General features: G+C 34.4%; 51 protein-coding genes (2 of these 51 cut by a window edge). 14 read left to right on the forward strand and 37 right to left on the reverse strand.

Annotated elements, in window-relative coordinates; all coding sequences use genetic code 11:
- From Q9R40_RS02245 to Q9R40_RS02260, 4 genes are all read right to left on the reverse strand, one after another.
- On the reverse strand, positions 1-212 hold the start of the coding sequence (locus Q9R40_RS02245) for a GRP family sugar transporter (protein WP_297938934.1). It extends 652 nt beyond the left edge of the window; 212 of the gene's 864 nt are visible here — the first part of the coding sequence; it begins with the start codon at positions 210-212; the stop codon falls past the left edge of the window.
- A gap of 71 nt (positions 213-283) precedes the next feature.
- On the reverse strand, positions 284-997 hold the full coding sequence (locus Q9R40_RS02250; RefSeq protein WP_304676133.1) for a hypothetical protein: 714 nt from the start codon (positions 995-997) through the stop codon (positions 284-286).
- A gap of 236 nt (positions 998-1,233) precedes the next feature.
- Complete coding sequence (locus Q9R40_RS02255) at positions 1,234-2,166, reverse strand: glycosyltransferase family 2 protein (protein WP_297938929.1); 933 nt, start codon at positions 2,164-2,166, stop codon at positions 1,234-1,236.
- Between the two features lie 19 nt (positions 2,167-2,185).
- Positions 2,186-2,623, reverse strand: a complete 438-nt coding sequence (locus tag Q9R40_RS02260) for a GtrA family protein (RefSeq protein ID WP_004896037.1) — start codon at positions 2,621-2,623, stop codon at positions 2,186-2,188.
- A gap of 183 nt (positions 2,624-2,806) precedes the next feature.
- Between Q9R40_RS02260 and rpsN the strand changes: the two genes are divergently transcribed.
- A complete protein-coding gene (gene rpsN, locus Q9R40_RS02265) occupies positions 2,807-3,064 on the forward strand; it encodes a 30S ribosomal protein S14 (protein WP_003649568.1) in 258 nt (85 codons plus the stop codon).
- 594 nt (positions 3,065-3,658) lie between these two features.
- Here rpsN and Q9R40_RS02270 read toward each other — a convergent pair.
- Positions 3,659-3,952 (reverse strand): type II toxin-antitoxin system HicB family antitoxin, encoded by a 294-nt coding sequence (locus Q9R40_RS02270; protein WP_304676134.1) that lies wholly within the window; start codon positions 3,950-3,952, stop codon positions 3,659-3,661.
- 65 nt (positions 3,953-4,017) lie between these two features.
- Positions 4,018-4,710, reverse strand: coding sequence for a 2,3-diphosphoglycerate-dependent phosphoglycerate mutase (locus tag Q9R40_RS02275; protein ID WP_260307474.1), 693 nt, complete (start codon positions 4,708-4,710; stop codon positions 4,018-4,020).
- A 161-nt stretch (positions 4,711-4,871) separates the two neighbouring features.
- Here Q9R40_RS02275 and Q9R40_RS02280 point away from each other — a divergent pair, with 161 nt between their 5' ends.
- The 4 genes from Q9R40_RS02280 to Q9R40_RS02295 all read left to right on the forward strand — a co-directional run bounded on the left by Q9R40_RS02280 (position 4,872) and on the right by Q9R40_RS02295 (position 7,986).
- On the forward strand, positions 4,872-5,294 hold the full coding sequence (locus Q9R40_RS02280; RefSeq protein ID WP_304676135.1) for a PAS domain-containing protein: 423 nt from the start codon (positions 4,872-4,874) through the stop codon (positions 5,292-5,294).
- A gap of 85 nt (positions 5,295-5,379) precedes the next feature.
- Positions 5,380-6,207, forward strand: coding sequence for a DUF6612 family protein (locus tag Q9R40_RS02285; protein ID WP_304676136.1), 828 nt, complete (start codon positions 5,380-5,382; stop codon positions 6,205-6,207).
- A 20-nt stretch (positions 6,208-6,227) separates the two neighbouring features.
- Complete coding sequence (locus Q9R40_RS02290; RefSeq protein WP_304676137.1) at positions 6,228-7,010, forward strand: DUF6612 family protein; 783 nt, start codon at positions 6,228-6,230, stop codon at positions 7,008-7,010.
- 13 nt (positions 7,011-7,023) lie between these two features.
- Positions 7,024-7,986 (forward strand): Gfo/Idh/MocA family protein, encoded by a 963-nt coding sequence (locus tag Q9R40_RS02295; protein ID WP_304676138.1) that lies wholly within the window; start codon positions 7,024-7,026, stop codon positions 7,984-7,986.
- Positions 7,987-8,026: 40 nt separating this feature from the next.
- Here Q9R40_RS02295 and Q9R40_RS02300 read toward each other — a convergent pair whose 3' ends face one another.
- The 6 genes from Q9R40_RS02300 to Q9R40_RS02325 form a co-directional block, all read right to left on the reverse strand.
- The gene (locus Q9R40_RS02300; protein WP_304676139.1) at positions 8,027-9,853 is read right to left on the reverse strand and encodes a monovalent cation:proton antiporter family protein; all 1,827 of its coding nucleotides are present in this window, start codon (positions 9,851-9,853) and stop codon (positions 8,027-8,029) included.
- An 85-nt stretch (positions 9,854-9,938) separates the two neighbouring features.
- On the reverse strand, positions 9,939-10,766 hold the full coding sequence (locus Q9R40_RS02305) for a PfkB family carbohydrate kinase (RefSeq protein WP_304676140.1): 828 nt from the start codon (positions 10,764-10,766) through the stop codon (positions 9,939-9,941).
- 78 nt (positions 10,767-10,844) lie between these two features.
- Positions 10,845-13,475, reverse strand: coding sequence for a GH25 family lysozyme (locus Q9R40_RS02310; protein ID WP_304676141.1), 2,631 nt, complete (start codon positions 13,473-13,475; stop codon positions 10,845-10,847).
- Between the two features lie 54 nt (positions 13,476-13,529).
- On the reverse strand, positions 13,530-15,416 hold the full coding sequence (locus Q9R40_RS02315) for a glycoside hydrolase family 73 protein (protein WP_304676142.1): 1,887 nt from the start codon (positions 15,414-15,416) through the stop codon (positions 13,530-13,532).
- A 203-nt stretch (positions 15,417-15,619) separates the two neighbouring features.
- On the reverse strand, positions 15,620-15,859 hold the full coding sequence (locus Q9R40_RS02320; protein WP_297938720.1) for a DUF2922 domain-containing protein: 240 nt from the start codon (positions 15,857-15,859) through the stop codon (positions 15,620-15,622).
- A gap of 35 nt (positions 15,860-15,894) precedes the next feature.
- Positions 15,895-16,104, reverse strand: a complete 210-nt coding sequence (locus Q9R40_RS02325; protein ID WP_297938723.1) for a hypothetical protein — start codon at positions 16,102-16,104, stop codon at positions 15,895-15,897.
- 175 nt (positions 16,105-16,279) lie between these two features.
- Between Q9R40_RS02325 and Q9R40_RS02330 the strand changes: the two genes are divergently transcribed.
- The 4 genes from Q9R40_RS02330 (at position 16,280) to Q9R40_RS02345 (ending at position 22,185) form a co-directional block, all read left to right on the forward strand.
- Positions 16,280-17,341 carry a hypothetical protein gene (locus tag Q9R40_RS02330; RefSeq protein ID WP_304676143.1) on the forward strand — a complete coding sequence of 354 codons (1,062 nt, stop codon included), beginning with the start codon at positions 16,280-16,282 and terminating at the stop codon, positions 17,339-17,341.
- Between the two features lie 86 nt (positions 17,342-17,427).
- The gene (locus tag Q9R40_RS02335) at positions 17,428-17,847 is read left to right on the forward strand and encodes a hypothetical protein (RefSeq protein ID WP_053106921.1); all 420 of its coding nucleotides are present in this window, start codon (positions 17,428-17,430) and stop codon (positions 17,845-17,847) included.
- Positions 17,848-17,986: 139 nt separating this feature from the next.
- Complete coding sequence (locus Q9R40_RS02340; RefSeq protein WP_004898620.1) at positions 17,987-19,984, forward strand: KUP/HAK/KT family potassium transporter; 1,998 nt, start codon at positions 17,987-17,989, stop codon at positions 19,982-19,984.
- A gap of 149 nt (positions 19,985-20,133) precedes the next feature.
- Complete coding sequence (locus tag Q9R40_RS02345; protein ID WP_304676144.1) at positions 20,134-22,185, forward strand: KUP/HAK/KT family potassium transporter; 2,052 nt, start codon at positions 20,134-20,136, stop codon at positions 22,183-22,185.
- 95 nt (positions 22,186-22,280) lie between these two features.
- Here the strand turns inward: Q9R40_RS02345 and Q9R40_RS02350 are convergent, their stop codons facing one another.
- From Q9R40_RS02350 to Q9R40_RS02360, 3 genes are all read right to left on the reverse strand, one after another.
- Complete coding sequence (locus Q9R40_RS02350; protein ID WP_304676145.1) at positions 22,281-23,939, reverse strand: phosphoenolpyruvate carboxykinase (ATP); 1,659 nt, start codon at positions 23,937-23,939, stop codon at positions 22,281-22,283.
- 199 nt (positions 23,940-24,138) lie between these two features.
- The gene (locus tag Q9R40_RS02355; RefSeq protein WP_304676146.1) at positions 24,139-25,845 is read right to left on the reverse strand and encodes a cell division protein; all 1,707 of its coding nucleotides are present in this window, start codon (positions 25,843-25,845) and stop codon (positions 24,139-24,141) included.
- Positions 25,846-25,986: 141 nt separating this feature from the next.
- Positions 25,987-27,936 (reverse strand): M13 family metallopeptidase, encoded by a 1,950-nt coding sequence (locus Q9R40_RS02360; protein WP_304676147.1) that lies wholly within the window; start codon positions 27,934-27,936, stop codon positions 25,987-25,989.
- A gap of 165 nt (positions 27,937-28,101) precedes the next feature.
- Between Q9R40_RS02360 and Q9R40_RS02365 the strand changes: the two genes are divergently transcribed.
- A complete protein-coding gene (locus Q9R40_RS02365) occupies positions 28,102-28,998 on the forward strand; it encodes a hypothetical protein (protein ID WP_304676148.1) in 897 nt (298 codons plus the stop codon).
- Positions 28,999-29,116: 118 nt separating this feature from the next.
- Here Q9R40_RS02365 and pfkB read toward each other — a convergent pair whose 3' ends face one another.
- Positions 29,117-30,043: a 1-phosphofructokinase gene (pfkB, locus tag Q9R40_RS02370; RefSeq protein ID WP_304676149.1), complete on the reverse strand. Its 927-nt coding sequence runs from the start codon at positions 30,041-30,043 to the stop codon at positions 29,117-29,119.
- Positions 30,044-30,164: 121 nt separating this feature from the next.
- Here pfkB and Q9R40_RS02375 point away from each other — a divergent pair, with 121 nt between their 5' ends.
- Positions 30,165-30,923: a MurR/RpiR family transcriptional regulator gene (locus tag Q9R40_RS02375; RefSeq protein ID WP_297938743.1), complete on the forward strand. Its 759-nt coding sequence runs from the start codon at positions 30,165-30,167 to the stop codon at positions 30,921-30,923.
- A 75-nt stretch (positions 30,924-30,998) separates the two neighbouring features.
- On the opposite strand, the gene Q9R40_RS02380 is transcribed toward Q9R40_RS02375, so the two are convergent.
- The 17 genes from Q9R40_RS02380 to Q9R40_RS02460 form a co-directional block, all read right to left on the reverse strand.
- Positions 30,999-33,959, reverse strand: a complete 2,961-nt coding sequence (locus Q9R40_RS02380; protein ID WP_304676150.1) for an LPXTG cell wall anchor domain-containing protein — start codon at positions 33,957-33,959, stop codon at positions 30,999-31,001.
- A gap of 133 nt (positions 33,960-34,092) precedes the next feature.
- Complete coding sequence (locus Q9R40_RS02385) at positions 34,093-35,088, reverse strand: tagatose 1,6-diphosphate aldolase (RefSeq protein ID WP_304676151.1); 996 nt, start codon at positions 35,086-35,088, stop codon at positions 34,093-34,095.
- Between the two features lie 118 nt (positions 35,089-35,206).
- A complete protein-coding gene (locus Q9R40_RS02390) occupies positions 35,207-36,424 on the reverse strand; it encodes an MFS transporter (RefSeq protein ID WP_304676195.1) in 1,218 nt (405 codons plus the stop codon).
- A gap of 103 nt (positions 36,425-36,527) precedes the next feature.
- The gene (locus Q9R40_RS02395) at positions 36,528-37,724 is read right to left on the reverse strand and encodes a DUF438 domain-containing protein (RefSeq protein WP_304676152.1); all 1,197 of its coding nucleotides are present in this window, start codon (positions 37,722-37,724) and stop codon (positions 36,528-36,530) included.
- A complete protein-coding gene (locus Q9R40_RS02400) occupies positions 37,724-38,314 on the reverse strand; it encodes an iron-sulfur cluster assembly protein (RefSeq protein ID WP_300592161.1) in 591 nt (196 codons plus the stop codon). Before Q9R40_RS02400 ends, Q9R40_RS02395 begins: the two co-directional genes overlap by 1 nt.
- A gap of 54 nt (positions 38,315-38,368) precedes the next feature.
- A complete protein-coding gene (gene nrdG / locus Q9R40_RS02405; protein ID WP_004898590.1) occupies positions 38,369-39,082 on the reverse strand; it encodes an anaerobic ribonucleoside-triphosphate reductase activating protein in 714 nt (237 codons plus the stop codon).
- On the reverse strand, positions 39,082-41,292 hold the full coding sequence (gene nrdD, locus Q9R40_RS02410; protein WP_304676153.1) for an anaerobic ribonucleoside-triphosphate reductase: 2,211 nt from the start codon (positions 41,290-41,292) through the stop codon (positions 39,082-39,084). The genes nrdG and nrdD overlap by 1 nt, the downstream gene beginning before the upstream one ends.
- Positions 41,293-41,934: 642 nt before the next feature.
- Positions 41,935-42,768 (reverse strand): helix-turn-helix transcriptional regulator, encoded by an 834-nt coding sequence (locus tag Q9R40_RS02415; protein WP_300592157.1) that lies wholly within the window; start codon positions 42,766-42,768, stop codon positions 41,935-41,937.
- A 138-nt stretch (positions 42,769-42,906) separates the two neighbouring features.
- Entirely contained in the window at positions 42,907-44,238 is a 1,332-nt protein-coding gene (locus tag Q9R40_RS02420) for a carboxylate--amine ligase (protein WP_014566985.1), read from the reverse strand.
- Positions 44,239-44,267: 29 nt separating this feature from the next.
- The gene (gene asnB, locus Q9R40_RS02425; RefSeq protein ID WP_014566984.1) at positions 44,268-46,217 is read right to left on the reverse strand and encodes an asparagine synthase (glutamine-hydrolyzing); all 1,950 of its coding nucleotides are present in this window, start codon (positions 46,215-46,217) and stop codon (positions 44,268-44,270) included.
- Between the two features lie 60 nt (positions 46,218-46,277).
- Positions 46,278-47,672 carry a metallophosphoesterase gene (locus tag Q9R40_RS02430; RefSeq protein WP_023599096.1) on the reverse strand — a complete coding sequence of 465 codons (1,395 nt, stop codon included), beginning with the start codon at positions 47,670-47,672 and terminating at the stop codon, positions 46,278-46,280.
- A gap of 52 nt (positions 47,673-47,724) precedes the next feature.
- Complete coding sequence (locus tag Q9R40_RS02435) at positions 47,725-48,207, reverse strand: hypothetical protein (protein WP_304676154.1); 483 nt, start codon at positions 48,205-48,207, stop codon at positions 47,725-47,727.
- Positions 48,208-48,356: 149 nt separating this feature from the next.
- On the reverse strand, positions 48,357-49,169 hold the full coding sequence (gene phnE / locus Q9R40_RS02440; protein WP_011161352.1) for a phosphonate ABC transporter, permease protein PhnE: 813 nt from the start codon (positions 49,167-49,169) through the stop codon (positions 48,357-48,359).
- Positions 49,169-49,972 (reverse strand): phosphonate ABC transporter, permease protein PhnE, encoded by an 804-nt coding sequence (phnE, locus tag Q9R40_RS02445; RefSeq protein ID WP_304676155.1) that lies wholly within the window; start codon positions 49,970-49,972, stop codon positions 49,169-49,171. The genes phnE (Q9R40_RS02440) and phnE (Q9R40_RS02445) overlap by 1 nt, the downstream gene beginning before the upstream one ends.
- Positions 49,965-50,750 (reverse strand): phosphonate ABC transporter ATP-binding protein, encoded by a 786-nt coding sequence (gene phnC, locus Q9R40_RS02450; RefSeq protein WP_011161350.1) that lies wholly within the window; start codon positions 50,748-50,750, stop codon positions 49,965-49,967. The genes phnE (Q9R40_RS02445) and phnC overlap by 8 nt, the downstream gene beginning before the upstream one ends.
- Before the next feature lie 107 nt (positions 50,751-50,857).
- Complete coding sequence (locus tag Q9R40_RS02455; RefSeq protein ID WP_004898580.1) at positions 50,858-51,787, reverse strand: phosphate/phosphite/phosphonate ABC transporter substrate-binding protein; 930 nt, start codon at positions 51,785-51,787, stop codon at positions 50,858-50,860.
- Between the two features lie 403 nt (positions 51,788-52,190).
- The gene (locus Q9R40_RS02460; protein ID WP_004896111.1) at positions 52,191-52,685 is read right to left on the reverse strand and encodes a universal stress protein; all 495 of its coding nucleotides are present in this window, start codon (positions 52,683-52,685) and stop codon (positions 52,191-52,193) included.
- A 173-nt stretch (positions 52,686-52,858) separates the two neighbouring features.
- On the opposite strand from Q9R40_RS02460, the gene Q9R40_RS02465 reads away from it, so the two are divergent.
- Both Q9R40_RS02465 and Q9R40_RS02470 read left to right on the forward strand, forming a co-directional pair.
- Positions 52,859-53,662, forward strand: a complete 804-nt coding sequence (locus Q9R40_RS02465; protein WP_023599093.1) for a tyrosine-protein phosphatase — start codon at positions 52,859-52,861, stop codon at positions 53,660-53,662.
- An 8-nt stretch (positions 53,663-53,670) separates the two neighbouring features.
- A complete protein-coding gene (locus tag Q9R40_RS02470; protein ID WP_304676157.1) occupies positions 53,671-54,396 on the forward strand; it encodes a GntR family transcriptional regulator in 726 nt (241 codons plus the stop codon).
- 44 nt (positions 54,397-54,440) lie between these two features.
- On the opposite strand, the gene Q9R40_RS02475 is transcribed toward Q9R40_RS02470, so the two are convergent.
- Positions 54,441-55,001, reverse strand: a complete 561-nt coding sequence (locus Q9R40_RS02475) for a PTS sugar transporter subunit IIA (protein ID WP_304676159.1) — start codon at positions 54,999-55,001, stop codon at positions 54,441-54,443.
- Positions 55,002-55,086: 85 nt separating this feature from the next.
- Here Q9R40_RS02475 and Q9R40_RS02480 point away from each other — a divergent pair, with 85 nt between their 5' ends.
- Entirely contained in the window at positions 55,087-55,563 is a 477-nt protein-coding gene (locus Q9R40_RS02480) for a nucleoside 2-deoxyribosyltransferase (RefSeq protein ID WP_004896117.1), read from the forward strand.
- A 45-nt stretch (positions 55,564-55,608) separates the two neighbouring features.
- Here the strand turns inward: Q9R40_RS02480 and Q9R40_RS02485 are convergent, their stop codons facing one another.
- The 3 genes from Q9R40_RS02485 to Q9R40_RS02495 form a co-directional block, all read right to left on the reverse strand.
- Positions 55,609-56,805: a zinc ribbon domain-containing protein gene (locus Q9R40_RS02485; RefSeq protein ID WP_304676162.1), complete on the reverse strand. Its 1,197-nt coding sequence runs from the start codon at positions 56,803-56,805 to the stop codon at positions 55,609-55,611.
- Between the two features lie 155 nt (positions 56,806-56,960).
- Entirely contained in the window at positions 56,961-57,359 is a 399-nt protein-coding gene (locus tag Q9R40_RS02490) for a PTS sugar transporter subunit IIA (protein ID WP_304676163.1), read from the reverse strand.
- Positions 57,360-57,382: 23 nt separating this feature from the next.
- Positions 57,383-57,671 carry the end of a PTS system mannose/fructose/sorbose family transporter subunit IID gene (locus tag Q9R40_RS02495; protein WP_023599088.1) on the reverse strand. 530 nt of this gene lie beyond the right edge of the window, so only the last 289 of its 819 coding nucleotides appear in the window; the start codon falls outside the window, past its right edge; it ends in the stop codon at positions 57,383-57,385.

Below are 57,671 nucleotides of genomic sequence, written 5' to 3' on the forward strand. Positions count from 1 at the left end.
ATTACCCAGCAGGCTCCACCTAATGCAGAAAGCAAAAAGAGGGACCAGCTCATTGCTGGATGCATAATTGCCATTACAATTGCTCCAAAAATAAATGAAGCGGCAACAGTACCAACAATCTGATTATAAACTGTACTATTCTTTACACTTGCAATAACTAAGGGCATAAGTCCCCAGCCAATTGCTGGTAAAAACAAATAAACATATTTCATAATTTTGTATCTCTCCTAAACTTTTAAACAATTAATTCTATCAAGGATCGATACAGTCTGACAAGAGCTAATTATGAAATCCTTTTCTTTTTCATTAAAATTCTGTTACTCCGCCAAACTAGAATAAGTAAAATAACCTCTCCAATTAAAGGTAAAAAGATAATATTTAAAGAGGTAGCACTTGCAAATAACATATGCAAAACAACTGCTACTAAAAACATGATCCAGGAAGTCCATCTTCTAAACCATGGTTGCCAAATACTTCCCGCTAAGACGAGATAATATACACAAAGAACAAAGCCCAAAATAAGCAGCCAAGTTTGTCCCTGCACTGTAAAGATCTCAGCTCCCATCAGGGCTGCAAAACCGCTGATATAGGCTAAATATGCTAAAACTAGCATCATTACAAGTCTAATGATTAAAAGCTCACTATTTTTTTGCTTCATGACTAAATTATTTTTGAAAATTACCATTCCAATCCAAGCTAGTAAAAGCAAAGCGATCACTAGACCAATAGTAAAATTCATCGCCATTTGATTAGTCATGAAAAACACGATAATTAAAATCAAACCTAATTCATAGTAAAAATTAAGTGCAAAAATACTGCTCTTTAGCTCCATTGGGAGCCACAGTAAAACTATCGCAACAATAAAAAAGATAGAGCATCTACCTTTGAGTCCTTGATCAACTAGAGCATAGTTAGGCACATAAACCAAAATAGCAGCTAAAATCCCTAGAAAAGATAGAGCTATCTTTATCCAAATATCTTTTGTCAATTTTTTCATTCTTAAATTCTCCCTTGTTCAAATTATCGCACTTTTCAAATTTAGAATCCTCAAAAAAATTACTTACGAGAAAAAATTTTTCTGTTAGTACGATCAGCGACGCTTTTTTAGAAATTAAATACAGGAGAAATTTTTTTGGAAGAAGTACAATCATAAACAAGTCCAACTTAAAGAATACTAAGTTTTGTTATCAAAAAAGACCGAAGCCCCATGTGAACTTCGGTCTTTTATTACGTTTATTTTTTCTCTTTAATAATATAAATTGGTCGATTCTTAACTTGAATATATACCCTACCAATATATTTACCTAAAATACCAATGCAGAGAAGTTGTAAGCCACCCAGTAGCAGTATAATGCATACCATTGAAGCCCAACCAAAAATGCTTGAACCTGGGTAAAGCACACGACGGATAATCACTGCTATCAATCCAATAAGTGAGACGATGAAGGACCCGGTACCAATCCAAACAGCTAAGTTAAGGGGAGCTTGAGAAAAGTCGGCAATCCCATCCATGGCATATTTGAATAACTTCCAAGTGTTCCAGTCACTTTCACCAGCAACACGTTCAACGTTATGGTAGTCTAAATACTTGGTCTTAAATCCAACCCAAGAGAAAATCCCCTTTGAAAAACGGTTGTACTCAGGCATATCCAAAACTGCGTCTACCATTTGACGAGTCATCATTCGGTAGTCACGAGCTCCTGGAACGATTTCAGTATCAGAAATCTTATTAACTACCTTATAAAACATATCGCTTAAGAAGGACTTAAATTTAGCTTCTCCAGTACGATCCACTCTCCGAGTCCCAATACAGTCGTATTCTCCAGTTTTAATTAGATCATACATTTGTGGTAAAAACTTAGGAGGATCTTGTAAGTCAACATCCATTACAACTACATAGTCCCCAGTTGCTGCTTGAAGTCCAGCGTAAAGAGCAGATTCCTTACCAAAGTTTCTTGAAAATGAAACAAAGTGTACATGCTCTGGATCCTTCTTGCGTAGTTCTTTAATTTCTTTTAGGGTATTATCCTTTGATCCATCGTTAATAAACCAATATTCTGGTTCTAGATCAGGAATAGTATCCATTACTTTATTCACTGCGGGATAAAAAAGTGGTACAGATTCCTCTTCATTATAACAAGGAACTATAATTGATAATTTTTTCATACTTTAACAGTCTTTCTTATTACTTTCTAACGTCTACTTTTGGTTTAGTAGTTTTAATTTTTCTAAAGGTAAGTAATTTATTAATTACAAATTGTATCAAGGTAGCGATAAATGTAGAAACAGCCTTTACAATCAATTGATTATAACCAAGTTGAGTTACAAAAATAAATAGGCAGACAGTGGTAAACAAAGTTGTGATTTGTCCTACTAAATAATAGGAGATAAATCTTACTAATAATTTATCGTGAACCTTAAAGTTAAGAAAACTATTCCAGAAAAAGTTGTTGATCAACCCACAAGATGATGAAATAAAATTAGCTACTTCGACTTGCATCTTAAAATGAGTTAGAATGGCAAAAATTCCAAAGTCAACACCTAATCCTAACACACCAATTAATACATAAATTATTAACTGTCGCAAGTCTTCATTATGAAGTATTCTTTTAAAAATACCCACGGCTTATTTTCCCTTCTTTAATCAATCATTACTTATTTTAAACTAATTCTTTTTAAAATACTTTCTTTTTGACAAATTATTAATAATTTAATACAATATACTTACTTTAAGTTAGCTCAAATTAGTCATTCTTTATTCTTAATTAAACTATTTTTTATATTCTATATTCGAAAGGAAAGATATATGGCAAAAAAATCCAAAATCGTTAAGGCTGCTAAGCAGCGTGAATTAATCAAGAAATACTATGAATTAAAAGAAGCTGGTGACGTAGAAGCATTAGCAAAATTACCGCTTGATGCTCACCCAACTCACTACCATAATCGTGATTTACATGATGGTAGACCACATGGTTATATGCGTAAGTTTGGTATGTCACGTTTACGCTTCAAAGAATTAGCACACAAGGGGCAACTTCCTGGTGTGCGCAAAGCTAGTTGGTAAAATTATAAGACTAGTTCTTAGTTAAATCAAAATTTAAACATATAGTCACACTTTAGACATTCCTATTGGAATGTCTTTTTTTGTGTTTAATACTAAAAATTCTCAATTCATATTTTGATATAATTTTTATTAGGCTTTTATAGATAGCTAATATAAGAGCTTAGTAACTTTTCATGGCTCTACACCCCTCACATATATTTTAGGTTACGGAGGTGGAAGCCATGATAATTTGGATAGGCTGGAGTGTTGGTGTGCCTTGATAATAGCTGCTATTGCTATCGGCATTGTCTTAAACGCATTGGGTATTTTCCTAATCCGTGCAGCAATTGCTTATGTAATAACAAAAAAGGCTAATCACAAGGATTAGCCACACAATCAGTCATCTTAAGTTACGATTGGAGGTAGAGACTCGCACTCTCTATCTCCTTTTCTTTTACAATTATATAAGAATTTTAAGGGAATGTCATCATTAATATATTTTAGCTTTGCCTGGTAATTATTGATAATTCAATTTTTCCATAAGTGCTTCTGTTAATACCTTAGAAAAATTAATTTTCTTTTTCTCAGCTTGGAGAGCTAGTTTAGCAGGTACAGTTACATTTTTCTAACAGTTTTTTCAAAGTTAGCTGCTGATTTTGTTAGATCAGTCGGTACTAATACGACAAAAGCGCCAGGCTCCTCTATTTTAATCTCAGCAAGATCAGTCATTTTTGGCAATTTCTTTTCATCAAACAAAATTGTTCCCAAAGCATCTGCTGCCACTTTAAAAGCATCTTTTAGTCCATGCCCTTCAGTCACAGCTCCTTTAACATCAGGAAAACTAATAAAGTAAACATTATCTTCAATTGGTTTAAAGATTGCTGGATATGTTACAATTTTTTCTTTCATGATTATCCCTCCCAACAAAAAAGCTCCGACAAAAGTCGGAGCTTCTTTTACTCAAGAACTAAAAATTAGTCGTCAAGCTTTTCTTTGTTAACAACATCTAACTTGTCGTCAAATGTGTAAACAACTGGTTCACCAGTCTTCATTTCTAAGTCCATGATGTCATCATCAGAGATGTTTTCAATGTACTTAGTTAAAGCACGAAGTGAGTTACCGTGTGCAGCAATAATAACGTTCTTGCCGTCAAGTAAATCTGGAGCAATGTGATCTTCCCAGAATGGCATTACACGGTCTAAAGTAACGTGTAAGTTTTCTGCCTTAGGAACGATATGTGGATCAAGATTTGCGTAACGACGGTCATGTGCTTGACTGTATTCGTTATCGTCATCAATTTCAGGTGGTAAAACATCGTATGAACGACGCCAAATGTGAACTTGTTCGTCACCGTACTTTTCAGCAGTATCCTTCTTGTTTAAACCTTGAAGAGCACCGTAATGACGTTCGTTTAATCTCCAAGTCTTAGTTTCAGGAATCCAAAGTTGGTCACTTTCTTCAAGTGCGTAGTGCAAAGTCTTGATAGCACGAGTTAATAATGAAGTGTAAGCTTGATCAAATTCAAGACCGTGTTCCTTAATTAAACGACCAGCCTTCTTAGCTTCTTCAACACCTTTTTCTGAAAGGTTTACATCAACCCAACCAGTAAATTGGTTAGAAAGGTTCCATTCACTTTGACCGTGACGAATTAAAACTAATTTCGACATGAACTGTATCTCCTTTAAAATTCAATGTTTCACTAACTATTTTACACGCTTATTCAAAATTTTCATAGGAATTACGAAAAAAAGCTTGATTAATTCACAAAATATTTAATGTTAAAATAACGATAGATATATTAATTTTGATGAATTGGAGGTATTTAATTATGGAAAATATCAAGTTAGATGGAGGGCATCTCTCACTTGAGCAGCTAAATGCAATTTTTAGAACAATTCCACAAGAAATGGATGTTTTAGATGAAAACGACCGCGTTGTCTGGTCCTCTATGAATGAGAATCGGCTCTTTAAGCGTACTGAAAACGACATAGGTAAAACTGTTTTTGAGGTGCATCCCGGCCACAGTCAAAAGCATGTTAAAGAAGTCCTAAATCAAATGCACGCTGGCAAGCGTAAAAATATTTCAATCATGATTACCAAAGATAAACAGCCAGTTAATATTTCCTTCTATAGCCTACATAATGAACATGGTAAATATATTGGCTGCATTGAAGTAACCCAAGCAGTAAGCAACTTACAAGTTAAAGGCAGTAAATTGCGTAATATTTTAAATGTCCTTAAAAAGCACTAAAGTTAAGCTCTTAGAATGCTTTTTTCAGACAAAAATAGAGTAAAATAAATTAAGATAGATACATTTATTGGGGGAATATATTTTTATGAAGAGAAAATTCGGCTTCCTAATTTTATTGGGAGTAATTTTAGTTTCTTTAACTACAGCTTGTTCAAATAAAAGCAGTAAACAAGCAAAGAGTACTGGACCTTCTGCAAGTTCATTAATCAATGCAAAATTTAATTCTAGCTTTGCTAACGGTCACTTCACTCAAACTACTAATTCTAATGAAATGAACCAAAAGTCAAAATCAGAAGGTTTATTCAAAGACAAAGGTGATGTAACTAACCTTACCTATACCTTAACTCAAAAGAAGAAATCTCAAACTGAACAAATGTGGCTTACCAAGAAGGATATGTACTTACTTTTAGAGCAAAACAAGGGCCATTGGATTAAAAACTCAATTGATGCAGATAGCTTTGATTCAGACCAAGTAAAGGAAAGATTCGATCCTGCAACTTTTAAGAAAATTAACAAAGCTTTAGCTCAAAAAGCCACTGTTCAAAGAAAAAATGGAAATTATGAAATTAGTTTTGATGGTACCGACGCTAATCTATGGAATGCAGTCAATCCTTTAATTATCGATGCTATGAACACTCCTGGTTCTCAAAATATGCAAGTAGCTCGTTTAGTAAAATCAGCTCAAGTGCAAAATATTAAGGTAACTTATCTAATTGATCCAACTACTAAAAATGTCGAATCAATGACCTTTAAAGCTCAATACACTGCTGGCGGAAAATATAACTTCACTTGGAACCTAACTTACGACCAATTAGGTCAACACAGTGATTTAACCGTTCCTTCTGACATTCAAAAGAATGCAATTAGTGCTGAAGACATCAAAAAAGCACAAGAAGAACAAAATAATCAATAATCATTTAGAAAGATAAACTAATGGAAAAAAATAAAATCAAAGATAAAAAGATTATTTTTTCTAACAATCAAGGCGGCAAAATTGCCGCTTTAATTTTAGGTATTATTATCCTGATCTTAGTCGTTTGGGGAGCAATTATTGCCTTTAAAAAACCAAGCGTTAAAGACGCATTAACTACTGCTGCCGATACCAAAATTACTACTGCACGCGTTAACGTCAAAACTACTAATGCAAAGTCAAAAATGTATTCGAATTACGTCGTCGGTCCAAATAATGCTATCCATATTACGATGAAAAGCGTTCCTAAATCTGATACTAATTCTGAATTATGGGGTAACAAAGACTATGTTTATCACCGCGATGGCGCGAAACAATGGAATTATATTAAACAAAATGCCATCTTTAGTGAAGTTTATTCAGGCTATAAAAAGCTTTATACCGCACATGATTTCACCCAATTTTCTGTCGATGCCTTTAAACATATGACCATTAAATCTAATGGGTTTAATGGCTATATTATTTCTTATAAGGGTGATAATAGCGATGTAATTAAAAGCATGCAAAAAGCGACTACTGTAGCTCCCACTAGCGATCCACAGTCAACTAATGTTAAAAATATTGATTTAAGAATTTCTACTAATCGAAAAGAACAACTAACTGATATGTACTATAAAGTTACTTATAATACTAAGAAAGAAGGTACGCTCACCTTACATCTTTATGACATTAATAAAGTTAAAAAGTTAACCGTACCTTCCTCAGTTACTAAAAATGCTAAAAAATTAAATTTTAAACTTAATTAAAGGAGATTACCTTATGAAATTAGGTATTATTGGCTCAGGAAAAATTGTTCATGATTTTCTATCAATTGCTGATCAAATCCCAAATCTTGAACTTGCGGCTCTTTCGACTACTAAAAGAAGTCATCAAATCGGTCTTGAATTGCAAGAAAAATACAATATTTCAAAATTATATCAAGATAATACTGACCTATTTAATGATACTAATGTCGATACTGTCTATGTAGCTGTTCCAAATAGTTTGCATTTTAGTATTGCCAAGGCCGCATTAGAAGCAGGAAAAAACGTTATTTGTGAAAAACCATTTGTTGCTACAACTGATGAAGCACGTGAATTAAAAGAAATTGCTGATAAAAACCATGTAATTATTGTTGAGGCCATCACTAACATTTATCTAGAAAACTTTAAATTCATCGAAGATAATTTAACTAAAATTGCCCCAATTCATGTCGTTAATCTTAATTACACTCAATATTCAAGTCGCTATGATGCTTTCCTTGAAGGCGACATTCAACCAGCTTTTGATCCTAAAAAAGATGGTGGAGCTCTAATGGACTTAGGTATCTACAACTTGCACATTATTATTAAATTATTTGGTAAGCCAAGTTCTGTTAACTACTTCCCAACTATTCAAAAAGATATTGATACTTCTGGCATCCTTCACCTAGGCTATTCTGACAAACAAGCCAGTTCAATTGCGGCTAAAGATAGCTTTTCACCTAATGTCAGCACCATTGAAGGTGAAAAAGGTGCACTCATTATTTACGGCCATCCTAATGAAATGCCAAAGGTTGGCATTCAATTACGAGGAGAAGAGCCGAAAGTTGTTAACCACAACAAGTATTCTCATCGAATGGTTTCTGAATTTATCGAATTCACTAAAATTATTGATCAACATGATTTTACAGCTGCTGATCAAGCCTTTACCCATAGTCTAAATACCTTAGCCGTTTTACAAGAAGCGAAAAAGCAGCGTTAACAAAAATGACAGGACTAAAAATCCTGTCATTTTTTTATATTTAATTCTTTCTACCTAATTCTTCTCTGATTCTTTCCGCATCTTCACCTTTAGCTGTAAAAATCAGATGATCTCCTACTTCGATGATTGTATTTCCATGTGGCACTAGCCATTTACCGTTTCGCCAGATTCGACTAACAGTCATTTGTTCAATAAAGTCCAGATTCATTAATTTCTGACCAGCATACTTATGATTTCTAACCGTTACTTCAAACAAGCCATTCTTAGTATCTGTTAAAATTCTCAAAATTGAAGGTGATTCAATTAGAGCTCTTAAAACAGAAGTCTGAACATTGAAAATATTGTAAATTTCAATTTTTTCATTGATTAATTTCTTAATTGTTTCAGGCTTTGGCCTCTCTTGACTAGCAATGACTCGTTGAACACCATGCTCTTTTGCTAAACGAGCAATTTTACGGTTTAGGTCATCTTCGATAAATCCAGCTACTAAAATATCACAGTCAAAGACACCTGCTTTTTCTAAACATGCCTCTTCTAAGCTATTAATTAACTTCAAATTAGCAACTTTACTCTTATAAGTATCATAGTTTTCTTTTTTATGAGTTACTAATAGCACATCATACCAATTGTCATGAAGCTCCTGGGCAACAGGCACAGTCATTACATTGGTTCCCATCATGACAACTCTTTGCTTAATTTTATCTTCTTTGGTTAATTTAAAGAGAGAATTAAATAGAATTGGTCCTAAAATACATACGACTACTGCTGCCAAAATAAAGGCATCTGATTGGGTTTCAGTAATTGCATTTAACTTACGAGCAACCTCTAATGTTGGAAGTACAATCGTAATTGTAGTCATAATTAAAAATGTACCCGCAAGACTGTTACGTTTATTGAAATTTCGTGTATAAACCAAAAATATAGGTAATTTAGCTAAAAGTAAGAACAATACTAAAACCGGGATCAACATTAATGCATTCGGATTAGCAAGAAGGGACTTTAAATCCAGCTTAACACCCGTAGTAATGAAGAAAATTGGAATGAAGAAGCCATAACCAATAGAAGTTAACTTATCCATTGTTGCTTCGCTGGGTTCAAGTAACTTCATAACCATCCCAGCTAAAAAGGCACCCAAAATATTTTCTGCTCCTACACGTTCTGCGACTGTTACTAGGGTAAATATTAAGAAGAAGGCCAATCGAATATCTAGTTGAGTAGTTGCTTTAGAGATCTTATTAAACCATTGATACGGTTGTTTAAATCGTCTCAATAAGATAATTGCTGCTAGGAAAAGCAGAACAATAAGCCACAATCTTCCTGCATTACCACCGTTAATCGAAGCATAGATAGTCAACAGCAATAAGGGAATTACTTCTCCTAGAACGGCTGTTAACAATATGGTTTGCCCAATCGGTCGAGATAAGATTTCTTTTTCTTTTAAAGTTGCAATCACAACCCCTAAGGCTACAGTCATAAAAATAATCATAGCCAGCATAACATCATTAAATAGGCCTACTAACTTTAGAATATAAGCTAAAGCAAATGCCGTTATTGTAATAGCAGTAAACGCCATAATTGCTATTCGGGCTGGATTAATTTTACTCTGTTTAGACTCAGGTAAATCCTTCTTTTTAAAAAGATCAAAATTAATTTCCATACCTGATAGAAACATCAGCAAAATCACACCTAAATTTGATAGAAGCGATACGCTGCTTGTAATTTTTATGGTATCTAGTAAGCTTTTTCCTAGAATTATCCCAGTCACAATTTCAGCAACTGCAGTTGGTATAGCATTGATTCTAAATCGTGCCATAACGATTGGAATTACTAAAGCTGCTAAACTAACAATAAATATAGATAGATCCACTTTTCTTCCCCTTATCGTAAATTTAGTACCATTATACTAAAAAACATCAAAAAATAAGTCGGCTTTTATAAGCCAACTTATCTATTTATTCTGCTTCTTCAAAAGTAATTCTTTTAGCAATGACTTTCTTTTGAAGCGCGGGTGTTGTTTTGAAATCAGTAAGCCATTTACTTTGAGCGGTGTCACTACCTGCAGCAATTGCATCAGCCAAATTTCTAACAGGAGTATATCCTTTAAGCATCCCAGCTAAGAAAGTTCCAAGTAAGGCATCTCCACTACCACTGCTATCAACTTCTTCAATTTCAGGAGCTTGTGCTATTAAGGCATCCATCATATTAACAATTGCAGCCCCATTTGCACCTAAGGATAAAAGAACATGTTGTGCTCCTTTAACCACTAAACTATGAGCCATATCAATTAATTCTTTTGTAGTTACTTCCTTGTCATCTTTTTCGAACCAGTGCTTCAATTCAGTTTCATTTGGCTTAATTAACAATGGATTCATTGGCAAGATATCAAGTACGTTTTCATAAGGCACATCTACTACTAATGCAGCTGCTCTTCGATCAGCAACTTTAGCCAAATCAGTTAGATAAACTGGATCTATTCCCTTAGCAAAGCTTCCTGCAATTACTAAAATGTCACCAGCTTTTAAGACTTTCAAATAATCCAATAATTTTTGTTGGTTTTTAGCAGTAATTTTAATTCCACGAGTTTGCTCAATAAATTGATTCTCAATCTCTGCTTTATCAAGCTCTTCTGCTACTTGCTCTACATTTTTGTGATTTACAATTCCAGTCGCAATTGAATCAATACCTAATTTTTTTAAAATAAGTGAAATATTAATTCCTTTACCTACTACACTTTCACTAGGATCTAAGGTTACCGTATAAATCAAAATTATATCCTCCATGCTTTTTTCATAGTTTATTATAAGACAAAAAAGACATGATGCCCATTAGGATCATGTCTTTCAATCTATATATAATTATTAGTAACTAAGTGCACGTTGTTTATCAGCATTCCAGTGTTGATAGAATTCAGCATACGACATACTTCCTTTTGAACCAGTCCATGGATCATTGTAATATAGTCGTTTAGAGTCATATCCAGTTAAAGCCAAAGTATGATTTACAAACCCATCAACATTAGCAACCCAAGCAACTACTAAATGGCCATCTCTTAGTTTATTTTGTATACGTTGCATTGATGCACCAGTCATTATTTCATGATGTCCGATATATTTATCTACTACTGGCGAAATACCTGTTGGGAATACCCACCAACCACTTGTACTATATGGGTTTCCCACAAAACCACGATTACCATCATTGCTACGAGGCATTTCATTAGCTACTTGAGTTTTAGATACGTTATGACCAGCATATTGTAACATCATAGCAACAGCAGTTGCTTCACAACCTGTAGGTAATTCAGGGCGTTGACTAATTACATTTGCATCGTTATGCACTGCAATTATTTGTCCCTGTTCATTATATGTAGTTGACTTTCTACCATCTTGTACAGTTTTACCAAAGGTTCCCCAAGGTTGTCCATTTACACGACCTACTAAATAACCGTATTGACCATTTGCACGTGGTTGTCTTAGCCATACATAGTTACCAGCTTGATAGTAGGCATCATATTTAACCTCTGAATCTGCTGGCAACTGAGTAATAATTGTACTCTTAGTAGTTGGAGCAGTTCTTAAGTTAATTGCACCCGCAGTAATAAAAGTACCATCTTGCTTAGTCCAAGTTGCTTGGTTTTCTTTTGTAGCATTATCTTGAGCCTTCTCTGCTGGTTGTGCTGGTTTGGTTTCGGCTGGCTTAGTTGCAGTAGCGGAACCTTCTTTGAATGTTCCCCATGCTTGACCATCGTTACGTCCTACTAAGTAGCCGTATTCGTTGTTTGAACGTGGTTGTCTTAACCATGTGTATTGACCGATTGTACGGTAAGCGTCGTATTTAACTTCTGAGTTTGCTGGTAATTGAGCAATGACTTTACTGTTAGTGCTTGCGCCAGTCCTCAAGTTAATTGCTCCACCTGTTATAAAGACACCGTTTTGCTTAGTCCAATCACTGTTTACGTTAGTGGTTGTGTTTGGCTTTTCTGCTGGCTTATTAGTATTAGTGTTTGGGTTAGCAGTAGTTGCAGAACCTTCCTTGAATGTTCCCCATGCTTGGCCATTATTGCGTCCTACTAAGTAGCCGTATTCGTTGTTTGAACGTGGTTGTCTTAACCATGTGTATTGGCCAATTGTACGGTAAGCATCGTACTTGATTTCTGTGTTTGTTGGAAGCATTGCAATTACTTTACTGTTAGTGCTTGCGCCAGTTCTTAAGTTAATTGCTCCATCCGTTACAAAGACACCGTTTTGCTTAGTCCAATCACTGTTTACGTTAGTGCCTGTACTTGGTTTTTGAGCTGATTGACTTGGCTTGTTAGTTGGTTGAGCTGGCTTATTATTGTTATTAGTGTTTGGCTTAGCAGTATTGGTAGTACTTGCAGTTGTCTTAAAAGTACCCCAATCTTGACCATTTGCACGTCCTACTAAGTAACCATATTGGTTATTAGCACGTGGTTGTCTCAACCATGTGTAGTTACCCTTAGTAGCATAAGCATCATACTTAACCTCACTATTTGCTGGAAGTTGAGCAATAATATTACTATTAGTACTTGCACCAGTTCTTAAATTAATTGCACCACCAGTAGTAAAAGTACCATCTTGCTTAATCCAATTAGTTTCAGTTTCTGCTGGCTTATTAGTATTTGGTCTAGCAGGTGCTTGACTACTGCTTTGACCGTTATTAGCATTTGAATTATTGGTATTAGCAACGTTATTTGATGTGTTGTTATTAGTATTAGTCTTGTTTGAAAGAGGAACTACATTAACATTTCCATCAACATTTTGACCACGCCAATTTTGCGTATATTGCCAGATAGCCACATTATCCATTGATGGGAAGTAGTTAAAGTCAGGATTATCTTCACGACCATTAGTCTTATACTTAGCTACCCATAAGGCATTTGGATACTTTTCAGAAATCTTATTAGTATCAACCTTATTCTTTAGTAACCATTCACTAGAATAAAGCATTGGGTTGTATCCACCATCATGGACAGTATCCATGAAGCTAGTGATTGCATTAGTATTAGCTTCAACACTACCGTTAGTATTATTGTTAGCGTCTTGTTCCCAATCAGTTGCTAAGTATGAACCTTGTGGTAAACCAGCTTGTTGTGCTGAATTAACTGCATAGTTCCCTTCTTGAACTGCTTGATTGCTGTTAGAGCCAAAATGAGTGTAGTGGTAACCCATAGTCATCATATTATTTTGTTCAGCACTCTGGATTTGGCCTTGAGCTCTAGGGTTTTGGTAGTTAGTACCTTCAGATACTTTAACGACAGCAAATTGTGCCCCAGATTTGGCTTGTTGATCCAAGTTGGTACCTTGCCAACTTGAAACATCTACACCTGTAGACTTTGCAGGTACAGTATCAGTTGCAGCTTGTGCTACTTGATGAGTTTTAGTAACTCCCATAGGATCTACAATTGCTAAAGCTGTCATAGCACTAGCACAAGCTAATGCACTAATAAATTTCTTATTTGTTGAACGCATTAAAAAACTTTCTCCTCCAAAAAATTTTAATGAAACAATCTAATCTTTTATAAATTAACGAACTAGTACTGACTTGGCAGATATCCATTGATTTCCACCAAGGTCGTACCAAGTTTGTCCGTTAACATTAGCTACACGGAAGTATCTCCAACTTGAACCATCTTTTAAGAACTTACCTGAAATTTGATCTTGGCCTGGAACACGCCAGACTGCTACACCATAGTCTGGTTTAGAATTAATAGTTAATACACCAGATTTTGCAGTAATTTGTGCTTCTTGAGTAGTATATTTTGCCATAATCCATTTACCATTACTAATTTCATAATATAAATTTCCGTTAGCATATTTTGAAGCTATAACTACAAATGCACTACCAGCTTCAACTTGTTGGTTTAATTTTTGACCATTTGGAGCTGATAAAACTTGGGTAGTCTTAGTTACTTTAACCAAAACAGTAGAAGCAGCCTTTGGAGCAGTATTAGTACTAATCCATTGAGTACCATAGCTGTTATTTGCAGCTGCAGTCGATACAGCACTTTGGTAACTTTGTACTGGTGCAACATTTTCAACTGAAGCAGCTGGCTTTACAACAGTTTTAGCACTAGTAGTTGCTGGAGTGGCCTTAACTTCTTTAGCTGATTCTTCTACGGGAGTAGTCTTAACAGCTGGAGTAGTTTCTTTCTTTACAGTTTCAACTGGTTTTACTGCTGGGGCTTCAGCTTTCTTAACTTCAGGAGCTTTACCTACTGGTGCAGAGTTAGTTCCTTTATTTTCAGCTTTAGGAGCTTCGACTTTTACAGGCGTAGTCTTAGCTGGTTCAGCCTTAACAGCCTCTTTTTTAACTTCTTCAGTTTTCTTAGCTGGAGTTGCTGCTAATGAAGTAGCTAATTGTTTAACTGGTTGAGCTGCCTTAGTTTCAGCTTTAACATTCAAAGTCGTAGTTTGGGCTGGAGTTTTAACTTCTGCAACTTTCTTTGTTTCAACAGTGGCTGCTTTAACTGGAGCTGCAGGAGCTTGAGTCTGAGCTTGTTGAGTTTGAGCTACTGGAGTCTTAACTGGTTGGCTAGCTTGGTTGTTAGTAGTTGTAGTTTGCTTATTACTATTATTAGTATTAGCAGCGGCATTGTTAGCAGTAGTGTTATTAGTAATTGGGCTAAATGCTAATGCATTAATCCAACCATCACCAATAAATGCACGCTTTACGCCGTTGTTATAAGTAATATACTTAGTAACATTTACATTTTGACCTACTCTTGCAGTATCTACTTGTGTACCAACACTAGGATCAACCGGTGCACTCATAACTGGTGTCGTTTGTGCAACTGTACGATTTTCGTTAACAACTTGTGTGACGGGATCATATTTGTCAAAACCATTAGTTGCAATCACACTATTAAGAGTTTTAGCATAATTTGGATCAGTAGCGTATTTACCTTGTAAACCATTTTGGGTTGCTTGAGCATAGTTACTTGAGTTTTCTACCCAAGTACCAGAGTAATAATTACCCATTTGGTTACGTAATAAAGAACCATTATCTTCAAATGATTCAGTATATGATGGATACTTTCTGAATCCAGCATTAGTAGTGTAGTAACCACCTTTACCGTATTCGCCAGTATTCATGTTTACAGATTGGCCATTGTAAGAGCCCTTAATACCAAATAAGTTATTATTAGGTTCTTGGGCTAAACCTGATTGGCCCCAAGCTGATTCAACTGTTGCTTGAGCAAGCATAACTGAAGTATAAGTACCATACTTAGATGATGCAGTAGTAGCAGCTGGAATAGCTTTATTTAAAAATTCTTGTTGATAGGTTGCAGCTTGAACAGTACCTTCACCAGTTTTTAAAGGATTATCTGGTTTAAGGTTGTTGGTAACTGATATACCGGCAGTGGTTATAAGTGCCGCGGTAGCAATACCAGTGAATGTTCTTTTTTTCATCACTTAAACTCCCTCCAATTTACATACACCCTTTATTGTAGTTTGGCAAGTTGTCAGATACAACCGAACAAACATTCTGAAATGAAAAAGTAACATAAATTACACACTTTCATCTCAAAATAAAAAGAGTAATGCCGAAACATTACCCCTTTAAGAGTTTATTCAATAACTTAATCAAGTTTTTTATTTCAAAAAATATCGTCCTAATTCTTTTCACTATCATCAAACACAGAAGTAACTGTACGTTCAACATATTGAGCAGATAAAGGAGCCTGATATTGATCAACTTCTTCCTTTACAAATAAGTTAGCTTCACACATTTCATTCATCGCAGCCTTAATTTCATCTTCAGTCAAGTTTTCTGCTGCATCAGGTAAAGATAGATTTACTTTCTTATTTTTAGCATTTTTAAATGTAAGTCTTAATGTTTTAGTAGTAGTCATTTTTTAATTCTCCTTAAATTTTCTCTTTATGTTTTTTAGGCTTGGATATCTGAATATGAAATTAGTCTAGCAGCTTTAATACCATCGTCTTTTTGCAACTTAGATAAGGCATTTCCCACCTTCATTACTTCTTCAGCACTAGCTTGCTTCTTAACATTTTTTAAAATTCTACTTTTCTTACCATTGCTATATTTTTCACCCGCAAAAGTAAATTGAACTGATTGATCTTTTAAAATAAATTCCATTTTTGTACTCCTAAATAATCTAATTAATTTTTTGTAAGTCAGCACCGGTGAATTGCCTTACACTATTACTAACGATTTATCTCAAAAAATTGTGCCACTTTTTCAACAAATTTTTTATAAGTGAATTTGGTATAATTTAAGTAAGATAAATTCATTTTTATAGGAGGAAAAAATGATGAAACGATCAAGACTCGGAGTTGCCATTACGGCATTCTTCATTACCTTTTTAGCAGTTGGATGTTCAAACCCATCATCAAATAATTCATCTAATAGTGGTTCAGATAAGTACACAACTTACATGAATCAAGGAAAAGATGCTGCTTCTAGTCAAAAATATGAGACAGCTGAAAACAAATTTGAAGATGCACACGATGTAAAAGCTACTTCTGAATCGAAAGCTTACGCAGATCAAGCTGGCAATATGAAGGATGCTCAGGAAGAAATTAGAGAATATGAATTTAAAGATGCCTTAGATGAATTAGATAAAGCGGCTAACAAGACCAATGGCTACTCAGTAATGACTAAGCAGGCTTCTAAACTCTACAAGACAATCGACAAGGTTCAAGATCATATCACTAATGATATTAATCCTTTGTACAAGAAGGCTAAACTAAGCTACAGAGACGGTAACTACCAAGCAGCAGTTGACTCTTGCGATCAAATTTTAGACTTACCTTACATTAATAGTAAGTATTATAAGAAGGTAAAGAAGAACGTTAAACATTTACGTAAAGTTGCTAATGCAAAATTAAACGGCAAAAATGTTAGCGATGACATTGACACTGAAAACCTAGATGCTAATGATGACGATGAAGCTACTACTTCAAACAAGCAAAGTTCTAACTCAAAATCTAGCTCATCAAACAGTAGTAATACTAACAACACTAATTCTAGCTCTAACAAGAGTTCAAGGAATTCAAATAGCTCAAACTCTCAAGACAACAATGCTGCAAGTCAAAAATCTAGTGCAACAAGCTCAAGCAGCAACACTGCAGCTAATAACAACAATTCAAATACTAATTCTTCATCAACTTCAAGTAATGATAGTATGATGATTAATGGTCAAACAGTTACTGGGAGAGTAATTTCTCAAACTCGTAATCAACTAAGTTCAATTGGCGTTGATACTAGTTCATGGTCTGATCAAAAAGTAGTTAACTTCATGAGATCAGCTGCTAATAACGGCCATACTACAATTGATTCTTACACCAAACAAGATGTAGAAAACTTTAAATAAACCCTATAAAATTTGCTTTTGATTGTAATTCAATGTAAGATTATATTGAATTTTTGTACAGCTAGACAGTAAAGGAGCTCTTAACTTTGACTGAAGACAAGAAGAACACCGAAGAAACTCAAGAAAAAGAAGAATTTGAAGTAGTTATGCCAGAGGCAAATCGTGTAGAAATGCCAGCTACTGAATTTAAAGAACAACCAGATTACTTAAAGACATTTGCTAACTTCTATATTTCAAAATTTGACGAAAGCGATCTTGAAATTATGGATGTTTATGATGGTAATCATGATGTTATCGAAATTAATACATACTTAACTAACAATATGGCTTTCAGCCGTCGCAACTTGGTTAAGCATGTTTTAAATATTCATGGAGACCGTTTCTTGGATATGCTTAACAACATCCAAAAGCAAACTGGTGTAGATCCACAAAATATGAAAACTTACGAAGATTGGGAAAAATGGTACACTGATCGTCGTAACGAAATTAAGCAAACTCTTTCATAAAAAAATCACAAATTATTAGTTGCATATTGAATCCTAAAGGAACAAAATAGTGCTAATAAAAAAGAATGTATTGTTTTAATACATTCTTTTTTATTTATCTAAAATGTCATTATGTTTTATTTTATTAGGAAATTTTAATATGAATAATGGTGTACGAAAAAAGGTCACTCTAGCTGGCCTTTTAGTTTCAATTGGAATCGTCTATGGCGATATTGGTACAAGTCCTCTCTATGTTATGAAGGCAATTGTGAATGAAAATGGAGGAATTGCTAGTGTTAACAGAGAATATATAGTCGGCTCTATCTCTCTTATTCTTTGGACAATAACTCTTTTAACAACAGTTAAGTATGTTCTAATTGCTCTTAAAGCAACTAACCATGGTGAGGGTGGTATTTTTTCACTTTATGCTTTAGTTAGAAAAAAGGCCAAATGGTTAGTTCTGCCTGCTTTAATTGGTGGAGCTGCCTTGCTTGCAGACGGCACACTGACACCTGCAGTTACTGTCACGACAGCAATTGAAGGTCTTAAAAACATGAGATTTGGCAATGATATTCCCGTTCCTAATCAAAACAGTGTTCTTATTATTACCATCATCATTCTTTTATTTTTATTTTCCATCCAAAGAATGGGAACTAGTATAATTGGAAAAACTTTTGGGCCAATTATGCTTATCTGGTTTACTTTTTTAGGTTTAACTGGTGCTATGAACCTAAGTCATGACTTGTCGCTCCTTGAGGCTCTCAACCCTGTGTTAGCAGTCAAAATTTTGTTTAGCCCAGCAAATAAGGTTGGTGTCTTAATCCTAGGAGCTGTCTTTTTAGCAACTACAGGGGCAGAAGCACTTTATTCAGACGTAGGCCACGTAGGAAAAGGCAATATCATGGCTTCTTGGCCTTACGTCTTTATTTGTCTAGCCTTGAACTATCTTGGTCAAGGAGTATGGATTTTAGAAAATCCTAACTACCATGCTGGTAATACTGACTTTAATCCCTTCTTTGAAGCTCTTCCAAGCCAGTGGAAATTTTTCGCCATCATTTTAGCCACCTTAGCAGCCATTATCGCTTCTCAGGCTTTAATTACTGGATCTTTTACATTAGTTTCAGAAGCAAGTGGCTTAAAATTTTTACCAAGGATGAAGATTATTTATCCCTCAACTGAACAAGGCCAGATCTTCATCCCTTCTATTAATAAAATGCTTTGCGCTGCTACAATCGGAATTGTCTTTTTATTTAAGACATCAGAACACATGGAGGCAGCTTACGGGTTAGCAATTACTGTTACCATGCTAATGACGACAATATTACTTTTTGAGTACCTATCTCTAAAAAAAGTTAACATCTTGTTACGCTTAGTTTTTCTGTTTTTGTTCGGTGCAATTGAAAGTATGTTTTTAATTTCCAGTTTAGCTAAGTTTTTACATGGCGGTTATGTAACAGTAATCATTGCTGCCTTTATCGGTGCAATTATGTATATTTGGTATTTTGGTAACAAAGTTCGTGATAGACGCGAAGCTAAAAATGCTTACGTGCGTTTAGACGAATACACTTCCATGCTAAGTAATTTAAGTCATGATGATAGTGTGCCTTTATACGCGACAAATTTAGTTTATATGGCTAAGGTTAAGTACAATAAGTTTATCAAGCGCGATATACTCTACTCAATTTTAGACAAACGTCCAAAACGGGCCCATGCATATTGGTTTGTCACTGTTAATGTAACTAACGAACCCTTTACCGCCGAATATGCAATTAATACTTACGGCACAAAAAACGTGATTAACGTTCAACTATATTTAGGTTTTAAACAACAGCAAAAAGTTAATGTTTATCTACGACAAATAGTTCACGAGCTAATTAAAGATGGTACAATCGAATCTCAGCCACAAGAATACACCACGACTCCCGGTCGTGACGTTGGAGATTTTAAATTTGTAATTGTAAATGATGTGATTAGTCCACAAACTCAATTAAATACTTATGAAAAGTGGTTAGTTGAAAGTCGTGTCTGGCTTCAAAATTTATCTTCTAATCCTGCTGTTTGGTTTGGATTAGAATATGCTGATACAGTAGTTGAACGAGTTCCATTAATCCTAGGCTCACAAAATATTAAATCAATTCAAAGAACTAAATTGAAATAAATATTTTTAATTAATCGCCTGCAGATACTTGCAACTCTTGCGCAAATAGATGAAAATAGATATGTTTAAAAAAAGAATGTCTTTTCGGCATTCTTTTTTACGTTATTTGAATATTTAGCTGTTTGGCTATTTATTGGGAGAATATAATAATGAATGAAAAAACACGGAAAAATATATCAGCCGCAGGCTTACTGATTGCTATTGGTATTGTCTACGGAGATATCGGAACAAGTCCGCTATATGTTATGAAATCAATTGTTGCCGGAAACGGCGGAATTGCGAACGTAAATCGCGACTTTATTGTAGGTTCTATTTCCTTAGTACTTTGGACAGTTACTCTGTTAACAACTTTGCAAACTGTCTTTATTGCCTTAAAAGCTACTAACCATGGTGAAGGTGGTATTTTTGCCCTCTATACTTTGGTCCGGAAACGAGCTAAGTGGCTTGTCCTTCCTGCTTTGATTGGTGGTGCAGCAATTTTAGCTGATGGTACTTTAACTCCCGCAGTTACTGTTACAACTGCTATTGAAGGATTAAAAGGAATTGAATTTGGTCATGGTAACGTTCCAGTTTCTACTCAAGGAACTGTTATTGCGATTACAGTAGTAATTCTTTTACTTTTGTTCTCAATTCAAAGAATGGGGACAAGTATTATCGGTAAGGCTTTTGGTCCAATCATGTTTATCTGGTTCACCTTCTTAGGTGTAATTGGATTAATGAATATGATGGGGGATCTTTCAATTTTACAAGCTCTTAATCCATACTACGCAATTAAACTTTTATTCAGTCCTTACAACAAAGCTGGAATCTTTATTTTAGGTTCTATCTTCCTTGCTACTACTGGTGCTGAAGCTTTGTATTCAGACGTTGGTCACGTTGGTAAAGGAAACATTATTGGTTCCTGGCCATATGTCTTTGTTTGTTTGTCACTTAACTACTTCGGTCAAGGTGTTTGGATTTTAAACAATCCTAACTACAATGCGGGAAATGGTGACTTCAACCCATTCTTCGAAATTATTCCACAAAACATTCGTTTAGCTGCGATTGTTTTAGCAACTATTGCAGCTGTTATTGCTTCACAAGCTTTGATTACTGGTTCATTTACTTTAGTAGCTGAAGCCAGTGGTTTGAAATTTTTACCAAGAATGAATATTATGTATCCTTCCACTAAAAAGGGACAGATTTATATTCCTTCAGTTAACAAAATGATTTGTGCAGCAACTATTGCAATCGTTCTTTTCTTCCAAACCTCAGCGCACATGGAAGCAGCTTATGGTTTGTCAATTGCCATTTCAATGTTAATGACAACAATTCTGCTTTATGAATGGTTGGCAATGAAGGGTGTTCATACCATTTGGAATTGGCTCTTCTTAATTTTCTTTGGCTTTTTAGACGTAATGTTTATGTTAGCCAGCTTGAGTAAATTCATGCACGGTGGTTACGTTTCACTAGTTATTGCCGGATTCATCGGTATCATTATGTACGTTTGGTACTATGGTAATAAAATTAGAGACAAGCGTGAATCACGTAACGCTTATGTCCGTCTTGATGAATACGTTGATATGTTGACGAACTTAAGTCACGACGAAGATTATCCTACTTTTGCAACTAACTTAGTCTATATGGCAAAAGTTAAGTACAATAAGTTTATTAAGCGAGAAATTCTCTACTCTATCTTAGATAAACGTCCTAAGCGAGCACGAGCATATTGGTTTGTAACAGTTAACGTAACTAATGAACCATTCACTGCTGAATATGCTGTTAACACTTATGGTACAAAGAATGTTATTAACGTTCAGCTCTTCCTTGGTTTTAAGCAGCAAACTAGTGTGAATGTTTACTTGCGTCAAATTGTTCATGACCTGATTGCAGATGGAACCATTGAATCTCAACCACAAGAATACACTACTACTCCTGGTAGAGATGTCGGTGATTTCTCATTCGTTATCGTTAACGATGTAATTAGTCCACAAACACAACTTAGAAGTTATGAAAAATTCTTAGTTGAAGCACGTGTATGGCTTCAAAATCTTTCCTCAAACCCTGCTTCATGGTTTGGCTTAGATTATGCAGATACAGTCATTGAACGTGTTCCATTGATTCTAGGAAATCAAAGAAGACAACATATTACTCGCATCCCTCCTAAGAAATTTGAAGATATCAAAAAGAAGCTTCAAGCCGAAGGAGAACTTAAAGAGTAGGGCAAGTTAATGGCTAACAAAAAGGCATCCCAAAAGGGATGCCTTTTTAGTGTTCAAATATAAAAATTTTTAAGAGGATTTCTAACTATGTTTAACTAATTTAATTCCTTAATAATACCTTCCAAGGTCTTCTTAGCTTCTTCTTGAATTGGTTGAGTAGGGTGTTCTTCATCATACTTATTCAACCAGTCTAACCGATCTTGCATTCTCTTACCCAAAGTCTTTTGATATTCAGGGTCATCTAAGTGAACTTCGTAGCCTTCAATTGGCAAGTATGATACACCCTTGAAGTTACCAAATTGCTTCCAGTCACTGTCTTTGATAGTACCATTAGCAAGATCTTCAACTAACTTCTTAGTTACTTCCTTTGGAATATCCTTACCCATGAATGCATCAGTATTCAGAATGTAACAAGAAGCTCCACGCTTAGTAAATAATTCCTTAAAGTCTGAGTAGTCACCAGATACTGGGTAAGCACGGAATGGGTCCGCAAATGGTTCAATTACCAAAGTATTCATGTCAAAGCCCTTTGGTAAGTTTTCAGCACTAGTTCTCTTAGTTGCTAAAGTAAGTCCCATGGTAGTTGCTAGAACTGGATCATCAACCTTTAAGATTGGTGGCAAAGAACCATCCTTCATAATCCAGAATAAGGCAGTGATTGGTGCATTTTCATAGTCAACTCTATGTGGTGAAGTATAACGTGTCTTAATAACACGACCATTATTGTTCCGAAGATCTTCAGTTACAATAACTTTCTTACCATCTTCATCTTGAGTAACTGCACAGTTCATAATTGTAGTGTAGTACTTAGTCTCATGGTGGCCTGCTGGATAGTCATGCGTCTTATCAAAGTATGAAGGCTCTAATGCTACTGAAGATCCATCTTCACGAGAAATAATAAATGCATCATCGTGCAAAACAGTAATATCATATTTACCATCATACATTTCATGAGTCAAAGTAGATTTGCCTGAACCAGATAAGCCGTAGAAAGCAAATACTTTATCATCCTTATCCTTAAAGTGGAATGACTTTTCACCACCGTGACAAGCAGTATAACCGTTTCTGTGAGCCATAGCCCAAGCAAGAGTTAAAGTACCCTTCTTTAATTCACCGAAGTAGCGTAAGCCAAAGACTGCAGCACAGTTATGTGGAGCATCAAAGACACCAAAACCCTTTGGATAGTCTTCATCTTGTGTATTTGGATCAAAGTAGAAGTAAATATCTCCTTCATCATATAACTTCGATTTCTTATAGATCTTTTCTGCTTCTTCATCAAAGAAGTGGAAATTCAAGATATACGAAAGTAAGTTAAAGGCTTGGTCTTCTGGCATCATAATATGTGCTTTAACAGTAAAGCTTGGATCTAATCCTACTAAAACTGTTGCTTTTAAGAATTTTTGATCATGGCCCTTATAAATATCTTCACGTAAATTACCAGCTAATGCTTCAGGATCCTCTTTTGGATCATCTACAAAGTGACGTGCACTTGCTGTTCTACCCAAGATTTTACCGTGATTATAAACTAATTGCTTTGCACCCTGTGGTAAACCGAGTTCTTTAGTATGTAAAATTGGTAGGTCAGTTTCGATAACACCAGATTGTTTCTTAGCTAAATTATAAGCTTCAGCAACACTAGTTACTTCGTGTACATTGTTACCATAAAAGGCAGATTCAATAGTAGAACGAACCCGACTAAATTTTTTGTTAGCTTTTCTTAACTCATCATGAGAATAACGTTCTTGTGTACTCAACTTAAGTTTCCTCCTCTGAAACCATAGAAAGCGGTTTCAATTATTACAGTTAAATAATAACATAACAAGTTAACTATAGCCATGTATTAATTGAAAAATAAATTGATATTAATCGTAAATAACCCATACAAACAAAAAGCAATTCCCTAATACATTTAACTTATTAAGGAACTGCTTTTATATATGATTTCGATATCTTTTAATTGTTTTTATTATTTATAAATTTTTTCCATAGTAAAAATACAATAACTAAAAGCCAAGAAATTAATGAAATTGCACTAATTACATAGAACCAGCTTGGCACGGCAAAGTGTAAAATAGCGCGATTTAATCCAGCTTTTTGATTAACAATTGGATTCCCAATTATATTTTTAGCACCGGAGAATTTCTTACTATTCACTGTTAGTTCACTTTGCGTGTAAAGCACAACAGGTAAAACTATCTTATTAGCTTTATTAGCTTTCCAAGATAATACTAAATCACCATTTTTAGTAACTCTGTGATCAAATTTTTGGTATCGCTCAACAACATTAACTTTATATAGATAAGCTGCATTTTGATCAATCGACTTGTCTTTGGTTGGTAAGTAGTCCGGTAAATAATGCCACTTCAACATTTCTAGCATTTTGTCACTGGTTGACCGTTTAGCAACAACTTGAACTTGTGCATCTTTTCGACAAGCAACTGTGAAAATGTGGTTGGTAATTATATTTGGCACAGCTGCTTCTAAAAGTAAAATTGTTACCAAGCTAATACCAACTGCTTTTGGCTTGACTCCCTCTTTTAGCAAGTAGTTAACCGTTAAAGCCATCCCTAGTAAAATCAATGGATATGCAACAACAGTTAATCTAAATGGAAATTGAAAGTAGGATTTTAAGCTTGGGAAAGCTCTTTGAACTAATCCCCATGGAAAAACAAAAGAAGATAAGCCCAGTAAGACAGTACCCAAAATGGTTACAAAAGTATTTAGCCTGTCTCGTTTATAGTGCATGACAACATAGATAAATTGCGCAATAATTAATAAAACAAAAATTGGCAAAATATAAGCAAATGCTGTTCCATATTCGTTGTGCCAAAGCATATGTGGTCGCAATCCGCCACGAGACAAATCAAATTCAGTAGTCGCAGAAAGGTGATTCGTCGGCATTAAAACTAAAAATGCACCAATCACATTTGCTGATAAGACAATGGTTCCTAAAACCGCTTTAATAAAAGGAATCCAAACTTTTCTAGAATTATTATTAATAATTAAAGAGTAAATAAAGAATGGAATCAATAATAATACAGCCATTAAGGTACTTAAAACATGAACCTGAATCAGCAGGCTCATTACCACCATTAACTGAATCCAGTTAATTGGTCGTTTTTTATCGCAAATCATGCGAACACCGCATAAAACAACTAATGGCATTAAAGCCTGTCCCCACCCATTAAAAGAACTACGATTGATAAAGGCTGGAATCATCCCAATGTTAATATAGATAATTCCCATTACAGTAGCTAAAAGCTTATTAATACCTACCTGCTTTAGGAGGTAATACATACTCCCAGCACCCAATAAAGAAATTAGATAGGCTAAGATAACTTGATAGTTAAACCAATTACCAGCAATAAGAACTAAAATCCCGTTAAAATAGGCGAAAAGCGGCCCATAAATGGCATTAATAATTCTTCCGCTCTGCTGAAAAGTAAAATTAGTTTGGAAAATGCTAAAGATTCCACTTTTAAGCTGCATCCCTGCATCATAAAAGCGACTATAGTGAAATAAGGTATCAGCAGTGTCATCACTAGCTAAAATAGTATGTGAGATTAGCTGCGGTGAAATGACTATGGTTGTAGCCAAGATGATTAATAAATATGGCCAGATGAATTGGCAAAATTTATTAGTTTTTATTTTTTCTAACATGTTTAACCTTTTCTAATTAAGAATATTGTCTTAAGTGATAAGAATACCAATTCATAATATTATTAATAATTTCTTTTTGCAAACAATGAAAAAAGAACCAAACAGCTTTCGCCATTTGATTCTAAAATTAGTTTTTATTTTTTACCAAATCACAACACGTTTTTCTGGGTCTAACCACATACCATCTTCTGGCTTAACATCAAATGCCTTGTAGAATTCTTCTTGGCATTGTGATTGAACGTTAGCTCTTTCAGGACCAGGAGCATGAACATCAACTGAAACTTGTGTCTTAATTGATTCAGGAAGTTGCTTGTTTGCCCAAACACGAGCAAAGTTTTCAAATACTTCCTTCATGTTTCCATTTTCACCCTTATTAGCTTCAACAGCAGCAGTCAAACCACCTTGGTCAGCAATATTTTCAGAAACAATTTGTTTACCGTTCAAGGTAACTGGACCATATTCAATGCCGTTAAATAAATCAATTTCGGCTTGAGTACGTTTCTTAAATTCCTCAAAGTCTTCGTCTGTCCACCAATTCTTCAAGTTACCAAATTCATCAAATTTAGCACCGTTGTTATCAAAGGCGTGAGAAATTTCGTGTGCAATAACAACACCAATACCACCGTAGTTTAAGCTACGAGATTGTTTCAAGTCATAGAATGGCTTTTGCAAAATTGCAGCTGGGAAGGTAATATCATTTCTCTGTGGATCGTAACATGCATTTACTAAGTTACCAGGCATGAGCCATACAGTTCGATCAACCGGTTGAGTTAATTTCTCAAGGTTGTACTTAACTGATTCTACAGCAGCTGCGCTTTCATTAGAGTAAAGGCTACCACCTTCTGCTTCAGGGACAACTTGAAGACGATCATAGATTTCTTCAATCTTTTCTGGATAACCAATCTTCAAAATCAAAGCACGTAATTTAACAATTGCTTTTTTCTTGGTGTCTTCAGATAGCCAATTATTTTCAGAGATACGTTTTTCATAAACGTCAATCATCTTATGAATCATATCTTCTACGTCAGCCTTAGCTTCAGCGCCAAAGTAAGTTTGACCGTAGTACACACCAACTACTTCGCTAAACATACCATTAGCTAAACGATAAGCTTGTTTAGTACCAGATGATAGTTCAGGTTGTCCTGACAAAGCTTGACTAAATGGAAAAGCAGCTTCACGGAAATCTTGAGAAAGATATGCAGCTACACCATTAATAAACTTAACAACCATCCAACCTTTAATTTCATCAAAGTTATCTTCGTTAATTAATTCTTCAACATGATCTAAGAATCTTGGTTCAGTGACAATAATCTTCTCAGGCTTTTGAGCAAATAAATTACTTAAGAAGTTGTCAATCTTAAAGCTATCAAACTTATCTTCAAATTCAGCTAAAGACATTGGGTTATACATTGCTGGATAATCTGCCCATTCTTCAGTTGACTTAAGAACTTTAGAAAGCTTCTTATCAAACTTCAATGCCCCTTCTACATACTTCTTAGCATCTTCTTCGCTTAAGCCAGCCATTTTAAGTAATTCTTCAGATTGATCTTGTAATACCTTCAATAAGTCAGCTGCTGCAGGATTGTCATAAGTAGTAGTATCAGGCAAGAATAAACCAGGTCCGCCAAAGTATACAACATGAACTTTAGTATCCTTCATGTCCGCATCAACTGACACACTAATTGGTAAGTCAAAAGCATTCTTATAGAAATCGGCTGCTCTTAAGTTAAGATCAGTTAAATTACGTAAACTAGTGATTTCTTCAAGGTCAGCTTTAATTGGCTTTGCCCCATCTTCATTTCTCTTGTCAAAGTTATTAGCAATTTTGTAAAGTTCAACTGCTTTTTCAAAATTAGGAACATTTGGCAAATTCTTTTTACTATCTGCAAAATCAGCAAAATCTTGCATTAAGCTCTTTTCAATGTTCAAATCAATGCCATCAAAAGAACTAATTCTTGAACGGTCTGAAGGAATTTTTGCTTTTTCAATCCATTCAGAGTTCACTGCTAGGTAAAGATTATCTTGTGGTCTTGCGTTAAGATCGGGCTTAGTAATATCACCCACACCGCCACGTACATTGAGTAATGCCATTAATAAAATTCCTCCTTGTAATTCATGAGTAATTATATAAATGATATCATTATTAAAATTATTAGTCTATGATTAAACATAATCATTTCATTATTTAACGATAGTCTTTTTACATCGACTCTTAGATAATATAAGTAGATCTACATTTAAGAAGGAGAAAAAATAATGAAAACCACATTTCCACATTCATTTTCTATATATAAATTAATTGTGATTTTATTTGTTATCTTTTCTAATTTTACATTCATTAATATTGCTCATGCCGAAGAAACAGATTCTAATTCTGAACCACAATCTTCTCAAACACATGAACGTAGTGTGCAGAAATTGTACGTTAAAATATACGATCAGGATACAAATGAATATTTAGGGCGTTATCTCCTAGCAACTCAAGTCGGCTACACAGATAGTCCACATCGTATGTTTGATGATGGTGGAATTAATCCTATTAATATTAAAGGATATGCCTTTGTGGGTAATCCTTCAGCTATGGTTCCAGTCGACTGGAAAAATAAAAGCGGTGTAACAGAAATCAAATGGCTTATGGTTAAAACTAGCTCTGATACCTATAAAAAAATGCAAAAAGGGTTAGAGGACGCCAAAAATAATGAGGATAGTAATGAAGCACAAAAACCTAAGCTTAATGAAGATGGTCTACAGATCGATGATGATGGCAACGTAAATCTCCATGATATTTACCATGCATATATGTCTTTTTTAGGACATCCACTTCCTACTGATTCAGCTGGCTACCAACCAACCGCTCGGGCTCTCTATTTATTTCAAAAATATCTAGGCTATGATCCTAATAAAACTAAAGAGGAAAATTATAGATATTCAACTCGAAATCAATCATCTTCAAATCTAAGTTCATCATCCTCTAAAGCTTCTTCATCTACTACTTCTTCTAAAAAAGCAACACAAAGTAAGAAACATGTAAATAAAAAAATTAAGAAAAAAACTAAAATTAATTTCAATTCAAAACTAATTTTAGTCGGCATGAGTTTATGTCTAGTAGGAGTACTAATTATTTTAATAATTAAACGTCTTAAACTTAAATAAGAATGATATAAGATCATTATTCCACAAATAGAATCTTTATTTTTACTGATGGTATCCCAGATCTAACACCCAGTTGCTCCGACTAAATCATATTGAGTCAGCTTTTTCATCCCTTCTATCACTTAACTTCACTTACATGAATTTCATTTAAATATTTTTCTGATTCAAAATCTGTTAGTCCCGTTCGACTCGCAGTATCACTACCGGCGGCTATTGCACATTTCAATGCCTCTGTTGTGTCGCATCCCAATTCTTTTTTCCCAATAAATGTACCGAGCATGGTATCACCAGCTCCAGCTGTATTGAGTACTGAAATTTTAGGAGCATTACCAAAGTAAGCATGATTTTTATCAATTAGAGCCGCACCAGACTCTCCTAGAGAGACTAAAACATTTTTACAACCAGCATTAATCAACTTACGAGCTAGTTTAATAATTTTTTCTTGATCCAATTTTTCATTTAGATCAAAAAAACTAGCTAATTCTTGATCATTTGGTTTTAGTAAATAAGGATGATATGACAAAGTATCTAAAACAACCTTAGAACTAGAGTCAATTACTAGCTTTACATTTTTATCAGCCGTAATCTCTGCAATTTTAACTAAATAATCTTGTTTAATTCCTTTAGAAAAGCTTCCAGAAATAATTAAAATGTCGCGTTCTTTTAGTGTTGTCTTTAAATACTTTAAAAACTCATCTTGAACTTTTTCACTTACTTCTGGACCAGGATTTACTTCTTTGTATTCTCTGTTTTGATCTAATACCCGAGTAAAAACATTAATTCTAGTCGGTTCGTTAACTTTAAGAAAGTTACTACTTATACCTTTTTCTTTTAAGCCTGCTGTAATGTAATCAAGTGTAAAGCCACCTCCAATTCCGGTCGCCATATTTTCTATACCCATTTTTTTCAAAATAAATGATACATTTACACCCTTACCATTAGGTTGAAGCTCAAATTTCTCAGTTCTATTAACAATATTTGGTTCTAATTTTTTAGTAATAATTACCAAATCAATTGCCGGATTAAGTGTTATTGTATAAATCATGAGCTTTTCTCCTTTTCTTACCGCTTACATTATTAGTATACTTAGATAAGAAGGTAAGGTTTTTCTAAATTGAAAGCGTTTTAATTAATAAGTGGTAAAGTTTTACAGAAAGGGTACATACATGCAAAATAATGATCTTAGTAATGCAGAACTCCATTTGTGGGAAACAGTTCAAAAAAATCCCCAAAAAATTGCAAAAATGTCGATTGTTAAATTAAGTCAATTTGCTCATGTTTCAACTGCTACAATCGTCAGGACTATGCAGAAAATGGGTTATAGCGGCTATACATCTTACCGAGAGTCACTAAAACTGCAGGATCGCTCCAATAGTAATTTTGATGTCTTAAATGATGCAGACGATAAAATTAAGAGTGTGATTACAAAAAATGAAATTGAAATGAACAATACTCTCCATAATCTTAGCTACAGTAACATTGAAGACAGCATTTCAATGACTAAACAAGCAAACGTTGTCTATATTTTTGCACGTGGTCTATCAGAATCAATTGGACAAGAAATTATGGTTAAATTGCAATTAACAGGAAAATATGTTGAATTTCATTCTGATCCAAATATTATTAAGACCGCCTCTAAAAGAATTAAAGATGATGCATTGGTTATTTTTATTAGCTTAAATGGTAATACTCCGGAATTAGTTGAAGCTGCAAAAAATTTATCACGTCATGATGTTCCTACTATTGCCTTTACTACTAATCCTAATGGACAGCTTGCTTCGCTTTCGACATTGACTTTTATGGGCTACATGTCAAAAACCAACTATTTTCCTGATTATGAAGTACGCTCTCGATTACCCTTACAAATCATGACCCGTATTTTTTCGGATGCATATTCAGTTAGAACCGGCTTTGCTAGACAATAAAAAAGAGTTGATAATCTTCGTTTTTCAACGTTGATCTTATCAACTCTTTTTTATATCAGTATATGATTTTATAAATTAATCATTCTTTTTCTTACGGTTAATACCAAGATAGCTAACTAAGCTAGCCCCTGCAACTGCTAAGCCAGAAAGAGCTGCAATTAGCTCATTCTTTGCACCAGTTTGTGGCAATTTATTAGTAGTTACATCACCAGTTACAGCAACTATATGGGCTTTATCAGTGTTAACCCAACGATTTGCACTAACTTTGTAGTAAGTAGTACCGTTAACTGTCTTTTCTCCAAAGGGCTTAACTGGAGTATTTGAACCGGTTAAGACAACTGATACCGCTGAACTATCACTATTTTCAACAATCTTAACAGTAGATGATTTTTCTTCAGACTTATTGTTAGTCTTAAGATCTACCTTAGCATTTTCTTTTACAGTATCAGTATCCTTTACATCTGACTGAGTAGCAGTTGTAGTAGTTTCAGATGAATTAGTTGTTGAGGCTTCACTATGTGAATCCGGCTTATCCGTTGGCTTTACAGTGTTACCTTCATCAGTTTTATCTGAAGGTTTTACAACATGACTAGTGTCAGGCTTGTTGGTTGGGGTTACAGGATTTTCAGCATTAGAATTTTCTTTATGACTGTTTTCAGTTTCTTTCTTATTAAATGCATCTAACCTTGCCTTAGCAGCTTCAAGCTTACTTTGTTCAGCACCTAATTCTGCTTCCGCCTTCTTAAGTTCTTCTGATGCGTTTGTAACTTGTGCATCAGCTTTCGCTTTAGATTCCTTCAAAGTATCTAAGATTAATTGTTGAGCTTTAACGGCCTTATTAGCAACAGTTACGTCATCGTTTGCCTTATTCAAAGCTGTTTGAGCAGCAGAAAGATTTGATTGTGAATTTTCTAAATTGTTCAAAGTTTGATTCAATGAATCCAAAGCAGCTTGGGCACTCTTTAAATTATTATCTTTAACTTGAACATTATTTTGTGCTGCATCTACCTTGGCTTGACTTGCTTTAACAGTAGCAGTAGCTTCAGATAGAATATTTTGTGCTTGAGCTACAGCTTCTGCTGCTTTAGCTTGGGCAGCTTTAGCATCATCCAAAGCCTTTGCTTTTGTACCAACTTTAGCTTGAACATCTGCTAAGTTTTGATTTGCTCGATCTAATTGTTTTTGTTCAAATTCCAGATTTTCTTGGCCCTTAGCAAGAGCAGCTTGCGTATCAGAAATTGCCTTATTGATCTTAGCAGAACCATTGTTTAATTCTGCTAGGTTAGCTTGTAAACTCTGAACGTTATTTTGTGCTGATTTAACTGCATTTTGTGCTGCAACTAGGTTTTGATTTGCAGTTGCTACGTTAGCTTTAAGATTTTTAATATTATTATCTTGGGTAACATTTTGAACATATGAATGAACTAAGTTTTGGTAATCAGAAAAGGCCATCCCATTAGCATTTTCATCAAACTCTATTTCATCCATACTAGTAGCTCCAGACATAAATGGTGCAAGCGGATAATTATTTGTAGCCAATCCAACAAAATTAGCGTTTGGTTTAATCATAGAGGTATAGTGACCAATAGTTCCTAAATCAGGAATTTCATCCCAGTAATTTAGGTTTCTATAATATTCTTGTTCAGTTAATGGATTCTTTTCAAAACTATATTGAGCTGCTTCAGGGTGTTGCTTAATGTATTTATCAATAATCCCCTTTTCACTCATCCACATGTCTACAGGATCGTAATAGTCTGTACCAAATGCAATATCTTCTTCAGTTTCATAAAACGGACCATATTTTCCTTGAAGTAAAGCTGGGTGGTTAAGTTCACGAGTATATCCTTCAAAGTCAGAGCTAAGCATTGCAATTGCAACAGCAGTCAATGAAATTGATGGGTGACTCAAACCATACTTATCACGATAAGTCATCCATTCTTGATAGTATTCCAGAGCCTTTTCTACGTTAGCTAAAGATGTTGAGTCGTTTTCCTGGCCTAATTTAACAGCTTTCTTAGCCCATTCTACAGTAATATCCTGGTAAGCATTTGGTTGACCAGTGATGATGTTATATGCCGTTTGAGCATCTTCTCTTAAACTTTCAGAATTATCTTTATTATCAGCAATTGCCTTAAAGAAACCAGCTGCTCCGCTTGCTTGATCTTGAGCAACTTGATCTTGTAAGTCTTTCAAAGCTTGTTGTGCATCAGCCAGCGCCTTTTGTTTAGCATTAACATTGTTTTGAGCATCTACTACAGCCTTGTTTGCCACTGCAAGATTATTATTAACAGTTGCTATCTTTTGATTATTTTCAGCTAAAGCAGCTTGATTCTTAGACAAAACTGATTCGTTATCCGCATTTGTCTTCTTAATATCATTTAATGCGTTTTGAACTTTTTGAACATTTTGTTTTGCTTCATCTAGTCCACTATTCTTAACGGCAGCTTCAGCGTTAGCAACATTATTATCAGCGGTTTTCTTTGCAGCTTCTTTACTGTTAACTAAATTTTGGGCATCAGCTTGTTTTTGTTTAGCAGTCGCTAATTGACTTTGTGCTGTATTTAAATCTGCATTTGCATCACTGACATTTTGCTTAGCAGCTTTAATTGCATCTTGCTGTGCAGCAATATTCTTTTGGGTCTTTTGAATATTTTCTGAAGTTGCTTGCTTTGCTACTTCGCTTGCACTAGTTAACTTATCTTGCGCTTGTTTTGCAGCAGCTTGTTTATCAGAAAGATTCTTTTGGCTATCATTTACCTTAGCTTGTTGAGCATCACAGGCATCATTTGGTGCTTTTGCCTGAGCTTGTGCATCAGCTAGTTCGTTCTTCTTACTATCTACACTTGCTTGGGCATTATTAACTGAATTTTGTGCTTGATTAACAGCATCTTGTAATTTTTCTTTATCTGATTTTGCTACAACGACAGTGTTATTTTTATCACTTGTAGCAGCTTGAACTTTCCTATTATTAGTACTTGCTAAAAGAGTAGCTGTTAATGCTGCAACAGCCAAACTTGTATATTTCAATTCTTTCATTGTTTTCCTCCAAATTAACAATTCCTTTTTTATTTTATTGCGTTAAGTATGTTTTTTCAAGGTTGGACCTAGGTTCATCTATACAAAAAACAAGGCCACTTCTGACCTTGTTTTCATTTAAATAATTCAGCTATTATTCTTCGATTTCTAACTTATCTTCCCATGATTTTGCACTTTTAAGTGCATCATTTAAGTTCTCGATATTTTTCTTTCCTTCAGTTGAAAGCCATTCTCTACCTTGCTTTTCTCCTTCAGCAGCAAATGGCTTAATTGCTGGCTTCCACGTTGCACGTCCGCAAAGAACACCATTAAAGTCAGCACCAGCTTCTTCAGCCATCTTAATCTCTGCAATGAACTCTTCTGAAGTTACACCAGCTGATAAAAAGATATATGGTAAATCGGTTAAATCGGATTGTTTCTTCAATAACTTCTTTGCTTCTTCTTGAGTATAAACAACATTGTTGTCGCCATTATAGCCTTCTACAAACTTAATATTAAATGGCATCTCAACTTTAAGAACTGTTACATCATATTGAGGCTTAGAAAATTCTTCCATAGTTTTGAAGACTTTTTCAGGCTTTACCTTTGCATACTCTTCGCCTTTAGCATCATCAACTTTCCCATCATAAGTTAATAATTCAAGGAAAAATGGTAATCCATTTGCTTTAGTTTCAGCTCCTACTCTTTCAACAAAAGCTTTCTTCTTGTCATTAATTTTATCACTTTCATCTGGATCATAGTAAAGTAAGAACTTAACTGCATCTGCACCATCATTTTTAATTCTCAGTGCTGATTGATTATCAATTAAATCACACATTCTACCTGGCTCAGTAGTGTCATAACCAGTTTTTTCATAAGATAATAATAAACCACAATTCTTATCTCTAACCTTAGTTGCTGGAAGACCATATTCTGGATCTGTCAAGATGGCAGAAGCGTATGGCGTCAACTCGCCAGAAACAGCCTCCTTAAAATCAACAATTGTTGTTTCATCAGCAGGCTTATTTGCTGCCTCTGCTAACATTCGTTTTAATGATCCTCTTTGGTCAATTGCTAATGCGCTGATTACGCCAGCCTCATTAGATAAATTATCCATATGTTTTGCAACTGCAGGTGAAATCTTTCTCATCGTGTATCTCCTTTTCATTTACCGCACATTTATATTATAAGATTGCGCTTTCATAAAAAGAAGAGATCGCTTTCATTCTGTAAAGCTTTTCACTTAATAAGAAAAATCATGTAAAAATTTACCTAAATATTTTCAGCTGTCCTTTTAATCTCGTATGAAGGGGAACAATAATGGCTAACATCATAAAAATACCAAATGCGGCAACAATAAAGAAATTGATATAGCCAAACTTATCAATAACTAAGCCTCCAAATAAAGGGCCAAATGCCCTCCCAACAGCCGACGTTGAAATTGTTAAGCCTTGATATTTACCTTTACTATCGCTAGGTGACAAGTCATTTACATATGCGGGCATCGCCGGCATTGCTGTTGATTCACCAAGCGTTAAAGTAACCATTGAAAATACAAAGTGAGCATAGTCTTTTGCAAAGATTAAGGTTACAAAAGAAATAGCAAACATAGTAACTCCAAATACTACTTGATGAAACAAGTTCTTAAATGTGTTAGGAAAACGACTTAAAAATGCTTGAACAATCACAATAATGCTGGCATTAATCGTCCACAGTAAACTATATAAATGAAAAGGAATTCCCAAAGAAACCATGTAAACTGAAAGGTTAGATTCCCAGTTCATATACATCAACCAAATTACAGCTAAGGTAGCGAAAAAGCCAATAGTCAGCTTTAGATTGGCAGCAGGCATCGGAGTTGCCTTATTTTTACTATCTTTATTTTGTTGCGCTTTTCTTTCTAAATGAAACTTAATAATTGGTCGATAATTAATAACTGCATTTATACTTACAATCACAAAAAGACTTGCTGCAATTACAAATAACATTGTAACTGAATAATCATAGATATAACCTACAATGAGTGTCCCTAATACCACACCAAGATTTTGTGCAAAATAAATTGTATTGAAGACATATCGACCGGGCTTAGACTTAATGCTAGTCGCAATTGAATTAATTAATGCACCATTCCAGCCGCCCAGTAGACCAGTCAAAGTCATCCAAACCCAATAAATTGGCCAAGTATGATTAACAGCCATCCCAAATAGTACTAAGGCATCTAAACCAGCGCCGGCGATAATTAAATAGTATGGATTGAAATGATCATATGCCCAGCCAGCAATAAATGAACCAAGCATATTGGCCAAACAATTAAATAAAAGTACTATTCCAATCATAGCTAAAGAAACATGGAGTCTTTTATTCAAATAAACTGAAGTTAATGGCCAAATAAAACTGGCTCCAATCCAGGTAAATAACTCACCTAAAAGAAGCCAATGTAACTTTATCTCATCATCGGGTTGAATATTTCCCTTATTATGCAACTCTCTCACCCTTTTCTTCTATATTCTTACATTCAGTCTAGCAATTAATAAACATTTTTGCACGAGCGTAAAAAAGACTCCGCCCAAAGGTAGAGTCTTCTAATTATTTCTTTTCATTCTTCCAATTTCTAATATCAGTAACATCTTGGGCAACCTCTAAACAGCCCAAATATTTATTATCTTTTCTCACAGCAAAATACTGTAAGTATAAGTATCGTCCCATATGTCTTGGCTTAAACCAAAACTCATACTTATCTTTTTTCCCTTGGTGAAAATCGTCAAAAATCTTTTTAACTCGTGGTACGCTCTCAGGTAAATGACAAGAATAAACACTATTGCCAATCGCATTTTTAGAATGAGGGAAAATATTGGCGCCTCCGCCAAAATAAGCTACTTTATCATTTTCATCAATAAAAGTTAATGCAAAAGGCAATAAGTCTAAAATTGCAGATAATTGTTCTAAATTCAAGCTCCCTTCTGCGAAATTTAGTGCTAAGCTACTTAATTTATCGATAGAAAGTGCCCCATCATTTTTAGGCTTTTCCTTAGGTTTCCAATTCATTGGTTTTTGAATCAAGGTATAGCCAATCTGTTCTTCTTCATTTTTGACATTGCCCCAGTCTTCTTCACTGGCAACTTCATCAATCATTGGCAACATGATTTCTTCTTCCTTAAAAATCATCTCAAGCACTTCATGTGCTGTCTCTTTTATTGCCTTAGACACTTCAACTTTATTAATATCTTTTTGACTAATAAGTAAATTAGCTTGACCAATAAGTTTTCGGATTTTATCATCAACGCCCCACATAACTTTCGGTGGTGCAGTAATTCCATATTTAGTCATAATGGGAAACATTGAAGTTTCTTTACGAGCATAATGATAGTGAATTTTGGCCAGGTCTTTTAATTCCTGTCTTAGCTTTGAGAGTGCACCCTTATCTCCCTTTTCCCACTTAGCTAAGTCTGGCAATAACGCATCATTTACCAAGGACTTAAGGACAATATTCTCTAGCTTGAAGGTATGAACCGGATGACCTGGTTTTTCAAACTCAGAATTCTCCTTATTTTCCTTAATATTACCCTTAAAAACATCAGCGTGAACATTGCACAAATATTGGATCTTTCTTGGATCAAGGCCCTGAGCAATTAATTCTCTTTCTGCTGCAGTGATTTCAGCCACGTCAACTTGATCAAAGGCAGCTTGAAACATTTTCTTTGCTTCTTCAAGCTCTCCACCGTCTTGAATAAAATTTAAAATTTTTAAAATAGCTTGTTGTCGTTCCTTATCTAGTTCTTTCATTAATCAATCACCTTGTAGCCTTTATCCTCGAACGCCTGCTTTATATTATCTAAATCAATTTTCATAGCTTGTGCACCAAGCGGAATCGTCATTACTCTTCCTACGGTAGCCAACAAACCTGGGATTTTAATTCTAGTAAAGCCGCAATCATACATAATTTGAATAAAATCTGGATATTCTTCAGCCAGCTTCTTTATTGGAACAGAAAAATCAATTATCTTCTCTTTTTGCTCTGTCTCTTCAATTTCATTTTCTTGGTCAAGTGCTTGCTCATTATCAAGCATCCCCAATTGTTTTTTAGCAGCTACTGTCATGCGTTCTGGATTCCAAACTGGATACCAAACCAACTTTATATCACAAGTGTTTATTTCCGGCACAGATAAAACTGCTTTTTCAATTGCGTTTTGTAGATATGTAGATAAGGGACAACCCACAATAGTTAAGGTCATCTTGATTGTTGCATGATCTCCTTCAATATCGATTCCATAAATCAAGCCTAGATTGACTACGTCAATCAATAACTCTGGATCTTCGACACTTTGAAGAGCAGTCATAATTTTATCTACTAATTTCAAATTCTTTTCTTGCATCTTTTCACCTAAAAAAATAAGAGAAACTCTCTTGTTTCCCTTATTCTATCAAATTTATCTAACTAGTTTATCCCAAATAACAACCTTATTAGCCTTAATTGATTTTTGAACATCAATAATTCGCTGGTTACTTGAACCACGAAATTGTAGTGTTAGATCTTTCAAATCATCCATGAAACGTCCATCAACTAAAATATCAATCTTTGAAAGCATTTCTTTCTTATCGGGCGTTTCTTTTTGAAGTTCATCCCAAGTATAGCCTGACCAAGACCAAATATCTTTACTATGTCCAAATTCTTTTCGTACCCGGTTAATTAATTTCAAGCACACCCAAGTATTTAAAAAGGGCTCGCCGCCTAATAAAGTTAAGCCCTGCACATAGGATTGAGACATATCTTCAATAATTTTATCCTCTAATTCTTGTGTATAAGGACGTCCATAATTAAAATTCTGGGCTGCTAAATTATAACAACCGGGACAGTCAAATAAGCATCCACTCACATATAAGCTGCATCTAACTCCTTCACCATCAACAAAATTAAATGGCTTATAGTCAGCAATTTTATGCTTAGAGTATTCTTCTGACTTCCATTCTTGTGGCTTAGGATTTTTCGGTTTTCTATGTTGTTGTTTTAACTTTTTGGCATGTTCAACTTGTGGTTTGTATTGATTAGAATCAACAAAGATTGTATCTCCACCAACATTAACCTTAATTAGATTTCCTCGAACATCAGGACCTTCTTGATTATTTTTATCCTTCTCTGGCATCAGTATTCGTCATTCTTTCTAACTTCATCCTTAGCCATCTTTTCTTCCATTCCCATATTCAAGTGCTTTACACGATGGACAATTTCTTCATGACGACCATGAACCATTGGACGTTTCAAAGGATTGCCTAGATAACCACAAGTACGCTTTACACAGTCACAAGTTTCTGGATCATGATTTCCACATTGTGGACATTCGAAGCCTTTAGCGGTTGCCTTAAATTCACCCTTAAAACCACACTTGTAGCATTGGTCAATTGGAGTGTTGGTTCCTAAGTATCCTACTTTATCATAAGCCCAGTCCCAGACAGCTTCTAGTGCCTTAGGATTTTGCTTAAGGTTTGGATATTCACAATAATGAATGAATCCACCTGCAGCATAAAATGGATATGGAGCTTCAAAAGCTAATTTTTCAAATGGAGTTGGGTGCTTTCTTACATCGTAGTGGAATGAATTAGTGTAATATTCCTTATCCGTGATATCTTTAACTTTACCGAATTTTTTAGTATCCAGACGACAAAATCTATCAGTCAAACTTTCACTTGGAGTTGAATATACACTGTAGTGATAGTGATTTGGATCTTCTTTTTCCCATTTAGCGCAGTAATCGTGAAGTTCTTTAACAATATTAATAGTAAATTGGTGTGCTTCTTCATTATGTTCCCAATTAGGACCATAAAAGACTGTACCTACTTCATAAAGCCCAATATAACCTAAGGAAACTGTACAGCGTCCATTTTTGAAAAGATCATTTACATTATCTTCCGCATTTAGCCTTTTACCAAAAGCACCATATTCATAAAGAATTGGAGCATTCTCAGGCATAGCATCAGTACAACGTTTAGCCTTAATTTGCAAAGCTTCATGAGCTGTTTGGACCTTTTCTCTAAAGATTTGCCAGAATAAGTCTTTATCTCCTTTTGATTCCATTGCAATTCTAGGTAGGTTTAGAGTAACAACGCCTAAGTTCATACGACCGGAATTTACTTCTTTACCAGTTTCTGGATCTTTCCAACCTTGTAAGAAGGAACGACAACCCATTGGAGCTTTAAATGATCCAGTAATTTTCTTAATCATGTCATAACTAACAATATCTGGATACATACGCTTAGTAGAACATTCCAAAGCTAATTCCTTGATATCATAGTTTGGATCTCCAGGATGTAAATTAAGTCCCTTCTTTAGCGTAAAGACTAACTTAGGAAAGATAGCTGTTCTTTTGTCTTTTCCCAAGCCTTCAATTCTAATCTTTAAGATTGCTTTTTGGATTTCACGTTCAATCCAGGATGTTCCTAATCCAAATCCTAAAGTAGTAAAGGGAGTTTGTCCTTGGCTTGAAAATAGGGTATTAATTTCATATTCAAGAGCTTGCATAGCATCATAGATATCTTTTTTTGTTCGCTTAACTGCAAAGGCTTTGATTTTTTCTTCATCGTCAAAGAATTCGCTAGCTTCCTTAATATTCTTGTGATAATTCTTTTCAGCATATGGAGCTAAAACTTCATCTATTCTGTCAGCAGAACAGCCCCCGTATTGACTAGAAGCAACATTAGCGATAATTTGAGACATTTGAGCAGTTGCAGTTTCAATTGAATGAGGAGATTCAATATTTGCATTTCCGATTGTAAATCCATGACTTAGCATCTCTTTAAAGTCAATCAAACAACAGTTAGTTAGAGGACTGAGCGGTGTGTAATCTAGGTCATGCCAGTGAATGTCACCGCGTAAGTGAGCTTTCGCAATATGTTCTGGCATCATCGTTAAACCAATTGTTTTACCAACTACACCAGCTGTTAAATCACGCTGAGTTGAAAAAACACGTGAGTCTTTATTAGCATTTTCATTAACAATTGTTGGATCATGATGAACTAAGCGATCCAGACGGTTAGTGGTCTCAGTTTGCTTCTTAAAATTAGCTTCGTCTTCTCTACGATAATCAACATAAGCATTTGCTTCATCACTAAAGCCGAGTTCGATTAATGTTTGAACAAATGCATCTGCTATTTTTTCAGTAGAAGTCTGCTTTGCACCATTTAGTTTTTGAAGGATAGCAGGTAGAATATCTGCTTCATGTTCAGTCAGATGCAAGCTATCTAAAACCATTTCAATTTTGTAAAGAGCAAAAGGATAGATGCTACCGTCTCTTTTAATAGCTGTTTCTGGCAGTGTCATTTGAGTAATTGATTTAATTTGAGCATCTTGTTGTAACATGGTTATTATCTTCTTTCACAATATCTATGGTTCTATTCTATCAGAAACTACATGATATTGTAGGTATTGACATTTTGGATCATATATATTGTATTAAGCAAAAGTCACGTCTAGCAGGAGAGAGGCTCATTTTTAAAATTTTCTATAATTAGTAAAGTAGTCAAAAAAATACTGCTGAGAGTAAAAAAATCTCAGCAGTATTTTTCTCGGAAAAAGGATAAAACTTAAAAAGTCTATCTCAAAATATTTAGATTTTCAATTTTTCACTGTTTTTGTACCATGTCAACTTTGATTATCCTATATTCTTATTCTTATAAAAAATAAATACAGCTAATTCACATAAAAGCACAAATATCACATAAGTTAAAAGAGTGTACCATGTCAAAGAAAAAGTAGTGTTAAGGGAGTGCATTGTCATTTTAGTAACTATCTTTAATCCAAATATTGTTGTCTTAACACTAGTTTCATTAATACTAAATAGCTCTACAATGTAATCAAGAAAAAAACAAATTAAATATACAAGGCTACTGAGCGTAAAAGTTTTCCAATATTTCATACAACTTTTTCTCCTATATTTATTATTTTTTTCATCTTAGCATAAGCAACGCTCATATTTATTGCATTGTATTATATTTATTACAGCTATGTCGGCCAGCTACCTATAATATCTTCATATCCATACTCTCTTAAAATTTTTTGAATATTAGCTAATTTTTGTTGATCATTTTCAAATAATGCCAACATATAATATGCATGAAATCTATATATCATAAAATGAAACGATGTTACGTTATTTAAAATATAATCAATAATTTCTTTAATAAAGCAGGCATCTTCCACACTTTTATACTTTTTTTGATCGTAACAAGTTACTAGATAGTTTTCGAAAATTCTAACATATCTTTCTAGCATTAATTCCGACCCTACTTTTTTTCTTTGTACTATGTGCAATAAATGTTTTATGCGAGAAGATAAGATTTCATGCTTCCATAATGGCATTGTATTAGCCAATAATCTTAAAAGTGCTGGAGATTTAATCCAATTCTCTTTATCAAATTCTTTATATATTTTTTGACATATTTCATCATTTATATTATCCAGTTGATTATTAAAGTAAGCAGCTGTTACTTGCGCTCTAAGTTTTAGTATTTCATCAGAGGATGAACGAATAATTTTATTTTTGTAATAATTTATACTCTTAATATTTTTAGAATTAACAGCATACTCCATTTTATTTTGTAGCATTCTATCTATTTGAGCTTCTGACGTTACATAAGAGTCCATTACCAAATTATAAAAATAATTTATATCTACTTCATGCTTAATTAAAAGCATTATTAAGCTTTCAGCTCTAATTCCACTTTTTCCACTTTCAACAAGTGCATAAAAAGGTCTTTGTACTATTCCCTCACACATTTTAGCTTGACTCAATCCTAGATTAAGTCGAACTTCTCGTAAAGCTTCTCCAATCTTCAAATTACTCTCCCTTTTTAATCATACAAATTAACCCATATTTTTGTTAGTATAATATATACAATTTAAAAATAACAGTTTTCATTTAAAAAATAAAAAAATATCCTTAAAGAGCAACACTCCTTAAGGATATTTTTCTAATTAAATTTCATTTTCATGGTTTTCTTGTTGACCATCACGAAGAGCTTGTTTTTCTAATTTTTTAGCTTCTTCTTCAAAATATTGGCCCTTATTTACTTGGTAGTACTTCTTATATCTAGCATAGTAGTTATGGAACATGTAGTGCATCAATAACCAACGTTTTAAGCTACGATCTTTATCATAGAAGACAGTTGTACCGTAGTGACCCTCATCAATTAACTTTTCAGCTAGGCGTTTTGAACCGTTGTCGTAAGCATATTCCTTAAAGATCTTCTTTGGAACACCAAGCCACAACATATAGTTAGCCCCATCTTTATTTCCATAAACTGTTGGCTTGTCCTTTAAATTATCTTCAACATAGTCATCTACATACCACTTGGCTAAGTTATAACCATTTAAAGTTACGTAGAAACTTGAACGACCTTGACGGAGGTTGATCTCAAAGAATTTGTATTCTCCATCTCTTGGATCGTACTTAATGTCAAAGTTAGCCATACCAGTATAGTTCAATTTTTCAAGGAATGATTGAACAGTATCGTAAAGCTTTTGACTGAAGGCTGGCAAAATTGCCATGTAATTACCGATAGATTGAGGAGTTGGGTCTTCAAGAAGTGGGTGACCTAAGCACATCATCTTAACCTTGTGATCTTTATCAACATAAGCATTAAGAACACGCATGTTAGAATCATCGCCTGGAATGAAATCTTGTAAAATCAAATCTTCAGTATAACCATTAGTATAGATTTTACCAACGATATCTACTAATTCTGCCTCATCGTGAATAGTAAAGGCTTTTTTACGGCCTTCAAATTGACAATTCAACCATGAAACTGGATCTTCTGGCTTCAATTCAACTGGATAATCAAATGGTAAATTCAAATAATTTTCAGCCTTATAATCATCCATAGTCACAATCTTAGTGTGTGGATATGGAAGACCATACTTTTCAGCAATTTCGTAGAAACCTTCTTTAGAAATTAGCTTCTCTAGCAAGTCATAATCAATGTAAGGAACAACAAAAGTATCCTTCAATTCATCCTTATGCTTAGCTAATAATTCTGCGTATCCATCTCCACAAGCAATTAAAATAACTGGTTCTGGATGATTCTTGTATTCTTCAATCTTTTGCTTCATAACGTTCATAAAGCCTGGATCTTCTTCAAAACCTTCATGAACTTCTACGTCAACAATTTTAGAATAGCGCGTTGCTGCTAATTGACTAGCAGCCCAAGCTTGAACCTTAATTCCATAAGCCTCGTTGAAGGAGCGGGCCATTCCGTAAACATTGATATCACTACCTAATAAAATAGGGGTAAATTTTGCTTGTACCATTTTGTATCCGTACTTCTCTCTAACTTTAATTAAACAAGTCTGCCACTTTCGATTAATTCTGCTACTTCTGGTTGAACATGTTGATACTTCTTAACAGTTTCATCATAATCAACAAAGAATAACTTGTACCAAACTAGGAAAGTGTAAATAGCCCATATTTGACGACGAGCTGAACCGTCACCCTTGTAGTTATCATCAAGCAATTTAACAATCTTCTTTTGGTCAAAAATATCATCTACAAAGTCTTCAGTAAATAATTCTCTAACTTGTTTGTAAAATCTTGGTTCCTTAAGCCATTGCTTAATTGGAGTTGGGAAGCCAAGCTTAGGTCTTTGAGCCCATTCTTCTGGTAAGACCTTCTCAGATGCTTTACGAAGAGCATATTTAGTATCGTGCCGGTTAACTAAATATTTAGTTGGAATTGAGTTAGCGAGTTCTGCAATCTTCTTATCAAGATATGGCACACGTAATTCTAGAGAGTGAGCCATTGAGATCTTATCTGCTTTTTGCTCAATATCATTAAGCATAAAGTGGTGAAGATCAATATATTGCATTTGCTTAACTTCATCGATATTTTTAACTTTCTTAAAGTCTTCTTGATAAATACCGTTAACTGTCAAATCATTCTTGTATTTATCACGCAAAATACCATTAGCATCTTTAGAAGTAAAGATGGTTGGATAGTCCATATCATAAATGACAGATTGTCCAACATAAAATTCACTTGGCTCTGCCAAGTTAGTATACATATGTACTTTACCTGGGAAGTTAGGCATCTTCTTAATCTTATGAGCTAAACGAACCCGACTCTTCTTAGGTAATTTCTTAAGGCCAGCAGTAAAGACCTTAATTACATCATTATGGGTATGCATGCCGTAGTTAACGTAGCCTGCAAATAATTCATCGGCACCTTCACCAGAAAGGGCAACAGTAACATGCTTTCTAGCTAATTTACACAAGTACCATAATGGAATAATAGATGGGTTAGCATCTGGTTCGTCCATGTGATATTGCATTTCTGGGAAGTCGCGCATTGCTTCATCTGCATCAACTTTATCCGCAAAGAATTTCCAGCCGTGTAAGTCAGAAAGTGCCTTAGCCTTTGATGCTTCATTATATGTAGAATCATCAAAAGAAACTGAGAAGACATCTTCAGGGTCAAGTAAACTAGTTAAGTAGGAAGAATCAATACCTTCAGATAAGAATGCACCAACTGGTACGTCCGCATTTCTGTATAAATCAACAGTTTCTTTTAAGTCTTCATTGATTTTATCTAAGGTTTCTTCAAAGCTTAGACTATTTTCAACATACTTAGCATCCCAGTACTGATGAGTCTTCATTTTGCCATCTTTGTATTCAAACCAATGACCTGCTGGGAAGCGGTAAACACCCTTAAAGAAAGTTTCCTTTAAGTCATTATATTGGTTCATTAAGTATGGCTTAACTGCTTCAGTATTTAATTCCTTTTTAAATCCTGGGTAAGCTAAGAAGCTCTTCAATTCACTACCAACAATTAACTTGCCATTTTGGTCTGAGTAGTACATTGGCTTAATTCCGAAGAAGTCACGAGCCCCATATAAAGTCTTGGTATTGTCATCCCAAATTACAAAGGCAAACATACCACGAACTTTCTTCAATAAGCCATCCATTCCCCATTCTTCATAGCCGTGAAGCAAAACTTCAGTATCAGCCTTAGTAGTAAAGGTATGACCTGCATCAATTAATTCTTTTCTTAATGGTTTAAAATTATAAATTTCCCCATTAAAAATAATTGCTCTACTTTTATCTTCATTAAAAATTGGTTGACTTCCACCACGAAGGTCAATAATTGACAAACGTCTAAAACCTAAAGCCACCTGATCATTAGTATATTTTCCATCAGAAGACGGACCACGGTGTTTAATTGTATCCATCATTCCTTGAATAGCACAGTCTTTATCCTTTAATTCAGGATCAAAAAACGCACAAATTCCACACATAAGTAACTTTCACCTCAAAATAAACAGTAGTCTTATTATAAGCTATTTACATTTCAAAAATTAAATTCGATAGAATCGTCTCTTAGAAGCGGCCCCATATCCAAATACTTGTAATAAATGTCTTTGAACATCAACATTTACTATATATCCAGCTGCTTCATTAGCATGATCCATCTGTCTATTCCAGCGCTTATTATATTGCGTAGTAAGCGCATGGTTAGGGCCCATTAGAGCCGAGCAATTAAAAAATATATATTGTATACCGTTAATGCGATATTGGTCTTCAGTATGACGGTGTCCACATAAATATGCAACTATTTTTGCATTTTTTATCTTTGTGAAATCAAAGCTGTTAGCTAGGGTAAATTCAGGAGGAACATCCCTTGAATTAAGATAGCCTTTTTCACGTTGATTGAAGGCAACCATTAATTCATGTAGAGAACGCCCATTAAATTTCAAGGCATTCGTTCCCTTGCGAGTAATAGGATTTGCATGACTCATGAAAATAATTGTTTTACCATTTGAATTTTCAAGAATTTCGATAATTTCTTGCATCTGATCTTCACGAATCGCTAAAGCAAGTTTAGTATCGTATTTTTTCTTACCTTGCTCATCTAGCTCATAAGGTAAATCAGATGTATTGACCGTAATGATTCTGACGTCATCTTTATCAAAATATGCAACCCCGTGCTTGCGCGTGATATAGTGAATACCATCTTGCGCATACATACTTGGCCACATTATATCTTCAAATTCATTTTCCGGAAAACTAGCTTTCAGATCATGATGCTCATCAAATTTATCATTTTCATCGTGGTTGCCCTTGATGACAGCAAAGTTAGTTTTTTTAGATCTAAACGTTCTAGACAAAGATATCAACTCTGCTTCGCCAACTAATCCTGGATCGGATCCATCCATCCAATCACCTAAATGAGCTTTTAAATCTAAAACATCTTTATCTTCAAGATAATTAAACTCTTTAACATGACGAAGTCCGTTATGTCCATAAAAATCAATACTATCAGCATCTTTATAGTGTGTATCGGTTAAAACACCGATATTAATTGAGTTATAGCCATCTCGGCTATGCTTTTTTACATAATCTACTAACTGATCTAATTGATCTTCAACGATATAACGACGTCCTGTCTGCTTATTAACAAATGCAGTATAACGGTTTAATCTTTTATCAAATTTTCGAACATAAGCTGGTGCTAAATCAGACGCATTAATCGAACGTAAAGCTTGGTGTAAGACATTGTCAGTATCTTTATAAACAATAAGCTTATATTCTTCACCATGTGGAGTTCCTTCAGGCGCTCCAACGTTATACTCACCAACAGTCATATACTTTTGCATTCCATCAAATGGAATATTACTTTTCTTCCGCATCATCTTCCGGGTAACACCGGAAAATTTATCAATCATACCCTTGGTTTTCTTGATAATTTTCATGATACTCTTCCCCACTCATCACACAAAAAAAGGCCTTTAGTTGGCCTTGGGGTTAATTATTTGCCAAAGCATTTGCGGCAAGACCCAATGATAAAACCGCATCTTTAGACAAAACCTTTTTCAAATCATTAGGAGCAATAGCTCTCACAGCGCCAATGACTTTTAAACTATATAAAAGTACATGTAAATCAGTGGCACGATCATAGCTACCATCTTGCAATGGATCCTCATGATTATAGGTTAAATTAATCTTATCTTGATCTACATATCCATCTACGTGGTTAGTTAAAATACGATCATTTAATTCACGTAATGGTTTATCTAAATGTAGTAAAGTTAATTTACCATCAGATTCACTATTATAGTATTCATCTTGAGTCATATCAAAGTATTCTTCGATTGGCTTATCAAGAATATCCAAACTATTAATTTCATTATAAATTCTCTTGGTATTCAGGTCTTGTTGGCCGTTGATAATTTTTTCTTGTGATAAAGCCATATCGTCAGCCAATGTCATGGTAGTTAAATTATCCATATTGTCCTCCTTGAAATACAACTTCCATTATAACAAAAAAGTTCTTTTTTTCCTGTACTTATGTATATTAATAGGTAGATATTACAAAAAATTTTATAATTTGCCAAAATAAAAACGAGTAGTTCTGATTTTACTACTCGTTTTATTAATTAAACTAATTTCTTTCGAATCCAGCCAGAAATCCAGTCAATAACAACAACCATGACAATAATCCCAACTAGAATTACACCAACACGATTCCATTGACGGTATTGCAAGGCAATAATTAATGGATAACCAATACCACCAGCACCAACTAAACCTAGAATAGATGCTGAACGGATTGAAACATCAAATCGATACAAAGTGTTAGAGATTAAGGCTGGCATTAAGTTAGGCATTGTGGCAAACATAATAATGTTAAACTTAGATCCACCAGCTGCAGTAACGGCTTCATTTGCCCCTTCTTCAAGGTTTTCAATTGCTTCTGAGAACAATTTAGCAAGCATACCAACTGAGTGGAAACCTAATGCTAACACACCGGCTGCAGAACCTGGTCCTACGGCTTTAATAAACATCAAAGCTAAAACAATTTCGGGGAATGAACGAATAACGGCTAATACAACTTTTCCTGAACGGGATGTATACCATTTCTTATGACGCGTATTAGCTGCCCAAAAGGCGAAAGGTAGAGAAATAATTGCAGAAATAAAAGTACCCAAGAAAGCAATACAGATTGTTTCCCATAATTGAGAAATTAAATCTTCACCGCTTCCGTTATATACATATGACCAGTCAGGATGAAAAATTCCGGCTACAATAGCTCCTGCAATTTGACCTGCACTTGCCTTTATTCCGCCAAAATCCATTCCTACAAATGACCAAATAATTAAAATGATAGTAACAATGGCAATTGTCCAGTGTTGAACCTTCTTCTTAGTATCCACTGGTTTAGGAGGTAATTTTTTCATTGTAGTATCCATTATTTCATCAACGCCTCCCGAGATTTAGTAGAAATGTAGTCGATAATAACTACGACAACGATAATAACTAAGATAATCATACCGGTCTTAGCATAGTCAAAGACTTGAAGAGTTTGTTGTAAGTACAAACCAATACCACCGGCACCAATATATCCAAGAACTGTTGAAGCTCTGACATTAATTTCAAATGCATATAAAACATATGAAATAAAGTAAGTAATTATTTGTGGCATCACAGCAAAATGAATAATTTGTAGTTTATTTGCACCAACGGCTGTTAAAGCTTCGATTGGACCTGGGTCAATTGTTTCAATTGCTTCGTAGAACAATTTAACAACCACACCAAATGTAAATACAGTTAAAGCTAGAACACCGGCAACTGGACCAATACCTACAACGGCAACAAAGATTGCACCTAAGAGTAGGTCTGGAATAGTTCTAACAATATTCATAATTATTCTTAGAACTCCAGTAACGGCCTTATTCTTAACAATATTTCTAGCGATTAAAAGAGAATAAACAAACGCGATGGCTGATCCCATTACAGTTCCCAAAATTGCCATTTTAATTGTTTCAATTAAAAGTGGAACTGCCGTAGCGGCATATCCCCAATCGGGGTGACACATTTGAACAAAAATATCAGTGAATTGACTAAAGTTATTAAATAAAACACTAATATGGGTATTTGTTACATCTACTGAAAGAAAGAGACCTAAAACCATAATTACGACCCATACAAGGTTCATAATTTTGAATTTCTTTTTAGGCAATTCAGCTAAATGCTGTTCCTTAGATTTAGGCATCTTCTTCCCCTTTCTTGCCATTTCCACCATTGTAAATATCGTCAAAGACAGCTTGAGAAGTTTCACTCATCTTACCATCATAAACAATTTGACCTGCACGAACACCGATTACTCGATCTCCAAATTCCTTAGCAAGTTCTACGCTGTGAAGGTTAGCAACTACAGTCATCCCGTATTCTTCATTAAGCATCTTCAAATCATGCATAACTCGACGTGAAGTTTGAGGATCAAGTGAAGCTGTTGGTTCATCAGCTAAAATAATCTTAGGATTTTGAGTAAGTACACGGGCAATAGCAACACGTTGCTGTTGTCCACCGGAAAGTTGATCCGCACGAGTATAAACTTTATCTGCTAAGTCAACACGTTGCAATGCTTCATATGCTTTTTGCTTATCTTCCTTAGTAAATAGGTTAAAAGTTGTTTTCCAAGTTGGATAGTAACCTACTCGGCCAGTTAAAACATTGCGTAAAACACTTGAACGTTTAACTAAGTTAAAGCTTTGGAAAATCATTCCAATATCACGACGAATTTCTCGTAAGTCTTTACCCTTAGCAGAGGTAATTGACTTGCCATCAATTATAATATCTCCTTCTGAGACATCTTGTAGACGGTTAATTGAACGAAGTAAAGTAGACTTACCTGCACCAGATAGACCTACTACTACTATAAATTCTCCCTTATCAATATTTAAGTTAATATCCTTTAAACCAACTGTTCCGTTATCATAAATTTTACTAACGTTTTTTAGTTGAATCATCGGCTGATTAGTAGCTGCCATTTAATTTAAAAATCTCCTTAACATTATTTAAATTGACTACAGTGCATAAAAAGATAATCGTCTTTTAGAGACAATTATCTTTTACTAACTAAGCTTTATTTAATTGACTATTTCTTGTCCTTGGCAATAATCTTGTCATATTTACGAACAATATCGAAGTTACTGTCCTTAGACTTAGTGTAGCCTTCGTGACTATAAATTGATTCGATAATCTTCTTACCTTCTTTAGATTCACCAACTTCAATAAATGCCTTTGCAAGTTTCTTTTGGAAGGACTTAGACATATCACTTCTAACAGAAATAGTATCGTTAGGAATTGGCTTAGTGAAGTAAATTGGGACAACTTGGTCCATAATCTTAGGATTGTCTTTTTTAACAGTGTTACGAGCATCTTCAAACACAAATGCTGCGTCAGTATCACCATTTAATACATTCAAAACTGCTTGGTCTTGGCCAGTAACAGTAACTAACTTACAATCCTTTGGCACATCCAAACCTTTTTCTCCAAGTTCAGCAATTGGGAAAACATAACCTGCTGAAGAAGTTGGGTTTTGAACTGAAATACTCTTGCCTTTTAGATCCTTCCAAGATTTAATTTTAGAACCTTTCTTAACAAGAATTTCTGCTCTATAGTAATCAACTAATTTATTAGTTGCCTTACCACCAGGTTGCTTAACGCCGTAACGTTGAGATTGAAGTAAAACGTCAGCAGCTCCTTGTTTATGAGCTAATACATAACCATCAGGTGGTAAGAAACCAACATCAACTTTTTTAGATTTCATAGCTTCAACAACTGTGTTGTAATCAGTTGACATTGAAACATGAACTGGAATTCCAAGCTTTTTAGAAAGCATTTTTTCTAAAGGCTTAGCACGAGCTTCAAGCTTATTAGCAGCTTGACTAGGTACAAATTGGATAGTCAATGATTTTGGTGTATAACCATCCTTTGAACTGTTTGATTTGTTAGAACAAGCAGTTGCAACAACAGCAAGTAAAATTGCAAAAAGGCCTACTAAGACTTTTTTGAACTTTTTCATCATTTCCTCCTAATGAAAAACATTAAATGACAAATACAAAAAAAGACCCAATATGATGAGCTGACAAAAAGAGCTAATCACATTGAGCCAGAAAAGTCACTAAAAAAACAACGAAAGCGCCAATACCAATGAAGACTGATTCCCCGAAGGAATCAGCCCAAGAACGAGCCACTGAATCTTGGTTACAGCTTATAATGTTGTAATCGAAATTCATCATTATCGTTCTTCCTTTCTCCTAGTACTAACGTTCGTTCTTAAGTATCATACCAAAAATATTCGTACTTGGATACTATTATTTTAATGTAAGCGCTAGTAATTATTAATTAGTTAAATTGGATCGATCCACTTTATAAAAAAATCACTCCATTAGTGACAACAGAGTGAATTTTATAATGTTCGTTTTTTAAAAATACTTTTTCTTAGGCTTTGCAACCTTGTTATTGTCAAGATCAGTCTTAACAATTAACACATCTGATAAAGCATGTTGGTTAACATACGCAGTAACGCTACCCATTAACATTCTTTCAACTGCGTTCATACCAGTTGCACCCATAATAATCAAATCGTTGTGGTGATCTTTAATAAAATCAACTGCAATAATTCTCTTAGGTGAGCCATAACGAATATGGTAAGAAACATCAGTAAAGTTAAAATGTTCCTTAGCCCATTCTTTTAAACTCTTTAAATACTCTTCGGAATCTTGCGTCATTTGATAAATGGTGTCCCCAGAAATCAAAGTATCCTGCATTTCTCCCATAAATTGACGAGTATCAATAACATTCAATACATCAAGATGAGCATTGTTATCAAGAGCAATCTTTACTGCTTTATCAAACGCACGCTCTGCTGTTTCAGAACCATCAACTGGAACTAAAATGTTGTCGTAATCTTCTACCATAAGTAATCATCTCCGCATGGAATTTGCATCTTTACATTGTAATTTTACCATTAATTATAACAATTAATAAGTCTGTTTTCTTTTTATAAATCCGAGAAAAAGAAAATATCTGTCACAAAATATGTTAAAGTATTAATACTGTACTTAAATAACTATAGTGAGGAAAAATACTAATGAGCGAAAATTATGAGACGAAATTAATTGGCATCCAAAATGGTCGCAATTTCCGCGAACTTGGAGGCTATAAAACTATATCCGGTCAGACAATCAAATATAACAAATTGCTTAGAACTGGTAATTTAGCTGATCTTTCTTCATCAGACTTAGAATTATTACAGAAGCATGGCGTTAAGTATGACGTTGACTTTAGAACCGAGAAAGAAAAAAATGATCATCCCGATCGTGTCCCAGAAGGCGCTAAATATGTTTTTGATCCAGTTTTTAGTGATGATCTAACTAATGCATCTAAGGGAATCTTTGCTTTAGAAGAGAATGCCGAAAAAGATCCTGAATTTGGTTTCAAGCATATGTTCTTTGCGTATGAAGATATGATCAATGGACAAACTGCTCAAAAGGCTTACCGCAAATTCTTTGACCTTTTGCTTACAAATGATAAAGACAAGAATGCTCTTCTTTTCCACTGTACTGCCGGAAAAGATCGGACAGGGTTTGGAGCTTTGTTGATCTTATCAGCATTAGGAGTACCTTTTACTACTATCAAATATGACTATACTCTGACTAATATCACAACAAAAAGTTTTGTTGATGCAATGCTTAAGCAAGCAGCCGCTGACGGCTCTAGCAAGCGTGTATTGCAGTCTATTAAGGATATTCAGTCAGTATATCCAGAATACTTAGACCATGCTGTACATGTCCTAAACCAGCAATACGGAGGAATCAATGAATATCTTCGTTCTACCATGAAACTCTCAAGCAGTGATATCATGGATCTTAGGAGAATCTATCTTGAGGATTGATATAGATTATGGATATTCCAAAATATTTACAAATTGAAAATGAGCTAAAACAAGAAATTATCTCTGGAAAATTTAAATATGGAGATAAATTTTATAGCGAAGCTCAATTAAAAGATAAGTTTAATGTTTCTTCAATTACAGTTATTCGAGCTGTAAAGGATCTTGTCAAGGCAGGCTACTTAGTTCGTCATCAAGGAAAAGGCACTTTTATTTCACGATCAAGAAAAGATAAATTAGTTCGTCTTAGTGATAATGAAGTCTTCTCAAACAAACAAGAAGAAGATACAGTTAAAGTTTTGAAACTCCAAGAGGAAAAGCAGAGCGAAATATTAAAAAAACTCGGCTTACCCAAATATGATAGTTACTACTATATTGAACGTTTACGTTTAATTGGTGACACACCATTTATGGTGCACCGTTCATTTATACCAGCTAAATTTATTAATCGAAATTTAGCTAAAGATCCGAATAATTATCATAGTATCTATGAAACCTTGCAAAGCGATAAGCAATTGTACCTATTTGATGAGCCTTTTACTGAAACAGACACAATTGTAAAAGCTGATAGTGAAATTAGTCAGCAACTTAAAATACCTAAAGATTATCCTGTTGTACGACAAGTTAAAAAAACTATTTTATCTACTACAGGTGAAGTAGTTGAACTAGTCATTGGTTATAAACGATGTGATTACTTTTCACTTTCATTTTCAAGTACTGATTATCCGGAAGTTTAATAATTTAATCTGGAGACAAAAAGAAGCTGCCGTGCAGCTTCTTTTTATTTTTCAATTTCAAAATTGTTCTCTAAAAAATCATAAATTTCTTCATTTGAATCTGAATTAAATAATTCATTTAAATCATCAACTGAAGTTCCAGCTAGAAAGTCCATAATTTTAGCCAAAATAGTTGAATGCATATCTGGATCATTATTTAAAATCAAAAATAAGAACTTAACTTCCAATGCTTCGCTTGGATTAACCATATTATTAAAAGTAGCTGAATTTCTAAGAGCAATCGGTACAATTAATTGTGCGCTAACATAGTCCCCTTCAGTATGAGGAACTGCAACATCTGGAAGTTCTCTAGATAAAGGTCTCATCGAAATCCCAGTTGGATACTTATCTTCACGTTCAATAATATCGCCTAAAAAATCTTCTTTAACATAGCCTAAGTCATATAATTTTTGAGAAACGGTCTTGAATATCTCGTTTCGATCAGTTAAGTCTGTTACAAAGACAGCTTCTGGATCGAAAAGACTTTTTTTAGTATTCGTAGTAGGTTCCGCCTTTCCTGAGCAAAAATTTCTAGTTTCATTATATAAAACCGATTTCAAAAACACAAAAGTGGGTGTTTCTTTTGGACAATTTTTGTTAAAGTTAGTTAATGTAAAAAATATTCCACCGATAAGAAAGAAAGGTTTTTCCATGACAAAACAAAAAACAGTTTATTTTGGTGCTGGTTGGTTTACTGAAACTCAAAACAAGGCTTACAAAGATGCAATGAGCGCTCTCAATGCTAATCCTACTATTGATTTAGAAAATAGCTATGTTCCTCTTCAAAATCAATATAAAGATATTCGTGTTGATGAACATCCAGAATATTTACATGATAAAGAATGGGCACAAGCAACTTATAATGGTGACTTAGTTGGTATTAAAACTAGTGATGTTATGCTTGGCGTTTATGTTCCTAAAGAAGAAGACGTTGGTTTAGGGATGGAATTAGGTTACGCTATGTCTCAAGGAAAGTATGTTTTACTTGTAATTCCTGATGAATTATATGGTGAATCAATCAATTTGATGAGTTGGGGCGTTGCTGACAACGTAATTAAAATGAGTGAATTAGCTACATTTGATTTCAACCGTCCAAGATATAACTTCTATGACGGTGCAGTGTATTAAGAGATAAAAAATCTGGTAGAGAGTTTCTACCAGATTTTTCTTTTTCTAATCATTATTAGCAATTTCTTCAAAGTTAGAAGTTAAGTCATGGTTAGCCGTTGCATGAACCACTGTGTATTCTCCATTAGTTGTTTGATCAACAAGAGCTACTGGTTCTCCATGGTAAAAGCAAAAAAGATAAGTAATGTGCTGTTCAGCACTTCTACCGTTATAGTTAAAGATTGCAACTACATTATATGTGTCACTATTACTGTCTTCATCAGTAACATTTGGATTCCACTTAAGGCTAATACTATCCATATCTTCAGGATTACGACTATCTTTCTCGCCTGAACTCAATTTGAATTTCCCTTCTGATAAAAAACTTGGATATTCTTGACCAGCCGCAGTCGTTATACTTCCACTACCAGTATAATGCGAATATGGTTGGTGCATTTTATCACCAAAATCATCCATATAACTAATTAACCTATCCGTTTGGTCATTCGACCATAATTTAGTTTCCTTAGTATCTTTCTTTTTTTCAGTTGTAAATTTTTTTGCACTTGAAGAGGCAGCACTATCTTTTCCCTTAACAATTGTTAAATTATTATTCCAATTATTTACATTCTCTTCGGTATTTTCAGATTTAATTACTGGATAAATTTGTTCTAAAACATTTCTATTACTATAATTCGATTTATTTCCGACATAAGTTATCTCTGTTTTATCTTTAGAAATCAAATATCCTACTCGGTCATTTACAGCATATAAGGTACTACCATTTGTAGCACTAATTTCATAGTCGCCAAATTTATGGCTACGATAGCTCTTAATTGTTAAATGACCACTTCTTAATTCATCCGCTGCTTCTCCCCATTTTTTACCATATTTTTTATCTGCGTAAAGAATTGCCCAAGCAGCCAATTGTTTTGCTGGCATCTTTTTTATTTCAGCAGTAGTTAGTCTGCCATTACCACCAGTTATTTTGCTTTCTGCTGAAGAGCGGCCATGTTGATAAATTCCCCAACATCCAGCAACGAGCACTACAATAGCAATAATTACTCCGATAATGATATTTCTTGTTTTAAAATTTCTCTTAGAATTACGAATTTCACTTCTTTTGACTTGTGGTCTTTGCTTAATAGAATTTATTTTTTCCAGTTCTTGTTTACTGTTACCATCAACAGGAGCACCACATGTTGAGCAAAATTGATCATCAGGTTTTAAGGGTGCTCCACATTTTGAACAAAATTTTTTCATTTTTTCACTTCTTTAATCTTTACTAGTATTTATCTTACTTATACTTCATACGTATTAGCTTATCCTAAAACTTCCTAAAGATTAAGCATCAATAATAAAGAAATGGCTCACGTAAGTTTTACCAACGTGAGCCATTCTTTATTTCTTTAATGTATTTATTTCTTCATGCTAGCAAGCATTTGATTAATATCTACAATCCCTGCTTTACCAGCAGCCACAGAATCTGCATCATTACCAATCATTTGACTATTTAGCCAATCAATTACCATAGCCAGATTCATCCCTGCAATTAAGTGAATATTTTGACCACTCATAATCAAACGACTAACTGTGTTGGCTGGTGTACCACCCATTAAATCAGCAAATACTGTTAAATCCTCTTCAGGAATACCGTTAATGGTATCTTGAAATTTCTTTTCAAAATCTTCTGGTCCTTCTTCTGGAAGTAAACATACTACATGAATATGTTCTTGAGGACCCATAATTAACTCTGCACTTTTTTTAACTTCTTCAGCCATCTTACCATGACTGATTAACACTAATTCTTTTGTCATAATATTTTTCCTTTAATTTACTGCTAAATCTTAGCAAGAACACCAACACCGCCAAGAATAACTGAAAGAACTAAAACAATTAAGATAGCCTTAGTTGAGGTCATCTTCTTCTTTCCAAGTAACCAGTAAACAAAGCCAACAATCAAAGCAGGCAAGAGTTTAGGAATGATCATATCTAAGTTATTTTGGATATCCATTGTAACTTTACCAATTTGTGGTACCCAAGCAAACTTAACATTAACCATCGTAGCTACTAAAGCACCCACCATAAATACACCAAGTACTGTAGCAGCATCAGTTAGAGCATTCAAA

The sequence above is a fragment of the uncultured Lactobacillus sp. genome, from assembly GCF_948948975.1.
GTDB lineage: Bacteria > Bacillota > Bacilli > Lactobacillales > Lactobacillaceae > Lactobacillus.

What these genes read in the sequence shown, in the direction of transcription:
- Q9R40_RS02250 (WP_304676133.1), bottom strand. Translation starts at nt 997, where the DNA reads ATGAAAAAATTGACAAAAGATATTTGGATAAAGATAGCTCTATCTTTT.
- Q9R40_RS02255 (WP_297938929.1), bottom strand. Translation starts at nt 2,166, where the DNA reads ATGAAAAAATTATCAATTATAGTTCCTTGTTATAATGAAGAGGAATCT.
- rpsN (WP_003649568.1), top strand. Translation starts at nt 2,807, where the DNA reads ATGGCAAAAAAATCCAAAATCGTTAAGGCTGCTAAGCAGCGTGAATTA.
- Q9R40_RS02270 (WP_304676134.1), bottom strand. Translation starts at nt 3,952, where the DNA reads ATGAAAGAAAAAATTGTAACATATCCAGCAATCTTTAAACCAATTGAA.
- Q9R40_RS02275 (WP_260307474.1), bottom strand. Translation starts at nt 4,710, where the DNA reads ATGTCGAAATTAGTTTTAATTCGTCACGGTCAAAGTGAATGGAACCTT.
- Q9R40_RS02280 (WP_304676135.1), top strand. Translation starts at nt 4,872, where the DNA reads ATGGAAAATATCAAGTTAGATGGAGGGCATCTCTCACTTGAGCAGCTA.
- Q9R40_RS02285 (WP_304676136.1), top strand. Translation starts at nt 5,380, where the DNA reads ATGAAGAGAAAATTCGGCTTCCTAATTTTATTGGGAGTAATTTTAGTT.
- Q9R40_RS02290 (WP_304676137.1), top strand. Translation starts at nt 6,228, where the DNA reads ATGGAAAAAAATAAAATCAAAGATAAAAAGATTATTTTTTCTAACAAT.
- Q9R40_RS02295 (WP_304676138.1), top strand. Translation starts at nt 7,024, where the DNA reads ATGAAATTAGGTATTATTGGCTCAGGAAAAATTGTTCATGATTTTCTA.
- Q9R40_RS02305 (WP_304676140.1), bottom strand. Translation starts at nt 10,766, where the DNA reads ATGGAGGATATAATTTTGATTTATACGGTAACCTTAGATCCTAGTGAA.
- Q9R40_RS02310 (WP_304676141.1), bottom strand. Translation starts at nt 13,475, where the DNA reads ATGCGTTCAACAAATAAGAAATTTATTAGTGCATTAGCTTGTGCTAGT.
- Q9R40_RS02315 (WP_304676142.1), bottom strand. Translation starts at nt 15,416, where the DNA reads ATGAAAAAAAGAACATTCACTGGTATTGCTACCGCGGCACTTATAACC.
- Q9R40_RS02320 (WP_297938720.1), bottom strand. Translation starts at nt 15,859, where the DNA reads ATGACTACTACTAAAACATTAAGACTTACATTTAAAAATGCTAAAAAT.
- Q9R40_RS02325 (WP_297938723.1), bottom strand. Translation starts at nt 16,104, where the DNA reads ATGGAATTTATTTTAAAAGATCAATCAGTTCAATTTACTTTTGCGGGT.
- Q9R40_RS02330 (WP_304676143.1), top strand. Translation starts at nt 16,280, where the DNA reads ATGAAACGATCAAGACTCGGAGTTGCCATTACGGCATTCTTCATTACC.
- Q9R40_RS02340 (WP_004898620.1), top strand. Translation starts at nt 17,987, where the DNA reads ATGAATAATGGTGTACGAAAAAAGGTCACTCTAGCTGGCCTTTTAGTT.
- Q9R40_RS02345 (WP_304676144.1), top strand. Translation starts at nt 20,134, where the DNA reads ATGAATGAAAAAACACGGAAAAATATATCAGCCGCAGGCTTACTGATT.
- Q9R40_RS02355 (WP_304676146.1), bottom strand. Translation starts at nt 25,845, where the DNA reads ATGTTAGAAAAAATAAAAACTAATAAATTTTGCCAATTCATCTGGCCA.
- Q9R40_RS02360 (WP_304676147.1), bottom strand. Translation starts at nt 27,936, where the DNA reads ATGGCATTACTCAATGTACGTGGCGGTGTGGGTGATATTACTAAGCCC.
- Q9R40_RS02365 (WP_304676148.1), top strand. Translation starts at nt 28,102, where the DNA reads ATGAAAACCACATTTCCACATTCATTTTCTATATATAAATTAATTGTG.
- pfkB (WP_304676149.1), bottom strand. Translation starts at nt 30,043, where the DNA reads ATGATTTATACAATAACACTTAATCCGGCAATTGATTTGGTAATTATT.
- Q9R40_RS02375 (WP_297938743.1), top strand. Translation starts at nt 30,165, where the DNA reads ATGCAAAATAATGATCTTAGTAATGCAGAACTCCATTTGTGGGAAACA.
- Q9R40_RS02380 (WP_304676150.1), bottom strand. Translation starts at nt 33,959, where the DNA reads ATGAAAGAATTGAAATATACAAGTTTGGCTGTTGCAGCATTAACAGCT.
- Q9R40_RS02385 (WP_304676151.1), bottom strand. Translation starts at nt 35,088, where the DNA reads ATGAGAAAGATTTCACCTGCAGTTGCAAAACATATGGATAATTTATCT.
- Q9R40_RS02395 (WP_304676152.1), bottom strand. Translation starts at nt 37,724, where the DNA reads ATGAAAGAACTAGATAAGGAACGACAACAAGCTATTTTAAAAATTTTA.
- Q9R40_RS02400 (WP_300592161.1), bottom strand. Translation starts at nt 38,314, where the DNA reads ATGCAAGAAAAGAATTTGAAATTAGTAGATAAAATTATGACTGCTCTT.
- nrdG (WP_004898590.1), bottom strand. Translation starts at nt 39,082, where the DNA reads ATGCCAGAGAAGGATAAAAATAATCAAGAAGGTCCTGATGTTCGAGGA.
- nrdD (WP_304676153.1), bottom strand. Translation starts at nt 41,292, where the DNA reads ATGTTACAACAAGATGCTCAAATTAAATCAATTACTCAAATGACACTG.
- Q9R40_RS02420 (WP_014566985.1), bottom strand. Translation starts at nt 44,238, where the DNA reads ATGGTACAAGCAAAATTTACCCCTATTTTATTAGGTAGTGATATCAAT.
- asnB (WP_014566984.1), bottom strand. Translation starts at nt 46,217, where the DNA reads ATGTGTGGAATTTGTGCGTTTTTTGATCCTGAATTAAAGGATAAAGAC.
- Q9R40_RS02430 (WP_023599096.1), bottom strand. Translation starts at nt 47,672, where the DNA reads ATGAAAATTATCAAGAAAACCAAGGGTATGATTGATAAATTTTCCGGT.
- Q9R40_RS02435 (WP_304676154.1), bottom strand. Translation starts at nt 48,207, where the DNA reads ATGGATAATTTAACTACCATGACATTGGCTGACGATATGGCTTTATCA.
- phnE (WP_011161352.1), bottom strand. Translation starts at nt 49,169, where the DNA reads ATGGATACTACAATGAAAAAATTACCTCCTAAACCAGTGGATACTAAG.
- phnE (WP_304676155.1), bottom strand. Translation starts at nt 49,972, where the DNA reads ATGCCTAAATCTAAGGAACAGCATTTAGCTGAATTGCCTAAAAAGAAA.
- phnC (WP_011161350.1), bottom strand. Translation starts at nt 50,750, where the DNA reads ATGGCAGCTACTAATCAGCCGATGATTCAACTAAAAAACGTTAGTAAA.
- Q9R40_RS02455 (WP_004898580.1), bottom strand. Translation starts at nt 51,787, where the DNA reads ATGAAAAAGTTCAAAAAAGTCTTAGTAGGCCTTTTTGCAATTTTACTT.
- Q9R40_RS02460 (WP_004896111.1), bottom strand. Translation starts at nt 52,685, where the DNA reads ATGGTAGAAGATTACGACAACATTTTAGTTCCAGTTGATGGTTCTGAA.
- Q9R40_RS02465 (WP_023599093.1), top strand. Translation starts at nt 52,859, where the DNA reads ATGAGCGAAAATTATGAGACGAAATTAATTGGCATCCAAAATGGTCGC.
- Q9R40_RS02470 (WP_304676157.1), top strand. Translation starts at nt 53,671, where the DNA reads ATGGATATTCCAAAATATTTACAAATTGAAAATGAGCTAAAACAAGAA.
- Q9R40_RS02480 (WP_004896117.1), top strand. Translation starts at nt 55,087, where the DNA reads ATGACAAAACAAAAAACAGTTTATTTTGGTGCTGGTTGGTTTACTGAA.
- Q9R40_RS02485 (WP_304676162.1), bottom strand. Translation starts at nt 56,805, where the DNA reads ATGAAAAAATTTTGTTCAAAATGTGGAGCACCCTTAAAACCTGATGAT.
- Q9R40_RS02490 (WP_304676163.1), bottom strand. Translation starts at nt 57,359, where the DNA reads ATGACAAAAGAATTAGTGTTAATCAGTCATGGTAAGATGGCTGAAGAA.